The sequence below is a fragment of the Bacillus sp. FSL P4-0248 genome, assembly GCF_038593305.1.
GTDB classification, from domain to species: Bacteria; Bacillota; Bacilli; order Bacillales; family Bacillaceae; genus Bacillus; species Bacillus safensis.
The window spans coordinates 1,266,261-1,323,931 of sequence record NZ_CP151983.1 but is presented as its reverse complement, the minus strand read 5'-3'; the positions used below and the strand labels follow the sequence as shown (position 1 = coordinate 1,323,931).

Below are 57,671 nucleotides of genomic sequence, written 5' to 3'. Positions count from 1 at the left end.
TTTTATTTCTTTTTTCTATCAAAAAAAGCAGCCTGCGAGGCTGCTCAGATTGAGACAAAAGGCTAAAATGCCTTTTGTTTATATTTCAGCGTGATAGAAAACCTTTGAAGTCTAGGAAGGACGAGTACCAGAGCGGAACGATTGTACATTCGTGAGCACTGGCACGCTGGAGTGACAACAACGAATGCGAGGGTTTGTCTTCACGCCGCGTCTTCAAATTAATCCATCTTGCTCATATAAATAAGCATACGGAAGGTCTATAAACAAATACATATCACCCTCTAAAGGATAAGAAAACGTACGTATCCTCTCACCGGTTTCTAAATCACTGTAAATATCGCTGAAAAATCCTTTTCCGCTAATTCTCATTTGAAGAATATTTGCTAGGAAATAAGGACGCCAGCTCCAGTTTTTTTCTATATACTCCGGCTGAAACAGCCATTCTTCTTCTTTTTTAAACACATTTCCAGTGATTTGAAAACCTTCTTCATTACACATATAAATCCGAAAGCTGCAATCTGTTAGTTCAAGTGCCAGCTTTTGAATGAGCTCATCATTTGTGCTGCACGATTTCTTTAAAGTCGTAACAGCTTGATGAATTCGTTTATAAAATGTTTCAGAATGTTCGTAGACAGCTTGCAGCTTCTTTTTCTCATGGGCAATAAATTGCTGGAATTCTTCTCTAAGCTGATCTTTTCGGTGGCTTCGGTCGATTAATTCTCCTGCAGGCTCATGAAGATAGAACCCTTGAAAATATCTCCCGCCATTTCTCCAAGCATACTGCAGCTGGAAATTTGCTTCAATATCCTCATAAATTAAGGCAGCTCCTATTTTTCTTGCAAGCAATGAAATGCTGTACAAGACATATTCATAGGAAGGAGATGGAGCCGATGCCTTTAATGCCTGTAAATCTATTTTTAATAAATCAGGTGAAAGCAAGGCAATCCGGTCCAGATTACTGCTTTCTTTTCCTATATTTGAGACGGCGATCTTAATCCCATATGTACGATAATACGTTAACGTATGGTATAGCTGTTCAATGTCGCCGCTAAACGTATGCTCTGCAAACTCAATAACAAACCGGTTAAGCTGAATGCCCCTTGCTTCATATTCCTTTAAAAGTTCTAAAAAACTTTCACCATGATCCAGCATGAGGATATTGGCATCATGATTAATAAAAATGAGCAAATCGTCATCTGCAGTTGTGAAGAGATCAAGTGCTTGAGTCAATACTTTGTGATCTACTTCCAATTTATATTCGTCAGGAATAGATGAATCCGTAAAGAAGGAGCCTAGGCTGACCGTTTCTGACTCAAGCTTCATTCTTCCTAGAATCTCATAGCCTATCACTTTTTGCTCTTCCGCACTGAATATTGCTTGATAGTGCGGGAAAACATCTTCAATATTCGTTAAAATATCCAATGGATCGACCATTTTCATCACCTGCTTCTCTCTTTGTGTGATTATACCACATCAAAAGCAGGTCTTACATCGTCAATCAAAATGGTGATTGGTTGAGCCATTGTCCCCCATCCATCGTGATACAATCTCCATTTATATAAGACGCATGCTCAGACAATAAAAAGCTCGCAAGCGCTGCAATTTCCTCAGGTGTGCCCAGTCTGCCAAGAGGAACACTATCTATTGTTCTTTGCGCTGCCTCTTCAGATTCCCATAGTTTATCTGCACCGCCTGTTCTCTCAATTGGACCTGGTGCGATCGCATTGACGCGAATGCGATATTGCTTCCCCCATTCCACAGCAAGCGTTCGAGTGAGAGACAACACACCGGCCTTTGCTGCCGCCGAATGCGCCACGCCTACACCAGCACCCCATGCATAGGTGGCCACCATGTTAATCATACTCCCCCTTTTCTTTTGACGAATCCAGTAATTCCCCACTGCATGGCTGCAAAAAAATGTACCATTTAACACAATATCAATGACAGCCTTCCAGCCGTTAGGAGACAGTTTTTCTGCTGGCACTAAAAAATTTCCTGCTGCGTTGTTAATGAGGGCATCGACATCACCAAATGTATCCACTGCAAACTTGACCATATGGTCAGCATCCTCCGGGTTTCGTACATCCATTTGGAAATAAGCGACCGATCCGCCCTTCTGCTTCATTTCTTTTGCCGTCTTTTCCAGCGTCTCTTCCGTTCTACCAGTAATCACGACATTCCAGCCTTCAGCTGCCAAATGAGCAGCCATCGCCTTCCCCATACCGCTTGATCCCCCTGTGACAATCACTGTTTGTTTCGTCATTTGTTCTCCCCCTCTGTGTCATTTGAATGACTATTCATTCATTATTGTCTATCATATCATGATTGACCCTCGGTGCACCATATGGGAGATTTTCCAAATATGATGCTATACTTAATTTTATTTATAAAGGAGTCTTATATGAAGCAGCTTTCCCGCAGACAATTTTTAAAAGGAGCAGCTGGTGCGAGTATTCTCGGTTTTTTGGCTGCAAGTTGTGGATATGGATATGCCAGGTACATTGAGCCGCGCATGATCGATACCGTGTCACTGACCATTCAAGATGCTCAGCTTCCAGCTTCATTTGACCAGTTTAAAATAGCCCAATTTAGTGACGTTCATTTGAGTGATACATTCCCTGCGAAGAATCTAGAAGCCATCGTCCAGAAAATCAATGCTGCATCTCCAAATCTCATTGTGTTCACAGGTGATCTCGTTGATTTTCAAGCATCCTCTGAAGAGCATGAAAAAGCGAAGCTTTATTTGAATAAGCTTCATGCTCCGTTCGGTAAGCTTGCCATCTACGGAAATCATGACTACGGACCATTTGGCGTGGAGCTCTATGAGAAAACAATGGAGGCTTGTGGATTTACTTTATGCAAAAATGATGTGTTTCTATTAGAAAAAGATCATGCGCATATTCAGATTGCTTCACTGGATGATCTCATGATGAGCGTGCCTGATTACGATTTGATCAAACGGGAAGTATCATCTGATTTATTTACGTTACTGCTCGTCCATGAGCCTGATGCCGCTTTAGAGCTGAAAACAACACCTATTAACTTGCAGCTTTCCGGGCATACGCATGGCGGTCAAGTGCAGCTGCCTTTCTATGGACCGGTTCTCACAGCACCTTACGGCCGTACATATGTAGAAGGTTTATACGGCATCGATCAGCACCGCATCTATGTCAACCGTGGACTTGGAACAACGCGGCTGCCGCTTCGGTTTTTAGCCAAACCCGAGTTAACCTTTTTTACCTTGACATCTCGCGTATAAATAGAAGCCAAACCGCCCTCTCCTGCATATGTATAATCAAAGTTCTTTTTCATGACAAATGTTAGGAGAAACCTTACTGGGCCTGATTCCGTCCATATAGTATGTCAAGTGACGGCATCATGGCTTCTTTTATTTGAGTAAAAGGAGTGTGCTTTGGTGCTTCGATACACGGTGAAAAGTGGAGAAACCCTTGCTTCTATAGCACTTGATTTTCGAACTACAACAAATGCCTTAAAGGCTGCAAATCCGTCATTTCAAGCTCGCGAGCCCGAACAAAATGAGGTCATTATCATTCCTGGTTTGCCGGATCCTAATACGATCCCTTACCGCATTTTTGTTTCGATTTCAACGAAACGTCTCGTTTTGTTTTCTGGATCACAGCTTATTCGTTCGTATCCGATTGCAACAGGGAAAATTTTAAATATGACACCGACAGGTTCTTATTATATTGTCAACAGACAGCCAAACCCAGGAGGGCCCTTTGGCGCTTATTGGCTGAGCCTCTCAAAAATTCATTACGGCATTCACGGTACGAATAACCCGTCTTCAATTGGTAAAGCTGTTTCTAGAGGATGCATCCGCATGTATAATCAGAATGTCATCGAGCTTGCTTCACTCGTTCCAAACGGAACACCTGTGACCATTAGCCAGTAGATGAAATCAATTGTACGAATGGTTAAAATTTTATATGATATAAAGTGGGATCTTCAGGTTAAGGAGCGTATTTATGGATATTTTTAAAAACAGAAATTTTGTTCGTCTCTTTTTTGCAGCACTAGCTTCGCAAATGGGGACAACAGTAGGCAATATGGCGTTTGCCTTTTATTTGCTCGACCATTTTAGTCATCAGCCCGCATACGCCACATTGGCTGAGCTCATGTATTCTCTTCCTACCGTCTTTGTCTTTTTTATGGTCGGTGTAGTCGCAGACCGTTTTGATCGTAAAAAAGTCGCAGAGAATTGTGATTGGATACGAGCTGGGCTGACGATTGTATTATTCATCGTTATTTATTTTAATTCACTGCCACTTATTTTCTTGATCTTGTTTATTCGAAGTGCCATTACGAAATTCTTCTATCCAGCTGAAGCTTCTCTCGTTCAGGCCATTTTAAATAAAGATCAATATGCAAAAGCCGCTGGCTTAAATCAAATGCTGTTTAGTTTATTTATGGTATTTGGCGTTGGTATTGGTGCCATTATGTATAAAACGATTGGACTTCACGGTGCCATTACAATTGATTTAGTCAGCTTTATTATTTCAGGCATCCTGATTCGTTCATGTAACATTCCAATTGAAGCGCGCCAGCCAAATGGACAAGCTGGCTGGAGAGGCATGACCATCAAAACGTCTCTGAAAGATTTTAAAGAAGGCATTCTGTATATTTTAAAAAACAAATTATTGGCTTCTTTAATTTTTGGCTTTTTTGTTTTCGGTCTTGTCAATGGCGCATTTGCCGTTCTTCCGATGTTTACAATGAAATATGGACTTTCACCGGACCATTTTGAACTGCATACATCCTTCTTTACCATTGCGATCGGTGCAGGACTGCTCGTTGGAAGCTTAATGGGCTCTGTCCTCGCTAAAAAGGTAAAGATGCAATATCTCATGTCGATTCCAATTCTGGTCGCAGGTATTTTGATTTTTGTCCTTGGCTCTACCCATACATTATGGTTGTTTTATGTCACATCATTTGTCATTGGTACATGCATTGGCCCAGTCAACATTGTCATTGGCGGCTGGCTGCCTAGAATCGTCCACCCTCGCCTGATGGGCCGTGTGTCAGGATGGGTTGATCCGCTCACTATGTTTGCTCAATCGATGACATTAGGTCTGATTGCTGTATTATTTCCAAAACTCATTACAAATGTTTCTTATATTTATTACGGAATGGGCTTTATTATTTTACTCGTCTTCCTTTTTTACTTCATTACACTGCCAAAGTTCAGCAGAGAAGCTGCCGACTTAGACGTGCAGCGTGAACTAAAGGGTCAGGGAGTTCAATAAGTAAATAGCAAAAAGGACTTTCTTTTCAGGAAAGTCCTTTTTGCATGGCTGAAACGTCCTTCATGTCATTTCCTCTGCCCATAGAATCTGTTTGAAGCATGCATAAATAAATCACATATACCTCGCTTTACTAACCCCTCCATCCATTTAGCACCTCTCGTTTTGTTTTGTTGATCCATTTTTTCTTGTTTTTCACAATAAAATTCCTTTACATCATTAAACGTTTTATAGTAGGATAGTCAGGTTGGAGGTGAAGGAAATGCTAAAAAGTTACTATTTTATTCATACAAAGAATGAACAGGGACAGTTTGTTGTACATACAGAAGATTGTGCATTTTTAGGTGATGCTGCAAGCCGTACATTGATTGGCATGCATATGAATGGGGAGAGCGCCATGGGTGAAGCCAAACAAATGACGAATGAAACTGACTTTAATGGTTGTTTTTATTGCGCTTATTCTATTCATACAAAATAATTCATCTGCTTACATCATATAAAAAAATATTATTTGAGAAACTACCCATTTTAATAAATAGGTAGTTATCATGAACTAATAGTTCACTTTATTTATATTTCATTCAGTCAATTCTTCTTATCATTCCTTCTATTGTTCAACACCCACCCCTCTCATTTTTTTGGCTGATACAATGCCAAGAATAAAATCATATAGACAATACAAGCTGTCCCTATCCATTGGAAAAGTCCGAATGGCTCTTTTAACCAGAAAACAGTCGTAACGACTGCTGCAAGGGGCTCAACACTGCCAATTAAGCTCGACTCTTTTGGTGATAAGTATTGCAAACTTTCTATGTAAAACCAAAAAGCGATCATCGTTCCAAATATGACCACAAACAATAAATAGACATACGCTTCAAAGGGTAAATGAGCTAAATCAACCTTCCATGGGGGATGGATTAAGCTAAGGGCGCCTCCTCCTATAAGCATCGCCCATCCGACAACCACTAAAGAGTCGAATTGTTTTAACAGGCTGATTGGATATAACGTATAAAACGAGAGCGCCACAGCCGATAATATTCCCCAAATCACTGCCGCAAATGGAACGGTTAATGTTGAAATAGAACCATTCGTCAATAAGAAAAACATACCCGCTAAAGCCAATACCACTGTGACCAGATCTCTTCTAGTGAAGGTTGATTGCCTGCGAATGACCAAATACGCGATAATCATAACAGGGGCAGTATACTGCAGCAGCGTTGCCACAGCAGCATTTCCATGTTGAATGGATGCCATATACGTATATTGAACAGACAGCATCCCCATTAGCCCAAATAGAAGGATTTGCATCGCTGTCCTCTTCTTTTGCCACACACCCATCAGATGTGTTTTTTCTTTTGTCATCACATGAACAAATAAAAGCAATCCCCCTGAGATGAGCAGCCGGACCGTCACAAGCCAATTGACATCAATCCCATATTGCTGAAACAATTTTTGTGAAATCGTTCCTCCTACCCCCCAGCAGATGGCGCCTATGAGTACAAGTAAAATGCCCTTTCTCCTATTCATTTTCATTCTCCTCAATTCTCAACAAATCATGATAATATAGTTGATAGTAGTTCAATTTGTTACATATTGATATATGAATTGAACATAAAAATAAAAGAATATTGAGGAGAATCATGCACAACCATCATTTTCTGATTGACTACAACCTGAAAGAATTAACGGAGCATTCCACGACAGCATGGCCTATTGCTCTTTATCATACGAAAATTCGTCATCATAGAAGCGGCTATATTCCTCTTCACTGGCATGACGAGTTTCAATTTGTCTTTATTTTAGAGGGTGAGGCTGAATTTCATATTAATGAAGTGACATTATATGTAAAGAAAGGAGATGGCATTTTCATCAATAGTGGCTGCCTGCACATGGTAAAAGATGCGAATGGGACGGCATGTACTTATGTTTGTTTAAATGTCTCTCCCTCTTTCATCACAGCGAATGAATTATTCACCACTTTTGTCCATCCTTATATGCATGCGAGCCAGACACCTTATATTTTACTCAACCGAAAAGATCACTGGCCAAAGCAGATTTATCAATGTATTCAAACCATTCAACAATTAATTGATGAAACTCCAGTCTATTATGAACTTGAACTCAATATTCAGCTCATCACCATTTGGAAAAGCTTATTACAAAATGGCTTCCAAATGAAACATGATGCGCGTAAACACGATAAAAATGAACGGATGAAACACATGCTGAATTGGATTCATCAGCATTATCATGAAAAGATCCTTCTCCAAGATATCGCTCGTGCAGGACAGCTTAGCCGCTCAGAATGCTGCAGATCCTTCAAAGACATTTTAAAGAAATCACCTATGCATTATGTAAATGAATATAGAATTCAGCAAAGCCTCATCCTGCTCCAAGAAACGGATCTCACTATCACAGAAATCGCCTACCAAGTAGGTTTCAACAGCACAAGCTATTTTATCAATTTGTTTAAAAGAATAAAAAATACGACACCTTTAGCATATAGAAAATTAAAACAGACTGATTCTCTTCAGATTAAACGGGTAGAAGAAAACTGATGACAGATAGTGTGTTTGCTAAAATGAAGAAGGTGTTTAAACCCATCATAAATAACTATTGAAAATACAAGCAATGAGAATGGTTTAAATTTCAATGCCCTCGACGAATGCAGACTAGGGCATTTTTTATTGCTGTTTTTGTTCTTTTAGTTTCTTGAAAAACACAAATTGATATACTCCAAATAATACGATTAGGATCATAATTGCTGTAAATAATTGATCGACTGGAAGCAAGAAATATACGACAATAAAAGATAAAAGCAAAACAAAATAACCTATATTGAACGCTTTTTTGAATGTCATGATATTACCTCCTTTTTACAATCATATCACGTTTTAACTAACCGAATAACCAATTTTATCCAGTTAAAGCCCCTATCCATTTATGGACAAAAGCTTTACTTGTTTTAACGCTTTTCGAGACTGTTCCTCTGACATCTCCTTTATGCTGTCAATCTAATCTAAAAATTTACCGTTCACAGTTTACGACATACTCATGCGACTATACTGATAAGCAAAAGAATAGTGCAGACCTTCTAAGAAATAACCCTCAAATGATTCATAACTTATATACTTACTATATAATCAACAGAAATAGAATCAGTTGAATTTGTTGAAGAGGCGGATTTATAAATTTTGGGGAAGTTGAGAAGGATTCAAACACACAAAAATTTTTAATCCTCCCTAATCCCTTTATACCAAAGGTTTTCTTTTTACAATAACTCTATTTGCAATTTACTAATAAAAACGTATAATTTATACTAAGCACAGGAAGACGAAAGACAAAGGAGAGAAAAAATGGACGATTATGCTCATACTAAAGACATAGAACCTACAGCAGAAAACATCGCAAAAGCCATTTATACTGTTAACCGCCATGCTAAAACCGCAACAAACCCCAAGTTTCTTTACCTTTTGAAAAAACGCGCGCTGCAAAAACTATTGCAAGAAGGTAAAGGAAGAAAAGTGGGCCTACATTTCTCTAACAATCCCAAGTATAGTCAACAACAGTCCGACGTGCTGATTGAAATTGGAGATTATTATTTTCACCTGCCACCAACGAAAGAAGACTTCGAATTTTTGCCACACTTAGGAAATTTAAATCAATCATATCGCAATCCGAAAGCGAATATGTCATTAAACCGAGCAAAGCAAATACTTCAAACGTATGTCGGTTTAAAAGAAAAACCTGCCGCCACAAAACAAAAATCACATTACACAAAGCCCGTCTTCAAACGACTCGGGGAAAGTTATTTTTAAACAAAAAAAACCACTCATACCGAGTGGTTTTTTTGTTTAGATAATAAAATGATCGACTTTTTCAATCAGCTGATGAATTTCTGGTTTACTGATTTGATCATCTGCCCCGATCGTTTCCCCTTTATGACGCAAATCTTCAGTGATTAACGAAGAGAAAATAAGAATCGGAATGGAATTTGTTAAAGGATTGTCCTTCAGCAGTTTTGTTAGCCGGTGGCCATCCATTTTAGGCATTTCAATATCCGTAATAATCATATCAATTTCTTCTGTGACACTGATTCCTTTGCTGACAAGGTCCATGACATGATCATATGCCTGTTTGCCATCTTCAAAGGTCACAATGTTTTTATAGCCTGCTTCGGTTAATTCATTTGTTAATAAACGCATGAGAAGCGGAGAATCTTCAACGACATACAGCTTCTTCCCTGTTCTTCTCTCGTCTTTCTCACCGTCAAACATATGATACGTATCAACACCAGAAGCGGATTCAATATCATAAATGATTTTTTCGTAATCTGGAAGGAAAATCATTTTTTCATCAAGCTTAATGATGCCCGTTAAATGACGGTCCATCCCTTGATTGAGTGCAGTCGGCTTCTCAATCTCTTCCCAGCTGACGCGGTGAATTTGTGATACCGTTCCTGTATGGAACACAAATTTCCGTTGGTTGAATTCAGTCACAATATATTTCTCTTGTTCTGACTGATCTGACTCGACATTAAAAAAGGAAAATAGATTGATGACTGGTAAAATCTCGCCTCGTAAACTAATCATCCCTTCTACATCTTGGTGAGAGTGCGGTACAACCGTCACCTCAACCGGCTGAATGATTTCTCTTACTTTCATGACGTTAATGCCGAATTGATTTGCACCAATTTCAAACTTCACAATTTCCAATTCATTGGTACCAGAGTCAAGTAAAATTTCTTGTTTGTTTAAAGCCACGGAAATCCCTCTATTCTTCAATATAAGATTGTACTTTTTATATCGGCAGCATAGGTAAAAAGTTGACGTTTCTTTACGCTTTCTCTCGAACGAATTGATGAATCACAAGTCCTATCGCTGTAAGGATGAGCAAAGACCCTAGTGCAAGGCGGCTTGCGAGATTTCCGTGCTCTGCAAACAGCAGGGTAACTGAGCCATAAATGATCGGCCCGATAATGGAAGATACCTTCCCTGAGAATGCAAAGAGGCCAAAAAACTGTCCCCTTTTTTCCTTCGGTGTCAGTTCAATAATCAAGATTCGTGATGCCCCCCAGCTTGCGCCAAGTGAAATCCCGAATAAACTGCCCGCTATCCAGAAGACCCATTCGGTTGCCGCTGTCACAGCCAGAATCAGCGCCACAATCAAAATGACATACACAACTGTAATCGATCGCTTTGCCCCTATCGCTTTTGTGATATATCCAAACAGAAAGGAGCCAATGATACTTGAAATGGTCGACACAAGATAGAGCAAAATAAATTGCCCAGCTGTAAAGCCAATGATGATTTTGGCATAAACAGCCATCATCGCAATCGCTGTTTGTAAAGCATCATTCATAAAAAAGAAAGCAATCATAAAGATAAAAGCTGGCTTGTACTTTTTCATCTCTTTAAACGTGTGAATAATCTCTTTATACCCGCTGAAAAAAGACGCCTTTTTCTCTCGCTGTGGCAGCGGATGAGGATCTTTTACAAAAAAGAGAAAGGGTAGAAAAAAGAGAAGGAATAAAAGAGCTGTCGGAATAAATGCTTCATGAAACTGGTCATTGCCGACAAGTAAATAAACAGAGAGGCCGACAAGTGTTCCTAAATAGCCAACAGCGATACCAAATCCAGAAATAAGCGGGATTTCTTCCTTTGTCCCAAGATCGGGCAAAATGGTGTCATAGAAAACAAGACTAGAATGATAAAAAAACTTTGCGATCACAAACAAGGTGACCACGACCAATAAAGAAACAGGCAGCCCAAACCATTCACTTGAGAAATCAATCCCAGCAAAAATCCCCATCAAAAGCGTACAAGCAATACATATGAACGTAAACACCGTAATGTAGCGTTTCTTTTTTCCTGTACGATCAATCAGCACTCCGTATAAAGGTGTAAAAATGACGAGAAAAAAGCTGGCTAGTGCGTTTGCATAAGAAATAAAGGTGCTGGCGATCTGGTCCATTCTCGCACTGTCCCCGATCGTTTCCTGTAAGTAAAACGGGAAGAAAATGGTGATCATGTTTGATGAAAAGATCGTATTTGCAAAATCATACAACGCCCAGGCTAACACAGGTGCTGTCAAAAACAGCCCAAAGCCTGCCCCTTTTTTCTGTGCGGTTTTTTTTCCTGTTCTCAATCGATTGTCTCCCTTCCTCATTTTCACTATCATTCTATTTTATGTGCTGTTTCCCTCATCCATACAAGCGATCTATGAAAAAAAGCACCTCTTACCATATAGAAGAGGTGCTTTTTTCATTATTTCTTCACAACAATGGTACTTGCAATCAAATCGTGAAGTGCTTGTTTTTTTTCTGTGAAAAAAGCAATGATATAGCCAATATATAAGATCGGAGACAAAAAGCCTTTTGCAAAGAAGCGGCCAGTTGCACGTCCGAATGTGACCTTTTCGCCTGTGACTTTTGTTACTTTGATGCCGAGAGCCATCTTTCCAAGTGTTCCTTGCAATTTTGATGATTCCATGATGGCGTAATAAAGCCATGTCACCACGGTACCCATCAAGATTGCCCCTATATAGAAAAAGATCAGTCCCATAATAGCTTCCCATTCCTCATCCGTTATGACGGTTGAAGAATAGTAATAACTGTCGTCATCCATCATCATTGCTGCCTCTGGGCTTGAGATAAAAAAGACTGACGCCAAAATAAACATGATAAATGCAATTGGTACACCGATAATGATACCGTCCAAAAGGTGTGCAAGAAAACGATAGCCTACACCTGCTAGCTCAGGATGCTTCTTTTCTTGAATGTGTGGTTCTGTTATGTTGGTTTCCATCCTATTTCTCCTTTATTATGTATGTTTTCTATAAATTTCTTATAATCATTCGTTATTATATCCTATGAATATAGCAAGATCAATGGAGCTTTACACTTTTACATACATTTTAGATCAGTTTGATCTAAGCGATTTATGTGAATAAATACTGAAAATTTGTGAAAATCATGGCACTTCTAGTTCTTTTACCTCCTGATTTTTTAACATTTTGTGATATTTTCGTCTTGTTTCCATTCTTCTGTTGACAATGATTCTTCAAATGGTACAATAGTCAAGGATTTTTTTAAAGAAAGGTGTTCATGATGGGAACTGTCGTATTATTAAAGAACAACGAAATGACTGTAATTGAAGATATTTGCGAGGCTGATTTTTTAGATATGAAGCATGGTTTGTCAAATGATGACACAGCTTATATCTCTTGGTATGAAGACTACGATACTGCTTATGGATATTGATTTCATTTCATAGATGAAGCGTAAAAAAGGCGATACAACCTGAGAATAGGTTGATCGCCTTTTTTACGTTTGTACGCTTCTTTCACTTTCAGGTTCCACATGAATAAAGATTTGTGCATGCGGAAATTCCAGCTGAATCTTCTCTTCAATTCGATCACATAATTGGTGAACATCTTCAATCGTTGTCTTTCCATCTACAATCAAATGAAAATCAATATATTCCTCGGCACCAGACCGCCTTGTTCGAAAGTCATGATATTCAATAAATTCTTGACTAAATTCTTGAATGATCGCTTCGATCGATTGTTCTTCCTCTGGTGTTAACCGAGCATCAACAAGCGGCGGAAAGGCTTCCTTCATGAGTTTAAACGCTTCACGCATAATAAAGAGGGCCAGAACCATTCCAATGATCGGATCTAGGAAATACCAGTCGGTTAATGCCACAAGCAATAAACTAAATGCCACCCCTAATGACGTAAACACATCCGTTAAAAGATGCAGTGCATTTGATTTCATGGCAACTGAATGTACTCGCTCAGCCTCTTTGTTCACAACCCTCGATACAACAAAATTGATGAGCGCGCCTAGCAGCATGACCACAATGCCAAGCACAGGCAGCTTGACTGGCTCTGGATGCATTAATTTGTGAACACATTCGTATATAATCCAAATGCCAGCAACGAAAATCAGCAGGGTCTCAATCGTTCCAGAAATATTTTCGACTTTTCCATGTCCATAAGGATGTTTAGAATCTGCTGGCTTTCTTGAAATACGAACAGAAATAAATGCAATAAACGACGCCATTAAATCGAGAAACGAATGAATGGCTTCTGATAAAACCGCAACAGATCCGGTTAAAAGACCCACAATGATTTTTAAGATGACCACAAATGTGTTGCTCAGCACGGATAGGAACGCGATTTTCGATGTCTTCGCTGATTGTTCCATCTATCGTCCTCCTTTAGGAGATCGTATGTCTATGAAAGCCATTCCCATGACCCTGATTCTCATGTTCTTTCAGTTTACGCAGTTTTGCCGTTTTCTAATCATCTTCATCACAGCCTGTATTTTCTCTTGAGGTTACGCTATAATAAATGTTGCTCTTTCTTCAATATATCACTCATGCGGTGATGGATAGGAGAATAGACTACATATAACGATATCCAGTGCCTTTCGCAGGTGACATTTATGCAGTGAATGGTAAAATAGGATAAAAACATAAATTTTTAAGGTGATGAGAAATGGAGCATTTGCTGAATCCAAGAGTAAAGGATATTGAAATTTCAGGCATTCGAACATTTTCAAATCTCGTATCGTCATATGAGGATGTCGTTTCATTGACGATAGGCCAGCCCGATTTTTATACGCCGCATCATGTCAAAACAGCTGCCAAAGCAGCCATTGACGAGAATTTCACCTCATACACTCACAATGCTGGTTTCCTAGAGCTAAGACAAGCGATCCAGCATTATATCAAGAAGAAAGTGAATCTTGATTATGATGCAGAGTCAGAAATCATTGTGACGACAGGTGCAAGTCAAGCAATTGATGCTGCGTTTCGAACCATTTTAACAGAAGGCGACGAGGTCATTTTACCTGGACCTGTATACCCCGGATATGAACCGATCATTCGAATGTGCGGTGCCATGCCCGTACATATTGACACAACGAATGCCGGCTTTAAATTGAATGCCAAGCTGATTGAGGATGCGCTAACGGAAAAGACAAAGTGTGTGGTTCTTCCTTACCCTTCAAACCCGACTGGTGTCACGCTTTCAGAAGAAGAATTGAAAGAAATTGCCCAGCTCCTTGAAGGAAAAGACATCTTTATTTTATCCGATGAAATCTACAGCGAGCTGACATTTGACCGGCCGCATCATTCAATTGCCTCTTTCTTAAAAGAACAGACCATTGTCATCAATGGACTGTCTAAATCTCATAGCATGACTGGATGGAGAATTGGATTTTTATTTGCTTCAGCTCCAATTGCTAAACATGTATTAAAAGTACATCAATATAACGTGTCTTGTGCCTCGGCTGTCTCACAAAAGGCGGCACTTGAAGCTGTGACAAATGGTGTGGATGATGCACTAATCATGAGAGAGCAATATAAGAAAAGACTCGATTATGTATATGATCGGCTCATTTCTATGGGGCTTCCGGTAATTAAACCTTCTGGCGCTTTTTATATTTTTCCATCCATTGAATCGTTTGGGATGAGTTCCTTTGATTTTTGCATGGAGCTGTTAGAAAGTACAAGACTTGCGGTCGTACCAGGCTCAGCCTTCTCTCCACTCGGCGAAGGGTACGTGCGCCTGTCTTATGCTTATTCACTTGAAACGCTGAAAGAAGGACTTGACCGGCTAGAACAATTTGTACTTGAAAAACGTTCCATTCATTCGCTAGATTGAAACAACGGCTCTCTTGCCGTTGTTTTTATTTTGCAGGAAACATGATGTGAAATACGGTGCCCTTTTCAGGCTGACTATCCACACGGATCGTCCCGTTATGATTTTCTAAAATATTAAATGTGACCATGAGGCCAAGTCCGGTTCCTTTTTCCTTTGTGGTTAAAAAGGGCTCTCCAATCCGCTTCATCACCGATTCAGGAATGCCAACCCCTTCATCACGAATGGTGACAAGTATTCCATCACCTTCTGCTTTGGCTGTGATGTCTACCTTTCCTCCGTCCGGCATGGATTCTACGGCATTTTTGATTAAATTGATAAACACTTGCTTGAGCTGATTTTGATCCCCGTTCATCAGGAGACCTTCCTCTATCTCACTTGTGTTCATTAAAATGCCATTTAAGTTCGCTTGTGTTTCTAACAAGGCTGTGACTTCGCTGATGATTTTTTTCAAATCAAGCGTCTGCATTGAGGACGTTTGCTGCGGTTTCGCCAGCATTAGCAGCTCACTCAAGATAATTTCTATTCGGCTCAGCTCAGAGAAAACAATCTCGAAGTATTGATCGCGGTCTTTTGTTTTCGGTTTAATGAGCTGTAAAAAGCCTTTGATGGCGGTCAATGGGTTTCTGATTTCATGTGCAATGCCAGCCGCCAATTGGCCTGCGATCGATAATTTTTCAGAGCGGAGCATGAGCTCTTCTGTCTGCTTACGTTCGGAGATATCTCTTAAAATAATTTGAACCGCTGTTTCTCCAAAAAATGTAGTTGGGATACAGACCATTTCTGTATAAATCAGCTTATGTTTAAACGTATGACAGCTCATCGTGACAATCTCAGAATCTGATGCTCTTTCAATAATACGTGATAAGCTCTTTTTGACCTTCTGCTGATCACAGGAATGAATTTGATGAAAGATATCCTTTCCTATTAATTTATCGTAATGCTCGGCTTCAAATAATTTAATGCCTGATTCATTCATAAATACCCATTTGTGATCATGAATGACCGCAATCGTATCAATGGAGTTTTGAATGAGCAGCTGATACCTCTCCCGGCTTTTTTGAAGAACGGTTTGGAATTTTTTACGGGATGAGATGTCCACGAGCAGTAAAAGCTCTGCCCGCTGATTTTGATAAATCGTCGGTGATGACTTTACCTCAATATGAATACTGCTCCCATCTTGACGCTTCCATATCTGTTCAATCATTCCGACTGGAAGGCCTTGCTGCAGCCTTGTTATTCGGCTTCTGACAATGTCATGGTACTCTTCAGCAATAAAATCAAACGCGGACTTGCCGATCATGTCATCTCTTGCACTTACCCCCATTAATTGCAGCATCGCATCATTCGCATACACAATTTTCCCTAAAGTCGTAATACATAACGGATTTGGCAGCATGGCAATCAATTGTTCAGCTTCACCGACATTTTGGAAAGCCGGCAGACTGCCTAACGACTGTTCTGCTACTTTTGATGTTGTTTGAAATGCTGCTTTTTGGGGCTCAGTATCCAGCACCCTCATTTTCAGGATCATTTCTCTACTTACTTCGCTACCTAACCCATCACAAGCAACAAAATCAATGCTTGCTTCGATCCATACAGCTGTCAGATCACTTCTTAGCAGTCTAAAGTGGCAAACCTCTAGCATGTGCTGATTGTAAAAATAACTTTCGACGAGAAATTGATCTTCGGTATGAACAAAGTCTTTCAAAAAACACCCTAGTAAATCCTTTTGTTCATAGAGCAAAAGCTGCTTACAGTTGGAAGAAATGTAGAGAAAGCGGCCATTAGAAGAAAGAACGGCATGTAAATCGATGTTCGAATACAATTGATTCGAATCTTTCATTTGTTGTTCCATCGTCGTCCGACCCTCCTTTTCATTTTTTAGGGTTGTCCTTAGATTGATGTATAAAAAAGATTCGCTAGAAAACCCGTATTTTCCTTCTGTCATCGAGGGAAACGTCCATAAATTCAGCAAAAAGGGAGCACTTTCTGCTGCTGTGCTCCCTGCGGTTTATTGTTTTTCATATTTCTTTTGTAATTCAACGTACTTATCCACAATTTTACTTGGGATGTTTTTGATGACAGGATCTTTATCTGAAACATAAGGTGTCACGACACTAAAGGCTACCTCTGGATTAGAAGAAGGATAATATCCTCCAAAGGTTAAGTTGTATGTTGAATTTCCCCACCAGCTGCGGTTGGCGCCATAGTAGAAGGTTTGTGCTGTACCCGTTTTTCCTGCGACATCATGCTGACCAAACCGGCCAGCGGCAGTTCCGCCTGTTGATGTGACCATTTTCAGACCCGTTTTTACACGGTCAATATCTGCTTTCGAGTTGTTAATCGTATTCAGCACCTTCGGCTCATATTTTTTTACGACTGGGCCTACTTCATCATTCTTCGTTGGAAGATGAACACTTTTCACTACTCTTGGCTGAATACGGCTGCCTCCATTGGCGATCGTCGACATGTATTGCGCCACTTGAAGCGGTGTATACGTGTCATACTGACCAATTGCTTCATCAAGCAAGAGTCCGCCGACCGTCTTAGGATGCGTCTGCATCCCGCTTGATTCCTGCGGCAGATCGATCCCCGTTTTCACGCCAAGACCGAATTGCGCATAGTAGTTTCTCATTTTTTGTAAGTGCTCAGGCCTTGCAGGTAACGGACCATCCTTTTGATAGGTGATGCCCGCCATTCTCATCGCTACTTGGAACATGTAGACGTTGGAACTTTTTTGGAGTGCCTGAATGTCGTTAACCCATCCAAGAACTTTGTAAGACTGTTTCGCCTTTCCATTACTTCCTGCAAAATAGAGCGGTGTATCCATATAGGCTTGGTTGTGTGACATCCCGTCCTGATAACCGCCAAGTACTGTGGCTCCTTTGACAACAGAGCCCATTTCGTACTGGGTCGTAAATGTTCCGATCGCATAATCTGTAACGTCTCTGCCGTCCATTTTCTTGCCCGACATGGCGAGAACATCCCCTGTGTGAGGGTCCATCATGACGACAAAGGCACGATCCATCATATAGTTTCTCGCACTGGCAGATCTAAGCTCTGATTCAACAATTTTGTCGACTTCCTTTTGCAGCTCCATATCAAATGTCAGCGCAAGATCAAGTCCTCTTCGTCCTTCTGTCCGCTTGATTTCATCGAGCAGCTTCCCGCCAACCTGTGTATATTGAACGGTCGCTTTCTCTGGATTAAGAAAATCCTCGTACTGATATTCTAAATAGCTCTTCCCTACCCGGTCATTTCGCGAGTAGCCTCTTGCCATATAGTAATCTTCACGTTCTTTAATAATTCCTTGCTCTGGTGTCGTCACACCGCCAAGTACATTATAAAGGGTCTTTTCATACGGATATTTTCTTGTCCAGTCGTTGATGACGTTCACACCAGGCAGTTCATCAAGATGCTCTGAGACAAGTGAAATCTCTTCATATGTCAAACTCACGGATGAAGTCTGTTTTGATTCTTTCGTTTCATCGAGTAAAGCAACTTTTTCGTCCCCTTTTTTCTCTTCGTTTGGGTCCATTGCCTTCACGATTTGGGGCTCAAAGGCATATCCGCCTGTAAATCTACGGTAGATCGCTGCAACAGCTTTTTCCTCTGCATCCTTTTCGATGGCCTTGACTTCTTTCTTTGGGACACGCTCTACTTGAAGCGGATAGACATCCTTTGCATCGATATCTTTTTTCTCCGCTTTTGAAATGAGTTTATCCGCTTCTTTCGGATGACTCGCCAGCCAAAAATCCCGAATGTCACGCTCTCTCAAAAAATCAGTATCCATTTTTATATAAGTCGCAAGTTTTCTTGCTACCTTAATCTTATCCTCCGCTTTCACACCGCTTTCTGATGTATAAACGATGGCAGGCACACTTTCGTTATCAACGACGACTCTTCCTCTCGCGTCATACATTTTTCCTCTTGGAGACGGGTATGATGCTGTTTTGACCTCTGTTCGGTTGGCTTGCTTTTTATAATCTTCACCATTGACGATTTGCAGCACACCAAGCTTGATCACAAGTCCAGCAAATAAACTAAATACAGCGAAGAAAAAGAGATTAATTCTCCAGGCGTTCCGGCGCTTCATTCTTTTTTGCTCGGCAGCACCTTGATGCTGTTTCTCTCCCACTTATGTAGCTCCTCTCATCCTTTTCAATCTTTTACAATTACCACTCATTATTGTAACACTTTTGTAATAGTTGTTACAGCGAAACGAGTGAAAAAAAGCTGTCAATCCCTAATCTGCAAAAAAATATACTAACACTTTAAAATATTGGTATGTTTATGTCGTTTTCTTTAAATGGAAGAATTCCCTATCCTTTGATATGAAGCGGCTCTTACGATGACTTTAACAAAAATGACAAACTGGCATTGTCAATGGAGGATGCTGGTACGTTTATAACAAAAAGTCCATGTTATGATTTTTTGTGAGAAAACAAAACAAAGATTTTAGGAGGAGTTACAATATGAAGAAGAAATCATTCTTTTTTTCAGCGCTGACAGCTGCTGCACTCATCACATTCACTGGAGGACATTCAGCTGATGCGAAGGAGCTTAACCTGAAACAAGTAATAAATGTACAGCATCAAGCCATTGATCTTCATACACTAGCAGCAAAATTACATATCTCTTCAGATGTAAATAAGCTAAGCAAGTCGAATCAAAAAGAGATCGAAGCTCTATTAAACAAACTGATCAAAAGCGGTCAACCTGTTACTGGAACAAAAGTAGTGAAAGAAGTAAACAAAGCAAAACAAGAACAAAAACAAGAATCAGTGAAAAAACCAACTGCTTCTAAGCCAAGCACTCCAGCAAAAGAAAACACAAGCAGCAACACTAAAGCTGACCAAAAAGACACAGCGGCATCAAAAGCAGACAGCAGCTTAAATGCATTTGAAAAAGAAGTGGTTGAGCTGACAAATAAAGAGCGTGCAAAGCAAGGCTTAAAGGCACTTTCTGTTGATTCTAAATTAAGCAAATCTGCTCGTGCAAAATCTCAAGATATGAAAGATAAAAACTATTTCTCTCATACAAGCCCAACTTATGGATCTCCATTTGATCAAATGAAGCAATTCGGTATCACTTACAAATCAGCAGGTGAAAACATTGCCCAAGGTCAAAGATCCCCTCAAGAAGTTGTGACAGCATGGATGAACAGTGAGGGCCACAGAGCGAACATTTTAAACAAAAGCTATACACATATCGGTGTTGGTTATGTGAAATCTGGCAACTACTGGACGCAGCAATTCATCGGAAAATAATATCAAAAAAACCTGTCCCTATGTGGGACAGGTTTTTAGTTTGTTTTGAGAGTTTGTTTAAAGCTGCAAACTATTCCACCTAGGCGGGGCAGTTTATTTATTTGACCCATAATTTATAGATGCTCTGGGTCCCGCTGTTTTCTTCACCCTGTTCGCTCAGCTTTTCATAAAGTGACTTCGCAAGTGAGAGCCCTGGCATTTCTTCCCCCATCAGCTCTGCTTCTTCAAGTGCAATGCCCATATCCTTGATAAAATGTTTCACATAAAACCCTGGCTCGAAATCGCCTTTCAGCATTCTTGGTGCAAGATTTGACAAGGACCAGCTGCCGGCTGCACCTGTTGTGATGCTTTTGAGCACCTGCTCTGGATCAAGCCCTGATTTTTCGGCATAGGCCATTGCCTCTGCGACACCGACCATCCCCGCTGCAATGGCAATTTGGTTACACATTTTTGTATGCTGACCGCTTCCTGCCGGTCCTTGATATTGAATGTTTTCACCCATTTGCTCAAATAGCGGCAGACAGGCTTCATAGGCTGACCTTTCTCCGCCGATCATAATGGCCAGCGTGCCGTTTTGGGCTCCTATGTCTCCGCCTGATACAGGTGCATCTAATGCATATACACCTCTTTCCTTCGCTTTCAGCTCAATTTCTTTTGCAAGCTGAGGCTTCGATGTCGTCATATCAATGAGATATGTACCTGGAGCGGCATGTGCCACAAGCCCATCTTCACCTAAATAGATCTCTTCTACATCCGATGGATATCCCACCATTGTGATGACGGCATCTGCACTTTCTGCAATCTCTTTTACTGCCGGCTTCCATGATGCCCCTTTTTGAATCAATGCGTCTGCTTTTGCTTTCGTTCTTGTATAAACGATAACTTCATAGCCTGCATCCATTAAATGCCCTGCCATACTGCGTCCCATTACACCGATTCCTATAAAACCAACTGTTTTGATTTGTGCCATCACTTGTTCCTCCTTAAAGAGACTTTGTCAATCCACCATCAATGATCAGTGTTTGACCTGTCATATATGTATTGGCTTCAGATAAAAGAAACACTGCATATGCTGCAAATTCCTCTGGCTGTCCGTAACGGCCAAGCGGGATCGCTCGTTCAGCCTGTGCTTTGATTTCTTCAACCGTTTGATTCTCTCTTTGTGCTCGGTGCTTTTCCAGCTGTTTCACACGGTCTGTTTCAATTTTTCCCGGTGCTAACGTATTGATCAAAATGCCATCCTTTGCAAGCTCCTGAGCGGCTGTTTTTGTCCAGCCGGCAATGGCAGGTCTAAATGTATTCGACAGCATCAAGCCCGGTATCGGTTCTTTCACTGACATTGACGCAATATTTAACACACGTGCGCCGCGTTTTTTCAAATAAGGCAATGCCTCTTTTAATAATCGAATATAGCTGAGTAAATGAAGCTGAAATGATTCGATCCAATCTTCATCTGTTAAGGTGTCGAGCGTTCCTGTTTTAGGCCCGCCTGTATTGTTCACAAGAATGTCGAGACACTTCTCATCACCAGCCGCCGCTTGAACAAGCGCCTTGATTTGCCCGGCGTCAGATACATCACATACTTGATAAGTCAGCTGTCCTTTGACAAGCGGAGACAGCTCCTTGACTGTTTCTTTCAGCTTCTGTTCATGTCTTCCCGAGAGCATCACATCTGCTCCCTCTTTTGCTAGAGCAAAGGCAATCGCTTTTCCGATACCTTGACTGCTTGCAGCTACCAATGCTTTTTTTCCAGTTAGATTGACATCCATGTCAACACCTCCTCTAGTTTATTTTATCATACAAAAAGAACCTTGCTCACATCACAAGGTTCCTTTCCGCTCATTACACCTTAAATCGGTCAACCGCCTGACGCAGTGCCTGGCTTGATTCGTTCAGCATTTCAGTTGAGGTTTTCGTTCTTTCTAACGCTTGAACTTGTTCATCTGTAGACGCATGCACTTCCTCAGCTGAGGCAGCAGATTCTTCTGAAATGGCAGCAATACTTTGAATGGAGTCACTCATCTTCTGCTGTTCTTCTGTCATTTCATTAATCTGTGTATGAATACTGTCGATTGAACCGACAAGTGCCTGCATTTCCATTGTGATGCTGCTGAGTGCCTCACCTGTTGCATTGATGGCGGCACCTTGTTCCTCATTCATTTTACTTGCTGTTGTCATCGCTTCAGCCGCCTTCTTCGATTCATCTTGAATGAGTTTGACGGTTTCACTAATGTGTTTTGTTGACTGCGCAGATTGTTCAGCAAGCTTTCTCACTTCTTCTGCAACTACAGCAAATCCTCGTCCGCTTTCTCCTGCTCTCGCTGCTTCAATGCTCGCATTTAGTGCAAGTAAATTCGTTTGATCCGAGATTTCAGAGATGGCGGTCACGACATTTTCAATATTTTTCGTTTTATGCTCAAGGTCTAGCAGCATTTGCTCAACCTTTTTCGATTCTTCACTCGCTTGTGTTGATTTTTGGACGAGCAAACCAAGTGCGTCAAGCCCTTTATAGCTTGCATCTTCAGATGATTTTGAGTTGGTTTGCATTTGTGAAGCGAGCTCACCCATATGGCGCACTTTCTCATACAAATACTCTGATTTTTCATTAATCGTTTCTGCATCTGATGCCTGCTTAGTCGCTCCTGTTGCCACCTCTTGAATGGCCGTTGCAATCTGTTCGCTAGACAGCAAAGTCTCATTTGAAATGTGGGTCACTTCATCCGCTGATTTCACAACTTGATCTGAAGCCCCTTTCACTTTTTCAATTAACTCCCTGACATCCTCGGTCATTTGATTAATGCTTTTCGTGAGGGAACCAATTTCATCTTGGGATTTCACTGCAAGCGTACTTGTTAAATCGCCTTCTGACACCTTACGCACATGCTCTATTAGACGCTTGATTGGCGTTGTAATGCTTCTTGCCAATAAGAAGCTGAGGATCATCGCAAGAATAATGGCAATGACGGAAATAATGATGCTTGTCTGATTCATTTGTTCTGTGATCCAAAGCAGTTTCTTTTTCTCAAAGCTGACACCAATCGTCCAATCAGCTTCTTTGATTTTAGATATGACCGTCAGTTCTTTTCTGTCATCAATACCTGAATTGTCGATCGCTTTTTTCACAGAAGCTACTTTTGATATGTTTTTTCCTTGCTCTGTTGGATGTGCTAAAATGGTTCCTTTGCCGTCAACTAAGAAAGCGGTACCCATATAAGGAATCTTTTGTTCCTTTATATAAGATTGAATGGAGGATAATTTCAAATCAAGTCCAGCGACCCCAACGACCTTTCCGTTTCTGACAATCGCCTTTGTGGCTGAGACGACCATTTCATTTGTTGCTTTATCGATATATGGATCAGTCCAAATGACTTCGTCAGGCTTTTCAGCTGATTGGATAAACCAATCTCGTTTAGATGGGTCATACCCTTCACCAAAATCGGACTCTGGGAAGGCGAACATTTTGCCGTCACTTGTTCCAATATAGGCAAGTGAAATAAGTTCATCCTGCTCCTGCAAGCCTTTTAGTTCATCGTTTTCGAAGACTAATGTTTGTTTTGTTTGTTTTTGCGCAAAATCTTCAGTAAGTGTACTAGTTGCCAGTTTATTAATTGTATCACTGTAATTATCAAGCTTTTGTGCAATGATGTCTCTCATGCTTTCTGCCGTTGCTGCTGCGGTGGTTTTTGCATCTCGTTCAATCAGTGGTCTTAACACTAAGTTGGAACCCACTTGAACAGCCACGACGGTTAAAATTAAAATAACTGAGATGAAAACAGCTATTCTCACTTGAAGTTTCTTAAACATCTCATCACCCCTACATCTACTTTCACACCTTAATTTATATATCGGCAAAATGATACCGCATTCAATAGTTGTAAGAAAATTTAAATAGAAAAAACAAGCCGTATAGGCTTGTTTCAAGTAAAATATTCAATTTTTGCAGAAGGAAAGTACTGATCTATATATGACTCTAAAGTCTTTCTTAGTTCTTGTTCCTCATCTTTTTGATAGATATATTTTCCTATTCCATATCTTCCCCACTTGTACCTTCTTTTTTCTTCATCCAACTCTAATTTTGATTTTGGGTAGTTTTTTTGAATCACACGCTTTGCTGGTTTTGTAAAGCGATGCTGAATCATCTCAAAGGTGATATCGTCTCTCACATCTTCAGGAAGAGCTGCATCAAGCTTTTCAAAAAGAACTTTATATCCTTCCTGCCAGCCTTCATGGATGTAGATTGGAGCAACAATAAAGCCTAGAGGATAGCCTGCCTTTGCGACCTTTACAGCCGCTTCAATCCGCTGATCTAGCGGTGATGTGCCGGGCTCAAAATATTTAATGACATAATCGGCATTGATACTAAAACGGAATCTTGTCCGGCCATTATGCTTTGCGTCTAACAGATGATCAACATGATGGAACTTCGTGACAAAGCGAAGCTTTCCTAAGTCGGTCTGCCCAAAGTATTCAATCGCTCGTTTGAGTGTATGTGTCAAATGGTCAATTCCTACGATGTCTGAAGTACATGATGCTTCAAATCTCGTGATATCCGGCGCCCGCTCGTTCATGTATTGCTCTGCCTGATCTAATATTTCTTCTACATTGACGTACGTTCGAATGTACGGCTTACTTCCCATTGTTGTTTGCAAATAGCAATAATGACAATGTCCCATACACCCTGTTGCAAATGGGATCGCATACTCTGCAGATGGTTTAGACGAGTCAAACTTCAATGTCTTCCTCACACCAATGACAAGCGTTGACTTCGCATTACGATACTTTTGCAAGTCATTTTTTCCCGGAATATTTCTGACCTGGTTGTGTGAAGTCGTTTCTCTTATTTCGATTCCCATACCCTCAAACTTTTCCTTCAGCTCTCGTCCTAACGGGTACTCTAACGCCCGGGGTTCAATGTAAACAAGCTGGGGAACGAAAGGTTTGATCATATTAAGCACATCCTTACCTTTAAGGTTTTCATACCGTTACTTTAACCGCACAGGATGGCTTTTATCCTTTCTAAAATCTCCCTTATTCAAACAAGTCTTGATAAAGAGCTTCTGCTTCTTCATATGTTGGAAACACAGCATCATCAGGTGCTAGTGGATGATACGTTTCAAGTAAAAAGAGGGCAAGCTCTTCTTCGTTGTATGGATGTGAAACAATTTCTGCTTCTTTAATTTGTGCTACGTTTGCAGCATGTGGATTTCGATAAATCACATATACTTGATCACCCGGTTTGTAGTCTGAGAAAGGCAATCTGGTCACCTCCATTTTTTAATTATAGGGTGCCCTTCTCACTGCCCAATATGACTCAATATGATAAAATTCGACAAAAAAACCAGACAGTCTCACCTGTCTGGTTTTCATTCACTTAGTTCTGTTGAAACGTCTTCTTGACGAAATCAACCACTTCTTCTGTTGTGCTAAGTGATAAAATATGCTCTTTAAATGATGCAGCTTCTTCTTTAGAAAGCTTGCTTAGCTGCGTTCTAGCTGGAAGAATGGATGTTGCACTCATTGAGAATTCATCTAATCCTAATCCAAGTAGAAGCGGGATTGCGATTTCATCTCCTGCCATCTCACCGCACATGCCGACCCATTTACCCTCTTTATGCGCTGCTTCGATCACAAGCGTAATAAGACGTAAAATCGCTGGGTTGTAAGGCTGATAAAGGTAAGACACTCGTTCGTTCATTCGATCAGCAGCCATTGTGTATTGAATCAAATCATTCGTTCCAATACTGAAGAAATCTACTTCTTTTGCAAATTGGTCTGCGATGACAGCTGTTGATGGAATTTCTACCATCATTCCGATTTCAATGGAATCAGAAACGTCTGTACCAGCGGCAACCAATGCTTCTTTTTCTTCAAGTAAAATGGCTTTTGCTTCTCTAAATTCTGATAACGTCGCGATCATAGGGAACATGATTTTCAAGTTTCCATATGTACTTGCACGAAGTAAGGCGCGTAGTTGTGTTCTGAAAATCTCCTGCTCTTCCAGGCAAAGGCGAATGGCTCTATAGCCAAGGAACGGGTTCATTTCTTTTGGAAGCTGCAAGTAAGGAAGTTCTTTATCGCCACCAATATCTAGTGTGCGGACAACCACTGCTTTCCCTTCCATCTTCTCTAAAACTGTTTTATACGCATCGAACTGCTCCTCTTCTGTAGGAAGCTGGTCTCTGCCCATGTATAAAAATTCAGTACGGTACAATCCGACTGCTTCGCCGCCATTTTCAAGTACACCTTTTACATCTTCAGGTGTTCCGATATTTGCAGCTAGCTCTACGTGAACGCCGTCTTTTGTAACCGTTGGCTGGTCAACAAGTTTCGCCCATTCCGCTTTTTGAGCTAAGTAGTCTTCATGCTTTTTTTGATACGCTTTCACTTCATCTTCAGAAGGCTGAATGATGACGTCGCCGCTAATACCATCCACAATGATCAGATCATCGTTTTTCACCGTTTTTGTTGCTTCTTTTGTCCCAACAACTGCTGGAATCTCCATAGATCTTGCCATGATCGCTGAGTGAGAAGTACGACCGCCGATATCTGTTGCAAAGCCTTTGACAAATTGTCTGTTCAGCTGAGCAGTATCAGAAGGTGTTAAATCTTCAGCAATGATGATGACTTCTTCAGAAATCATGCTTGGGTTTGGAATGTCAACGCCTAACAAATGTCCAGTCACACGTTTCGTTACGTCGCGAATATCCGCCGCACGTTCCTTCATGTATTCATTGTCCATTGCTTCGAACATTGTGACAAACATCGTCGCTGTTTCTTTTAAAGCAAATTCAGCATTTACTTTATCAGATTTGATTTTATCCTTTACTGGGCTTAGCAGTTCAGGATCACTTAACACAAGAAGGTGGGCAGAAAAGATATCTGCTTTGTCTTGGCCAAGCTCTTTTAGCGCATGCTCTTTAATTGCTTCAAGTTCTTGTTTAGAAACATGAATTGCTTCTTCAAAACGCTTCACTTCTGTCTCTGGATCATTGATGTCTTTTTGGTGAACTGTTAAATCTGGTTCTTCCAGACGATACGCTTTTGCAATCGCAACGCCTGCTGAAGCACCGATTCCTTTCAGTTGTTGCATTACTCGCCTAGGCCTTCACTTTTCATTGTGTCTTTAAGCGCAGCAAGTGCATCATTTTCATCAGAACCAGAAGCAGAGATTGTGATTGTAGCACCTTTCGCAATTCCTAGAGACATTACACCCATAATAGATTTCAGGTTCACTGTTTTACCATTATATTCTAAGTTGATATCAGCATCATATTTACTAGCAGTTTGTACAAGAACTGTTGCAGGACGTGCGTGAATTCCAGAATCTGCAGTTACTTTGAATGTTTGTTGAGCCATTTTTATCAATCTCCTTTTTATACAATTAATACATCCACAATATTATATCATACTGCCGAGCTTGTCATCTAACAAGAACGGCAGTTATGAAAATTATTTTGAAATTTTCATGATGTTTTCTTGTCCAGCTTTGATTTCACCGGATGCTTGAAGGTCAATAAATTGTCCTTCACTTAAGTTGGTAAATACAATTGGAGTCATCAAAGATGGTACTTCAGACTTAATTTTATCAATATCAACCTCTAAAAGTTTTTGACCGATTTCTACTTGATCTCCCTCTTGTACAAATGCTTCAAATCCTTCTCCTTTGAGGCCGACCGTATCAATTCCGAAGTGGATCAAAATTTCAAGTCCACCATTAGATTGCAGGCCAATGGCGTGTTTCGTCGGGAACACATTTAAGATCTTCCCTCTTACCGGTGAAACAACCGTTCCATCTGTTGGCAAGATGGCGAAACCGTCACCCATCATTTTCCCTGAGAATACTTGATCTGGTACATCTGTAATTGGATGAAGCTCCCCTGTAATTGGTGAAGCAAAAATTTCTTCCCCTTGCTCATTTTGAAGCGGCTTTGCAATGACTTCTTCGACCTGCTGGCTGACTTCTTCTTTTGCAGAAGGGTCTTTCGCTGGACGAGGCGTGCGGCCTGCAATGATGTCCTGCATTTGTGTTTTTAAATTATCAGAGCGCGGTCCAAAGATTGCCTGGATGTTGTTCCCTACTTCGAGAACACCTGAAGCGCCAAGCTTTTTCAAGCGGTCCTTGTCCACTTTCTTCTGATCATTGACAGTAACACGTAAACGCGTGATACAAGCATCAAGGTGCTTAATGTTTTCTTGATCACCCATTGCTTCAAGGATTTCATAAGGCAAGTCATTACCTTTTTCAGACTTCGCCTCACTTGCTCCGTCTGCTGCTTCATCCTCGCGGCCTGGCGTTTTCAGATTAAATTTGCGAATGGCGAATCTAAATCCGAAGTAGTAAATGACAGCAAGGACAAGACCTACTGGAATGACGAGCCACCAAGCGGTTCTATTTGGCAGGATACCAAATAGGAAGAAGTCGATTAACCCTCCTGAGAAGGTCATCCCGATTTTCACGTTTAGAATATCCATTATCATAAAGGATAATCCAGCGAATACACAGTGAATCGCAAATAATACTGGTGCAACAAACAAGAATGAGAATTCAAGTGGTTCAGTGATCCCTGTTAGGAAAGAAGTAAGGGCCGCTGATCCCATTATTCCTGCTACTAGCTTTTTATTCTTTGGTTTTGCTTCATGGTAAATCGCAAGTGCTGCTGCTGGAAGACCGAACATCATGAACGGATATTTCCCTGTCATGAATGTACCAGCTGTCAGCTGAACACCATCTTTGATTTGCGCCATGAAAATACGCTGGTCACCACGGACAAGCTCTCCTGACAAGCTCTTGTAGCTAAAGAACTCATACCAGAATGGTGAGTAGAAAATGTGGTGCAGACCAAACGGAATTAATGATCGTTCAATGACACCGAATACAAAGGCAGCCAGCGGCTCATTCGCTGCGAGCAGTCCTGTTGAAAATGAGTTCAGTGCACCTTGGATTGGCGGCCAAATGACTAGCATCAATAGCCCTAAAATAAGTGCTGAAATAGAAGTAACGATTGGAACAAAACGCTTACCAGCAAAGAAGCCAAGATATTGCGGGAGCTCAATTTTGTAAAATTTATTATACATATAAGCTGCTAATACCCCGACGATAATCCCGCCAAAAACGCCGGTAGACAAGGTCGGTATACCGAGCATATTAATATATGCTGGATGGCTTTCCTTGAAGAACTGGGCCAGTTTGAGTGAATCGGATGGAATGGATCCGTTGGCCATTAATACGGCACTCATCGTTACGTTCATGACAAGATAACCGATGATAGCGGCAATTCCTGCCACTCCGTCTCCATTGGCAAGACCGATGGCAACCCCTACAGCAAATAATAGCGGAAGATTCGAGAAGACGATGTTCCCCGCATTCTCCATGACACTTGCAACAAGCTGAATTGTATCGTTGCTTAAAAATTGAGCTACATCAATCAGCTGCGGATTTTGCATCGCATTCCCAAGTGCTAGTAAAATACCGGCAGCAGGAAGGATCGCAACTGGAAGCATGAGTGCTCGTCCAATTTTTTGCAACACACCAAAAAGTGATTTAAACACTGGTTGAACCTCCTTTTGTTTTCGCTTACAACATACATTTGGGATGCTCCCTGACGTACATTTCATAATTAACCGTTTACATTTCACTTTCAAACGCAAAAAAAGGCATGGTGATATAAGGTTGCGCAAATAACAGGATCTTATCCTGTATTTACCTTAAGTCACTCATGCCTGATCGAATCAGTTACACGTTTCAAGGAAACTATGAAATTTTATTTGTCAATCTGTACAGATGAAGTGTCAGGTAGACGGCCTCAGCATCCTGTACAGGCTTTTTCAATGCATGCTGCAAAATTTTGATCATTTTCCAAGCAGTATTGTAGCATAAAGGATATTCATTTTTCAATAGATGAAGCAATTTTTCTGGCTCCTCTAATGATTCTCCCCGTTTAATACGCTCAATTGAAAACGTAATATGGCGTAATAAGCGTAAATAATGAATACTTTCTCTGTCTACTTTCATATGAAATGAATCTTCAATGACTTGGACCATTTGTGTAATGAGCTGCGAATGACGGTTCACCTCAGATAAAGGCCGATTCGTCAAAGCTGAATGGATATGGAGCGCTATAAAGCCAATTTCTCCTTCTGGCAGCTTCGTTTCGACATCTGGCCGCTCGTTAATCAGTTCAACGACTTCCTTTGCAACCTCGTATTCTTTCGGGTAAAGCGATTGCGTCTCAAGCATAAAAGGGTTCGTGATATCATAGCCTTGCTGCACCCGCTTAAAACTAAACGCAATATGATCGGTCAGTGCAACATGTATATGCTCATTCAATCGTTGTCCCATTTTTTCTCGTATATGATAAATGACGTCATTGGCAAGCTCAATCATGTTCTCATCAATATGATGAAGCAGCTGTTTATATTCTGTTTGTTCCTTCGTGTTTTTTAACACAAACATTTTTTCAAACACGTCTTGATCGAGAAGATCACCCGATTTTTTACCGAAGCCGATCCCTTTCCCAATCAGAACCACTTCGCCCAAAGAAGGGTGTCTTGCGATGATGACATTATTATTTAACGCTTTATCAACGGTGAAGGATTCCATGAACATCCCCACCTCCTTCTTATTCAATCCCTCTTATCGTACAAAACAGATGAAACGTGCGTCAACGATTGTTTTTCAAAACGGTTGTTGTCCGCTCAATCAGGTGAAATGGCAGCATTCTTTTTTCTGATTTCTCTCCCTTTAATGCCCGGTCGAACAAGTCAAAAGCTTCCTGTCCCATTTGTTTGAGGGGAATATGAATGCTGGAAATCCCTAAAACCTCACTCAATTGGTTATTTTGAAAGCTGAGTATGGCTGGTGATTCTCCTACTTTTATGTCATGACGCTGCGCCTCTAATAAAAAGCCTGCAGAGACTTCGTCATTTGTGATGAATAAAGCTGTAGGACGATTTTTCATTTCCTGCCATTCTGCAAATAATTGCTTCCCATCAAGCAGGGATAACTTCCCTTCGATGATCCATTCCTCATCAATGGTCTGTCCGAGCGATTGCATCATGTCTTGATAAGCCTGAAGGCGCGACTTGCTATTCGCTCCTTCTGTTCTGGCGAGAACGATCGCAATTCGTTGATGCCCGCATGCAGCCAAATGATACAGGCCTTCCTTAAATGCTTGATCATGCGCAATCGACACGGTTGAGCATTGATCGTGCGGCGCAGGATGGCAAAATATAATCGGCCCTGATTCCTGCCACTTTAAAATGTGACCATCACTTAACGCATTTGAACAAAATATTAAACCATCCACACGGCGCTCTTTTAAACTCATTAACGCTTCTTTTTCTTTTAATGGGTCATATCCTGTTTGAAATAAAGCAAAATGCATACCGCGCGCCTGTGCTTTTTCTGCAATACCTGTGACGAGTGTGCTGAAATAAGAGTGTTCAATGTTTGGAAGGACAATGCCAAGCATATTCGAATAGCCCTTCGCTAAATGAACCGCCTGGATGTTTCTCGTATACTTGAGCTCTTTCATCGCTTGTAGAACACGTTCCCTTTTTTCTTCTTTAACATAAGGATGCTCATTCAACACACGTGATACGGTTGTCACAGATACGCCCGCTCTTTTCGCAATCTCCCTTATGTTTGCCATTTTTTCTCCTACTTTCTCTTGATATGGTAAGCGTTTCATACTTTAAGATGTATGTGAGCTGAACAAATCACTGGATGGAAAGGGGAATTCAAGATGGGTTTCATCATATGGATTATATTATGTATGACTGTTTTGTTTTCTGCTCGTTTTGCATTACATCCTTTAGGAAAAGAACATAAAATCAAACCGTTTCAATCAATTGATGATTTTTTTGTTGATAAGGATCGAGAAGAGTGATAAAAAATCACGATGACACTTCCAAGACCTGGACGTTCATCGTGATTTTTTTATTACTTGATGATCGTCAGCTCTTTCGGATAATTGGTTAAGGTGACTGGACCATCTGCCGTAATGAGAACATCATCTTCAATTCTTACGCCGCCGACTCCCGGGACATAAATTCCTGGTTCAATCGTATACACCATACCTTCTTGCAGAAGGTCGTCATTTGCCTGACTCATAGAAGGAAACTCATGAACAGAAATCCCTAACCCATGTCCGAGGCGATGTGGGAAATATTCACCATACCCCGCTTCTGAAATCAGCCCGCGGGCTTTTAAGTCAAGATCGCCGATTCTCACGCCTGGCTTACTCATTTCAAGTGCTGCCATTTCTGCATTTAAGACGGTTTGATAGATGTTCTTTTGCTTTTCAGAAGCTTCCTGATAGATAAATGTTCTTGTGATATCTGAGCAATATCCATCGACAATGACGCCAAGGTCAAATAACACAAAATCGCCTTTTTTTAAGGCTGCCTGTCCCGGATTTCCATGAGGCTCGCCTGATTTTTCACCAAAGAGAACCATGGTTGAAAAGGACATGCCTTGAATGCCTTTTTTCTTTAGTTCATATTCTATGACAGCGAGCACTTCTGTTTCTGTGATTCCTTCTTTTAAGGCGTTAACCCCAATTTTTACACCTTCATCTGCCAATTGAGCCGCTTTTTTCAGTGTAGCAATTTCAGATTCATCTTTAATCAGTCTGAGCTGATCGAGCGCATCTTCAGCCCGGACGAACGTTTCTGCCCCGGTGACAGCTTGGAGCTGTTCTGCTCTTTGAAGCGGAATCGATTCTTTTTCAATCGCAAGACGCGCCGCTTGAATACCTCGTTTTTCTATCGCTGATTGAATGAAATCAAATGGATTCTCATGATCTTCATATCCAATGATATCGCCGGACCATCCTGCATTTTTTGCCTGCTCGACTTCCATTTTAGGCAAAATAAAAAATGGTTCTGCCTCTTGGAACACAAACAGCCCCATCACTCTTTCATGCGGCTCTGTGAAGTATCCAGATAGATAAAACACATTTTCCTTTGTATGTATAAATGCACCTTGAATGTCTTCTTTCTTAAGCCAAGAAGACAAGCTCTTCATTCGGTTCATCATGATCCTCCTCACACGTTTTACTACTGGTCTATTGTATCAGTTTTTGCTGTATTTCGCACAAAAGCGCACTGGCATGAATCCAGTGCGCCCTGATGATTGATTTAAGATGCACGAAGCAGACGCAGACCATTTAAAATGACCAAAATCGTACTTCCTTCATGCCCGATGACACCAAAAGGCAAATCAAGCACTTGTAAGAAATTCGCACAAATTAACAGACAGATCACCGTTAATGAGAAAATAATGTTTTGCTTAATGATTCGATTCATTTTTCTTGAAAGACGGATCATCTTTGTTAGGTTATTTAAATTGTTCTTCATTAAGATGAGATCCGCTGTTTCTAAGGCAACATCTGTGCCTCCGCCCATCGCAACCCCAACATCTGCTGTGGCAAGCGCTGGTGCATCATTGATTCCGTCTCCTACCATGATGATTGAATTACCTTGTTTTTTTAATTGATTGACCTCATGTACCTTTTCATCTGGAAGACATTCAGCCACTACGGTTTGGATGCCGGCTTCCTGCGCAATCGCTTCAGCCGTTTTTTGCTGATCTCCTGTCAGCATGACGGTCTGGATGCCTAAATCATTTAGTTCTTGAATCATTTTTTTGGCTTCAGGTCTGATTTGATCCTTAAGGCCAAGACAGCCAACAACTTTTTCATCCTTTTGAACGTAGACCACTGTGTATCCTTGCGCTGAAAGGTCATCACCTGTCTCTTCAATCTCGCGGTCGATTGACGCCTTACCCGCAAAGTCTTTCTTCCCAATCCGCCACGTTTCTCCATTTAATTGTGCTTTCACACCAAATCCAGAGGTTTCTTCAATGGTGACATGGACTGTTCTTTCTGTTTGGTGCTCTTTTGCCATATCAGAAATTGCTTTCGCTAATGGGTGGTTTGATTGACTCTCAATTTGATAGAGTGCCTGGTAAAAAGCAGATTCATCCTGCCCTTTCGTCATGACAACTTGTTCTACGGCTGGCTTCCCGCTTGTAATCGTCCCCGTTTTATCAAAAGCAATCATACTGCTTGTGCCTAGTTTTTCTAAAAAGACGCTTCCTTTGACAAGCATCCCATTTCTTGCGCCATTTGAGATCAGTGACAGTGCGGCTGGCATAATGGATGCAACAAGAGCACAAGGTGAAGCAACGACCATAAACACCATTGCCCGATAGAAGGTTTCACTCATACTCCAGCCGAGGACAAAATGAGGCAGAACCATTAATACCGCAACGGTGATCAGCACACCTTTTACATAGGCACCCTCGAATTTTTCGATAAATGCCTGGCTTGGCGAAACACTTTCTTGAGCGGATTCAACAAGTTTAATAATTTTATGGAATAACGTTTCTTCATTATGTTTCGTGACTTCCACTGTTAAGGAACCATTTAAATTCACTGTTCCTGCAAATACGTCTTCCCCCTGCCCTTTTTCCTGTGGAATAGATTCGCCTGTGAGGGCAGATTCATCCACACTTGTTCTCCCGCTTAAAATGACACCATCTGCTGCAATGCGTTCCCCAGCTTTGACCATAATCCGGTCACCTGGTGTTAATGATGAAGCGGCGATTTGAATGGTCGTACCGTCTTCTTCAATTAAAGTTGCTTCATCTGGTGCAATGCTCATTAATGCTGTTAAATCTTTCTTGCTTTTATTTGACGTATACGTTTCAAGCGCACCACTCAGTGAGAAAATAAAAATTAAGATAGCGCCTTCTGCCCAATAGCCGATTAGAGCTGAGCCTATTGCTGCGAAAATCATTAAAAGTTCCACATTCAAGGTCTTCGACGAAATCGTTTCTTCAATTCCTTCCTTCGCCTTTGCAAAACCTCCAATAACAAATGCTAGGACGAAAAGAGGAATGCTCCACATGCTCTGATCCTTTAGAATCCATCCAATTAAAATGAGAATCCCCGAGATTCCTGCTGCAATTAATTCTCCGTGCTGTGCCCATTTATGTAAGGACCATTTCGATTCCTTTTGATTTGTCGTTTGGTAAAGTGCTGTATTCTCATTCATGATTGTTTTCTCCTCTCTAATTGATAATCGTTTTCACATTATCAATCGTTAACCGTTTCTTTTTCCATCTATATTTTCTGCTATTTCAAGCTTTTTATTGGTCTGTAACTCATTATAACAGGTTCTGATCAATTTTCAATTAATAATTATTATAATTTCTTTTTGATAATAATTATCATTATTGATATAGATCGTTCCGTCTTCTTCTGAGCACATTGTATTCAGATGAAAAGCAAACGAACACAAAAAAGAACCAACAGAATTGGTTCTTTCACATAAAGGATTTGTTCTACGAATTTGTCCACTCTTTGATTTGTTTTTTCGTCAGTGGACCTACATGATTTTTCACCACTTCTCCTTTTTCGTTAATCAAAAAGGTCGTTGGAATGGTGATGATTTGATATTTCTTCATCATTTCTCCGTGTTCATCTAGTATGATCGGGAATGTAAACCTTCTGTCTTTCACAAATTGGGCAACAGCATGTTTACTTTGTTCAGCACCTAGTAAATTCACGGTCAATATGTCAACATCACTCTGATTTTCTTTCACAATCTGTTCAAATTCGGGCAGCTCCATTTTACAGGACGGGCACCATGTTGTCCAAAAATGCAAAATGGTCTTTTTCCCTTTTTCGGGAACCATCTGCATGTCACCATTTAATGTTGGCGCCTCTATCTTTGGCGCCATCACAGGCTCTTTTGCTTCTGCTGCTGTGCTCGTTAGAAATAGAAGCAGGGTCATCATCAGAAGACTGGCGGGTAGATGTTTACGATTCATCATGATCTTCCTTCCCAGTTTTCTTCTAGCTTGCCCTCTCGATGGCGATGACATTCAAGCTTTTTTCAATGTAAGAAACATTGAAACGCCGAGCTCCTTACAAATCGTCGCATAATGCAGTGCAGTCAACAGCAGCATGCCTGTGTTCATCCCTAAAATGACCCCCATCATATTCAAGCTTTCAATTGAACCGAGGAAATACACCATAGAAAAAGAGACGACATGCACCCATATATTATGTAGGAACACATCTTTGATGAGCCCCATTCCGATTAAACACGCTTGAAACGGCATCACAAACAGGTGGCATAAAAAGTATGGCCATAGCAGCTGTAAATAGACAGCAGCTTGCGGTGAATCAAAAAAGAGCTGTGTGAGCGGGTAAGCAAAATAATACATGACCATCACTGCCGGCACCCCATATCCAAACGTTATAAGAATCGCCTGTCTGACACGTTTTTTCACAAGATCATACTGACCTAAAGCATAGGCTTCAGAGACACTCGGAATCATCACAATCATGATGGAATGAGCGATAAACGCTGGGAAAAAACCGATCGACATTGCGACACCAGCCAGCATGCCGTAATGATCAACAGCAAGTGTTCCAGAAATGCCTGCTGCTACGAGCGCTCCTTTGATTAAAAATGGTTCAACCGCATTGGCGATCGCATGAAAGATGCGCATGCCCGTTGTCGGAATGGAAACGGCTAATAGGCGCTTTCGCACATCACTTCCTCTTAATTCAACAGACCTGACATTCACAGCATTTTTTGCCATGACGTATTGGGAGTATAAATAAATAAAGACAACAAGATCACTCGCAACAATGACACCAATGGCGATGAGTACTGCTGTTTCAATATCAAACGAATACCAATGAAAAAACAAAAACAAGCAGATAAGCTGGATCGTTTTCTTCAGCATATTGCCTAAAGCAATTCTGCCCATTTGCTGCTTTCCCATAAAATAGCCGCGGGCAATGGAGGTAAACGCAATAATTGGGATAAGTGACAGCACTAGGCCCTTCATAAGCGGATGATACGACTGAAACACTGGAATGAAAGGCAGTACAATAGCTGCTATAGCTGTTGTTGTACTTGTCACCACAAGTGTCATTTTAAAGGCATGACGGAGCATGCTTTTGTGGAGACGCTCATGTGATTCTGCAATGAATTTAGAAATGGAGACTGGCAGCTCTAAACTGGCGATCACAAGGACAAGCATGATGATTGGAAGGATACTCATATATAAGCCCATTCCATGTTCTCCAAGCTCTCTCGCTAAAATCATATTGACTAAAAACTCTATACACTCCGCAATAAAAGCTGCGACAGATAGCAGAATGACCCCTTTTACAAATCGATTCATGTAGCCTCCCCTTGTCTAAAGCAAATTCTTTTCACATTCTATGAGACAAGTCCAAAAAATATTTTAATAATTGAAGACAAAAAAAGAGCAATCTCATTGATCGCTCTTTTTCTCTATACGGCAAACACGTGACGTCCGATACGTTCTACAATTTTGCGGGAACGAATCCAATGATCTGTTGCCGTTTTTGGATTATAAAAATAGATAGCCTTTGTTGTTCTGTCATGCTCTTTTACTACCTGCTTCACCGCTTTAATGGAATCTTGATCTGCCTTATCATGAATGCTTCCATTCGATACTGGCTGGAAGGCATTTCGCTGATAAATCACACCTTTCACGCTGTCAGGAAAAGAACGATGCTCCACCCTGTTTAAGACAACACTTGCCACCGCTTTTTTCCCTTCGTAAGATTCACCTTTCGCTTCAGCGTGTACCAACCGAGAAAGCAAGTCCATTTCTTCATTAGAATACTGTTTTCCGCTTGCCTTATTCGTTGTTTCAGATTTTACTTTTTTCTTTTGCTTCGGTTTTGAAGACTTTTCTTCTGTTGACGTACTTAGCAATTTCACTTTTGGCTGACGCTTTTCTTCAGAAAATGCTGGGATGACTTGCTCGTGGTCTTGATCTATATATGAAAGCTGATGTTTAACAGGTGCTTGTGAAAGTTCGTGACTTAATGTGCCTTGCTGCTCTTGTATATTGTCCATCTTCATTGCTGCAACGAGCATAAGGATGACAAAAAGAGCTGTATGAATTTTAATCATTCGCCTTTTTCCTCCTATAATCAAAGTAGGCTGTAAGATACTTGTCCACTCTAACAAGAGCTCATTCTATTTTCACGCACAAAGATTTACATGCCTGTCCAAATTCCGTCATTAAATGGCATGTCCTAGTTGAGCGCACATAAAATGGAATTGTTAGCGCTTAAAAAGGTCCCTTTTTCACCTATCATCATCCTTATGCTCCTGATTATGGGTTATTACATTTTCTTTTCATATGTATCAGAGTCGTTTGAAGTGTGACAAAAGAACGAAAATAAAAAAGCTTTCTCTCATCAATGAGAAAAAGCTTTAGCTTCTTGCTTCTGTAAGATATTCAAAAATAACATCTCCACCATGTTTGGCGATCCCGCGAAAATGTTTAAAATCATCTTGATTCACCAAAACAGAACGAAACGTTAAAAAGTCATCTTTTTGGATGGCCACCTGTTTTTCCGTCCCATTCCGTAAAGATTCGAGGATTGTGAGGATTTGTTCTTCAGTCAAAAAAACCGCTCCTTTTCAGCCATGATCAATTATTAAATATACCATTCGTTAGAAGAGCATACAACGAAAACAAAACAAAAACGTCTTTATCCTTTACATTGGTATGAAAATATTGCAAAATACTTTTTAATAGGGAATGAAATCTGTTTTTAAAGGAGAGGGATCGGTTGAAGATTGCAAAAATTGGAAATGTGATCGAATTTAGAAATGGTTTAACAGGTGTAGTTGAAAAAGTGAATGAAAACTCTGTCATTGTGGATGTCACCATTATGGACAACTATAGAGATCTAGAACTGGATTCACTAACAGTCGTTAATCATAAAAACTATAAAATCATCAAAGACTCCGTACATTAATTTGCAATCCTCAATTCAGACAATCGGTACATACGTATATATAAAGCAAATTTGGCTCGTTTGACAACTTTGCTCTATTTGAACAATCACATATGAAAAAGACTGATACCACTTAAAGAGGGGTCAGTCTTTTTGCGTATGAAAGGTTTGCATTTCCGCCTTCGTCTTGTACATCTCGACTTCCTCGGGTGTGATCACTCCTTTATCAATCAAGAGGGCAATCACTCCAAGCAATGTGGAGGCACTCCATTTATACCGTTCTTTGTTTTGATGTTCGAGCATTTGAAGCTCTTCCCTTAGATCCATTAGCAGCTGCTCTGCCCGCTCTTCTTTGTTTGCCAACTCAAACGCCTCCGTTTATCATTCACTCCCTCTATTTTATCTTACATCAAATGAGATAAGCAAAAAAACATGATCCCCCTTTACAAACGTACGTTCTGTCATGTATAATATGTTTACGAGCTGGTAGCCCCCAGCCGTCCTAGCAAGTTCTATTCCCATTCGTATGAGAAGAGTGACATGACTCTTCTCTTTTTTTATGGTTGTTTCGCAAAAAAAGACATGCATCCGGCATGTCTTTTCCTTTTTTCTCATTTTACATATCCATCACCAAACTTAGTTTGCAGCATTTGTGGTTACTCAGGACATAAGGAAAACGACTTTTTTATACGACTCAAGTAAATCCCCATTAACTTTTTTTGGGGACGATTTGTAATCTCTTCGCAGTGACATTATACCTGTGCTAGCCCGCCATCTACGAACAATTCAACACCCGTCAAGTAACTGCTTTCGTCTGAAGCAAGGAAAGTTACAGCGTTTGCTACTTCTTCAGGTGTCCCAACTTTTCCAGCTGGAACAGTATTTCTGGCATCTTCCATCGCTCCTTCAAGTGCATCACCAAAAAGCTCATCGTATGCAGGTGTAAGAATAACTCCTGGACTTACCACATTTACACGAATTTCAGTACCTTTTAGGTCAAGAATCCAGTTGCGAACTAGTGCTCTTAATGCTGCTTTAGATGCTCCATATACACTAAATGCTGGGTTGCCAATTGATCCAGCAGTAGAGCCCGTTACAATAATAGAACCTACTTTGTCCGGGAATAGTGATAGCGCTTTTTGAACAGTAAAAATGGTTCCTTTCACGTTAATGTCGAACGTTCTATCAACCTGCTCTTCAGTAATTTCACCTAATGGAAGGAAGTTGCCGATGCCTGCATTAGCAAAAAGGATGTCCAACTTACCTTTTTCCTGCTTTATCATGTCATATAGTTTGTCTAAGTCTTCAAGCTTAGAAATATCACCTTGAACACCGGTTACGTTCTTGCCAATTTGGTTAACAGCTTTATCAAGTTCGTTTTGTCTACGTCCCGTGATATACACATATGCACCTTCGTTTACAAATTTTTGTGCAGCAGCAAGACCAATCCCACTTGTTCCACCCGTTACAAGCGCTATTTTACCTTCAAATTTACCCATACTTAACACTCCTTTAGAATTCATATTATTTTATGTCTAGTACCTTTAAGTACTTGAAGAGCAACTTACAAGATATAGTATCCTCCAGCAAGCACATTATCGGAAGTACCCACTTTTTTGTGATATAGTAACTAAAAAGTAATAAATGTGGAATGGAGAGCTTTAGACATGAAAAAATTTAGCTGTGGGTTTGAAGTGACAAAGGAAGTGATTGGCGGAAAATGGAAAGGCCTTGTATTATACTTTTTAATGAATGGACCAAAGAGAACGAGTGAATTAAAGCGCATTATCCCAAATATCACGCAGAAAATGCTGATTCAAACACTTAGAGAGCTTGAGGCCAGTGGACTTGTGACCAGAAAGATGTATAATCAAGTACCGCCGAAGGTTGAGTATTCATCCACTGAACTTGGAGAATCTCTTAAACCTATCTTGCAGGAACTTTGTCAATGGGGGAGCCAATATGCGGAGCAAGAGTATGCAGAAGGTGAATATGAAATTGTACAACCAGAACAACTAAAGTGAGGATTGAAGTAGCTGCTGAAGTAAATGCTAAACAACATCAATACCATCACCTAACAGATGAAGAACAGTCAGAAATAAATGAGATAGTCAATTTTGAAAGTGAAGTTCTAATCAGAAGTGTCATGGACTATATTCAGGAGAACTTTGATGAAATTCAAAAAAGAGCTGTTCAAATGTTAAAGAGAAGGTTCAGAAACTTAACTTTAAACAATAAATGAAGATATGATCATAATATTTAATGCCTATGATCTCTAAATAGGCATTTTTTCTTTCGGATAAAAAAGAAAAGACGTACAAATTGTACGCCTTCATCTGCCTCTGTACTATCAATTTTTCACTGCATAAAAGTTACAGTTCAGGTTGCACCTCAGGTCACACTTTTTCATACAATTCCCATGAGTATTTTCAGGTGTAACTTTTTCCACTTTAACGTGACACCAATTCGTTTCACACTCCGTCTCACACAGCGGAATAATTACCGATTATCAATCGTCTCCGGATACATATCATGGTTCATCATACGGTATTCTGCCATTTCCTCATATTTCGTGCCAGGTTTCCCGTAGTTCGTATACGGGTCAATGGAAATACCGCCTCTTGGCGTAAATTTGCCCCAAACTTCAATATACCTTGGATCCATCAATTCAATCAGGTCGTTCATAATAATGTTCATACAGTCCTCATGGAAGTCACCATGGTTACGGAAGCTGAACAAATATAATTTTAGCGATTTACTTTCGACCATGATTTCATTTGGGATATAGCTGATATAAACTGTCGCAAAATCAGGCTGACCTGTTTGCGGACATAGTGAGGTAAATTCTGGGCAGTTGAATTTCACAAAGTAATCTCTATTTGTATGTTTATTTGGAAACGTTTCAAGCACTTGTGGTGCATAATCAAACAAATAATTGGTTCCTTGGTTTCCCAGTAGCGTGACACCTTCTAATTCTTCTGGTTTTCTTGTCGTCATGTCATCTCTTCCTTTCTATACGCCTCGTTTATTTCCCCACAATAACGTGTGCAGCTGCGGCAGCACTCTTACGCGGTTTAAGTCTGGATCTTGCGCTACTTGATCGACAAGCGCTTCATATTTCTTTAATAAATGCGTCAATAAGTACGCATCATCAGCTGTCGTCGTGTCATCATTTCCTACCTGCAAATAAAAAGGAAGCTCAGGGTATTTTGCATGAACATCCTTCGCATACGCTAAGTCACGATCGTCAAAGATCACGACCTTCAGGCTAGCATGCTGCAACCTATTTCCGTTTTTCAGCTCATCTATAATACGTGTTAGTTTCGTAAAATCTGTTTTCATATTCGAGCTTGGCGGCTTAGGAGAAATGGTTAAATCATCAATTTTCAAAAACCATTCCTGATACATCGTCCCTTGTGTTTCAAGCGCTGTATCAATTCCCTCTTCATGCAGTAAATCAATGAGGGATTCCATTTGTTTTAAAAGGGCTGGGTTTCCCCCTGAAATGGTGACATGAGAAAAAGCCTGTCCGCCTATTCTTTTTAATTCTTTGACAATGTCTTCTGCCTCAAGCCACTGAATGTCATGCTTCGCTGAGCCATCCCATGTAAAGGAGGAATCACACCAGCTGCACGAGTAGTCACAGCCAGCCGTTCTGACAAACATGGTTTTTTGTCCAATGACCATTCCTTCTCCTTGAATGGTTGGACCAAAGATTTCTAATACGGGAATCGCTTTAGCCATTGATCTCAACTCGTTTCGGACGGTAAATGCAATAGCTTGTTGGTGTCTCTCTGACAAAGACCTGAACACATGCCGGCTTGTTCGCTAAAGTCGATAAATACGCTGCGACTTTGTCATGTACGGTCTTTGCTACCACCTCAGTGGTTGGCATCGCGTATCGATCGTTTGATGAGAATTCCTCATGATCATTGAGCAGCGTGTGATCGTACTGCCCATGAATGAGCTTTTTCAATGTACTGAAATTGACAAGGAATCCCGATTCATCTAGCTCGTCTCCCGCAATCGTGATATTGATGGTGTACGTATGACCATGAACACGGCTGCATGCGCCCGCATCTTCTCGCGGGATGAAATGGGCAGCAGAAACATGCATGTCTTTATTTAATTCAAATGAAAATGGATGATCGGTTTGTGGATAGATTTGAGAAAGCATTTATTTTGCCTCCTTCATTTCCATATAAGTGTCATAGCCATTTTTCCGCAGCTTACACGCAGGACATTCCCCGCAGCCATCAGAGATGATGCCGTTATAGCAAGTGAGCGTTTCATTTTTCACAAAATCCAGCGCGTTAAGCTCGTCTGCCAGCTTCCATGTTTCTGCTTTATTCAGCCACATCAGTGGTGTATGAATCACAAATGGTTTTTCCATTGCTAAATTCACTGTGACGTTGCAAGATTTCACAAACTCGTCACGGCAATCTGGATAGCCGCTAAAGTCTGTCTCACAAACACCTGTGATAATATGTCTTGCTCCAATTTGATACGCAAGAATAGAGGCGAAAGATAAGAACACTAAGTTTCTTCCTGGTACAAATGTGGAAGGAAGCTCTCCTTCTTTTTCCTCAATGTCAATGTCATCTCTTGTTAAAGCATTAGGTGCCAGTTGATTTAAAAGAGACATATCTAACAGATGATTCTTCACACCTAATTTGTCAGCGATTCTTTTGGCGACATCAATTTCTTCTTGATGACGCTGATTATAATGAAAGGTCACGGTTTCTACCTCTTCAAATTGTTGAAGTGCCCATAATAAACATGTCGTACTGTCCTGTCCCCCGCTAAAGACAACGACTGCTTTTTCATTTTTCATTTTCTGTTCTCCTCCTTTTGCAGATGAGTACAACCGTACAACACTGCATCTGAAAGGCTCCTGAAAACCCCTATTTTTCTCAAAAGAAAAGACACCTTTACATGTGTATGAGGTGTCCCAGCCATAAAAAATAAAAAATGCCACATCCAAGGATACGGCAAGTCCTTAGTTTTTTATAGAGGGTTTTGCTAGAACCTCTCCCGTCTTCACGGATTTTTGTTCAATTTTCACAGAGGATAGTGTACCACATATTTTTCATGCAGGCTATCCCTTCTTTACTTATCTAGCGGGGCAGGCACTTTTTTTAGACAAAGAAAGAGGATAAAAAAGATGCTGACATAGCCAAAAACCGGATAAACCGTTGAAATCAGTGTACCGTAACCAATTTTACTAATCACATAGCAGCATATGAGAATAAGTGATATCGTAAAGATGCTGTTCATTCGGATATATGCCCTCACCTGTCTCTCCAGCCCGTATAAATTGCCTATGACGGATGTAAAAACTTCACCGAAGATGACAAATAAATAAATGAGATGAATCGAGTTTGCGACTTGATAAACTACCTGGGCCATTGGAATATCAAACGCCTCCAGCATATCTAATGAAGAAAGAGATAAGAAGCAAGCAAGCAAAATGAGTGTCAGCATGATGCCCCCAAGCACCGCTCCCTTTTTAATGACTGCTTCAGAGGTCATTTCATTTGCGACGGGTACTAACACTGCCTGTGACAGTGCTAAATTAAAGGCACCATATGACACTGCTGATAATATCCACTCGCCCTCACCCATTTGCAGCGCAAGAACATAACTTTCACTGCTGCTAAACACAAATGAATCAAGAAACACGATCATTGAAAAGAAAATCAGCATTGGAACGACAAGGACGTTGACTCCAAATAGCCCTTTTGAACCTTTAAATAGTACAATGACGCTCAGAATGATCGTCAAAAAGACCCCATATTCCTTCGATATACCAAGCTGTTCTTCAAAAATAGCCCCTGCGCCTGAAATCATGACTGAGGTGACACCAAGTAAAATAAAAAACATGACAATATTAATATATCGACTCGCAGCTGCGCCAAATAAAAAACGGTTCATATCTTGATAAGATTCTGCTTCGATTCGTTTCGAAATCAGCATCATTTTTGCCCCAAGGCCAGTAAAAATAACACCGCTAATCAGGATCCCTAATAGTCCAATCCAGCCAAAACGAACAAAAAATTCTACGATTTCTTTCCCTGTCGCAAACCCAGCTCCAACCACTGTTCCTACATAAACAAAGGCAAGCTGAAAAGCGGATTCATTTGAACGTTTCATGTGACCCCTCCGCACCCATCACTTTCGATTGTCTCTTTTTTATCCTATGAGACAAGTTCCTTGAAAAGAAGGACAAACCATGATTAAATGCAAAAAAGGATTTTTATTCCCCTTTGAGCAAAACAGTTGAAAGTCAAAATAGGTCAGAGTATACTATAGTCAAAGATGGTCAAACAATAGACCATTTCCTTTAACATTCATTGGTCAAATAAAGTCAAACTTTATTTTAAGGAGGTCATGGCAAATGCGTTGTCAACATTGTCAAGTAAATGAAGCAACTATTCGCCTGAATATGCAAGTAAATTCGTCCCGGAGCCAAATGGTTTTATGTGAAGACTGCTATACCTCTTTGATGGAGCAGTCAAAAATGAAAATGGGACCTCAGCTTTTTGGCGGAAGTTCATTCTTCTCTCAGGCAGCAAGTCATGCCCCAAACATGGAGCAGCCAAAGCAAAAAGGCTTACTCGATGAGCTTGGCCGTAACTTAACAGATGGAGCAAATGCTGGTTTAATTGATCCAGTCATTGGCCGAGATGAAGAAGTCGCAAGAGTCATTGAGATTTTAAATAGAAGAAATAAAAATAACCCTGTTCTTATTGGTGAACCAGGTGTTGGGAAAACAGCGATCGCAGAAGGACTCGCGCTCAAAATTGCGAGCGGCGATGTGCCAAATAAATTAAAGAACAAACAAATCTATTTATTAGATGTCTCCTCACTTGTCGCAAACACAGGTGTACGCGGTCAATTTGAGGAAAGAATGAAGCAGTTAATCAAAGAACTGCAAAGCCGTAAAAATATCATCTTATTTGTAGATGAAATCCACCTTCTTGTGGGCGCAGGATCTGCAGAAGGATCAATGGATGCTGGAAACATTTTAAAACCAGCCCTTGCAAGAGGCGAGCTGCAGCTAGTAGGTGCGACGACATTAAAAGAATATCGCCAAATTGAAAAAGATGCTGCACTCGAACGGCGCTTCCAGCCCGTTATCGTAGATGAGCCAACACAAGATGAAGCAATCGACATCTTAAAAGGCATTCAAGATAAATACGAGGCCTATCATGGTGTCTCCTATTCAGATGAAGCAATCAAAGCGTGCGTTCAATTATCTTCGCGGTATATTCAAGACCGTCATTTGCCGGATAAAGCCATTGATTTAATGGATGAAGCTGGTTCAAAAGCGAATCTCTCCATTGATGCAGCAAGTGAAGATGAGCTGACAAACCGACTAGCGCAAATTGCCGCAGAAAAACAAGCTGCGCTAAAAGAAGAACAATATGAAAAAGCAGCGAAGCTTCGCGATGAAGAAGAAGCCATTGAAGCAAGACTTCAAAACAAAACAACTGAAAAAGAGCATATCGTTACAGCAGAGGACATTCAGGCCATTGTGGAACAAAAAACAGGCATTCCTGTCGGGAAACTCCAAGCAGACGAACAAACCAAAATGAAAGAAATTGACGTCCGTCTAAAAGCACGAGTGATTGGACAGGAACATGCGGTTGATAAAGTGGCGAAAGCCGTGAAAAGAAGCAGAGCTGGTTTAAAATCGAAACATAGACCAACAGGCTCCTTCCTTTTCGTTGGACCAACAGGTGTCGGGAAAACCGAATTGTCTAAAACGTTAGCTGAAGAATTATTCGGTTCAAGAGATGCGATCATTCGTTTAGATATGAGTGAGTACATGGAAAAACACTCTGTGTCCAAACTCATCGGTTCTCCTCCTGGTTACGTTGGACATGATGAAGCTGGCCAGCTGACTGAAAAAGTGCGCAGAAAACCATACAGCATCATTTTGCTGGATGAAATCGAAAAAGCACACCCAGATGTACAGCACATGTTCCTGCAAATCATGGAAGATGGCCGCTTAACAGACAGCCAAGGCAGAACGGTCAGCTTTAAAGATACAGTCATCATCATGACAAGTAACGCAGGCAGCGCAGATAAAACGGTCAAGGTCGGCTTCCAGTCTGATCAGGAAGAAGCGATTGAGGAACAATCACTCATTGATTCACTAAGCAGCTACTTCAAACCAGAATTTTTGAACCGTTTTGACAGCATCATTCAGTTTGAATCATTAGACAGAGATGATTTAGTGAAGATTGTTGATCTTCTGCTCAATGAGCTGTCAGAGCAATTAAAAGAGCAGAATTTAACAGTCCATGTCACAAATGAAGCGAAAGAAAAAATCGCAGAGCTTGGATATCACCCTGCATTTGGTGCTCGTCCACTTCGAAGAACCATCCAAGAGCACGTTGAAGACCAAATGACGGAGATCCTGCTTGAAGAGGAGCAGCTTTCTGGATTTACTGTGGATGTTGAACATGACGAAATCGTCGTAAAAAAAGGATAACTACATCTTCAGGATGATATGCATCTCCATCATGTTGCGGCGTCTAAGTTCCATCTGAACGACGACGCTCCCCCGCCTCTTTTCCTTTACGATAAAAGAAAAAGAGGTGGATCACATGATGAATTGGAGCTACGATCTTGTTAAAATCATGTATGAAGAAAAATTAAAAGAGCTGCTTCATTTAGATGAACCAGCTCAAAACGATTAAATGGAGACTCCCTTTATATGAGAGGGAGTTTTCTTTTTACGCAGATAGAAAGCGCTTTCATCAAAAATTCTTCACAGAAAGTGTCTTAATTTTATATTCTGACTAAAACCCTTCTGGAACACACCGATATTAACTATAGAAAAAGATAGTTAAAGGATTTGGTGAGATAATGGACAAAACATCGTTAATTGGTATTATTTTAGCATTTATTGCACTAGGTGTCGGTATGGTTTTGAAAGGTGTGAGTCTAACTGCTCTTCTCAACCCGGCGGCTATATTAATCATCATTGTTGGGACGGTTGCAGCTGTTGTCATCGCATTCCCTTCTAGTGAAATTAAGAAAACACCAAAATTGTTCGGCAAAATTTTCAAAGACAGCCAGCTTCCAACGATTCAAGAAATGATCCCTCTATTTTCAAACTGGGCACAAATTGCGCGTCGTGAAGGTCTTTTGGCATTAGAAGCAAGTCTTGAGGAAGTCGATGATGATTTTCTAAAGAACGGGTTAAGCATGGCAGTTGACGGCCAAAGTGCTGAATTTATTCGAGACGTCTTAACAGAAGAAGTTGACGCCATGTCTGAACGACATCAGTCAGGTGCATTAATCTTTACACAAGCTGGTACATACGCTCCGACGCTAGGGGTACTTGGCGCCGTTGTCGGACTTATTGCCGCACTTGCCAACATGGGAGATATTGAAGCACTTGGACATGCGATCAGTGCTGCCTTCGTCGCCACACTGCTTGGGATTTTTACCGGATATGTGTTATGGCATCCATTTGCCAACAAACTGAAGCGTAAATCAAAGGAAGAAGTAAAGCTTCGTCTGATTATGATCGAAGGTATTCTTTCTGTTCTTGAAGGTCAATCTCCAAAAGTCATTGAACAAAAACTTCTTATGTACTTACCAGCAAAAGAACGTGCAAATCTTGTCATTGAAGAAGGAGAAAATCAAAATGGCTAGGAAACGTAAAAACCATGATCATGAAGACCATGTAGATGAATCTTGGCTTATCCCTTATGCCGATCTACTAACGCTTCTTCTCGCCCTCTTCATTGTGCTCTTTGCATCTAGTTCAATTGATGCGGCAAAATATGAACAGATGGCTAAGTCTTTTAATGTAGTTTTTACTGGCGGTACTGGTGTTATGGATCAATCCAGCATGCAAAGCACGGAAGAAACTGAAAACAGCAACCAAGTCAAGAAAGCAGCCGAGGAAGAGAAAGATGAAGAAGCCAAAGCAAAGGCTAGGGACCAAGCGGTTCTCACAAAGGTCAAAAAGCAGGTCGATTCATTCATTGCAAATAAAAAACTTGGTTCAAAGCTCGAAACAAAGCTTACGGATGAAGGTCTTCTCATTACGATTGAGGACAGTATCTTCTTTGACTCTGGACGGGCAGTTATTCGCCCTCAGGATGTCCCGTTAGCAAAAGAAATCTCAAAACTGCTCGTCATTAATCCTGCTCGTGACATTGTCATTAGCGGACATACAGATAATGTACCGATCAGAAATTCAGAATTTGAATCAAACTGGTATTTAAGCGCCATTCGCGCTGTGAACTTTTTAAATATTCTTCTTGAAAACAGCAATCTAAACCAAGAGAACTTTAGTACAAAAGGATACGGCGAATTCAAACCGATTGCCTCAAACGATACAGCAGAAGGCAGAAGTAAAAACCGGCGTGTAGAAGTACTCATTTTACCGATTGAGAAAAAAGCGAAATAAAAAAAGAAGCCAGCGGCTTCTTTACAGATTGTTGACAAAGGGCTAAAATGATCTCTATTTTAGCCCTTTGTCTTCTTTTCAGCGTGATAGAAAACCTTTGCAGTCTAGGAATGAGCACCGGCACGCAGGACAGACAACTGAATGCGAGGGATTGCCTGCGCGCTGAAAAGGAAGCCAGCGGCTTCCTTTTTATTTATTCTTGATGATCATATAAATGCTTTGCACGCAGCCCTACATGTTTGAGCATATCGATGCAGGCATCTTTCTCTTCTTCGCTGAGGACACTGATCATCTCATGAATTTCTTTCGCATGATCTGGGAAGATGTCATCAAGCAAAGCTCGTCCCTGCTTGGTAATATGCGCAAATGTCACCCTGCGGTCTTCTGCACAAGCCTTGCGGCTGAGGAGTTCTTTCTTCTCCAATTTATCAACCACATACGTGATGCTGCCGCTTGCAAGTAAAATCTTATCACCGATTTGCTGAAGCGGCTGATCACCTTTATGATACAGCAATTCTAGCACAGCAAATTCAGTTGGATTCAGCCCGTGCTTCACAATATGTTTGTTCATGTGATGATTAATTGAGCGATAGGCACGTGATAATACAATAAATAGTTTCAATGATTTTTCAACATTATGATTTTCCATTTTTTATCATCCTTTATGAAATGCAACCCACTAATGTGACATTAATAAACAATAAGTAAAATGTCAACATTTTGATCCATCTTTAGCACGAAAATGAGACCAGAACGAATCACCTAATTTTTTAAAAATCACACAAGTCATCGTAATAAAGATAGGTTCAATGCTATAATAAGTCTATTAGGTAATACGTTGGAGCGATGAATGATGAGTATACTGAAAGGGTTTTGGAAGAAGATCAGGCTTTACCTTATTTTGGTCATGCTTCCAACCCTAATCATTAGTTATTTTATCTACGAAAAAGAAACTGAAAAAATCGATTTAAAGAACAAACAAACCGCTACACTTATGTTAAATATTCACAAAAATCAAATGAATTATTTAATAAGTGAAACAGAAGCGAGATTAACTTCCCTCGCCATGGGATTTGACCAGCCGCTTGAGACGAAAAAAGTACAAAACATCCTAGAGAAAATCTATAAACAAGAACCTCGTTTTTCAGGTCTGTATCTCCTAGACAAAAAAGGAAATGTAACAGCAAGCACCACCCCGTTAAAGGAAAAAATTAACCTATCATTCAGAGATTACTTTAAACGCATTCAAGTGACCAAGCAGACCGTGATCACAGACAACTATGTGAGCCGAATTACAAAACAGCGGATTCTCTCCATTTGTGTGCCTGTTCTCGATGAAAACGAAGAGGTCACCAATGTACTGATTGCCGCCATTCAAATTGACTATTTAAGAAATATTATGAATGTATTGAACCCTGATCTTCATTTTAAGATGCTGAATCAAAATGGACATGTCGTCTTTACAAGCGGTCCACAGCCAGTACCCGAGGGCGGCAGCACCGTGTCTACATATTTAGATGAAAACAGCTGGAAGCTGGAGGTTTTTCCGCAGCGTGCTTCAACAAGTGAAGTGCTGTCTGTGATGCTCATCCCTTTATCCAGTGCGTTTATTTTATTAAATATTTTATTCACACTCGTCCAATATATCGTGTTAAGGCGGCAAACTCAGCAGGAGCGTCATCAAAATGAAGCGCAAAAGCTTGAATTGATCGGAACACTCGCAGCAAGTACAGCACACGAAATTCGCAACCCATTAACAGGGATTAGCGGATTTATCCAGCTATTGCAAAAGAAGTATCATTCAGAAGAAGATCAGCTCTATTTTTCTGTCATCGAGGAAGAAATTAAACGGATCAACCAAATCGTCAGTGAATTTCTTGTATTAGGAAAACCAACGGCAGAAAAATGGCAGAATAACTCTGTAAAAGAAATTGTAAGTGAGATCATGCCGATCGTTTTCTCTGAGGCAAATCTTTATAATGTCGAAGTGGATTTGCAAATCAATACGATTCAAGATGTGGGCGTGTATTGCACAAAGGATCATATTAAACAAGTTGTTTTAAATGTAGCAAAGAACTCTTTAGAAGCGATGCCAAACGGCGGTCATTTGAAGATTGTGATCGAAGCTGAAAAAGAACATGTCATCATTAAAGTAGAGGATACAGGTGAAGGCATACCAGAAGAGATGTTAAAGCACATCTTCCTCCCCTTTATTACATCGAAGGAAAAAGGCACAGGTCTTGGGCTTGTCGTGTGTAAACGAATCATTTCGATGTATGGCGGAACAATTGATATTCATAGCGAAGTGAATAAAGGAACGACTGTCATGATCATGCTTCCTTCTGCTCACTCAGCATAACTGAAGATGTCAGCCGGTTTTGCTTATGCAAGACCGGTTTTTCATGTCAATAAGAGGGGCGGTTCACAGATAAAAGACTCATTTGAGACACAAGATCATGAAAGGAGGGGGCAGATTGTTTCTCATGAAAAAGAAGATGCTGATACTCATTCATCAGGTTGTCCAGTTCTTGACTATATTTAATTGTCTTCTCACCAGTGTAACCTTCCACTTGAGCAGCTTCTACCATTTGTTTTCTCTTCTCATCAATGGACATCAGCAATTGTTCTTTCCTTACGTAAATATTCATGATCTCAGCTCCCGCAATGATTTCGACTGTCTATGCTCAAAATGATCCGACACCAAAATTATACTTTATTTGTAAATTAAATTAAATATGCTTATTTTATTTAATTTTTTACAGCCTAAAGACCTTTTACCCAATCAAATTTGGGGGTAAACTTCAAATTTGGACAGGACTGACACATTGATTAAACAGAATTTTATCCTATGCAGAAGATCAAAATCAACTATTTTCTTTCTCATTTTATGTCTAATTTCCTAAAAAAAAGCTGATCTTCCGCCTCATGCGGAATGATCAGCTCTATCATTAAACCGTTTCTTCCTCGTAAATCGGCACCCAGCCCTCAGTTGTGACAAATATGCGAACTGCGACCACTTTGCGATCCTCTTGAAGTGTAAAGTAATGACGAATGTTTGGCGGAACAGAAATTAAATCACCTGGATTCAATCTCACATCAAAAAAGACGCCATCCTTGCCTTGAATAGCAAAGATTCCGTGCCCGCTCACAATAAAGCGTACTTCGTCATCTGTATGGTGATGCTCACGTTTAAAGTTTTGGAGCAGCTCATCAAGATTTGGCGTGGCATCAGATAATGAAATGACATCCTGCGCTTTGTACCCTCTTTTTTCAGAAATACTTTGGATTTCCTTTTGGAAAACAGTCAAAATCTCTTCCTTTTCCTCATCGGTTAAATCATACTTTTCTGATAAACGGTTTGGCAGCTTTTCAATATCCCAATGCTCATAAATGACCCCTTGGTTTTCCAAATATGATGCTACCTCTTGCTCGCTTTCAAGTAATGTGTTCTCTTCATTATGAATCAAAATCGTCGCCATGTGTTTTTCCTCCTTTTTATCTTACAAGCTGCTGTTGATAAAGCGCTAATTTTAAGTGATAGCTAAATAAAAATTCATATGCTTCTAATACTCGTTTTGCTTCAAAGGCTGTTTTTCCCCAGACTGTAATACCATGATTGCGAATGAGTACAGCACCAGATGACGCCTCTAGTGTCAGATGTTTGGCAAATTGCTCTGCAAGCTGCGGAATATGAGCTGGATTTTCAATAATCGGAATCGACACTTCTGCATCCTCTTCCCAATAACCAAGCGCTTTGATGATTTCGTTGCCTTTAAAACGAATCTCTCCCTTATCCCCATACAGCTCTGACATCACATTATTATCGATTGTATGGACATGGAGGCAGCAGCCTGCTTTCGTCCGTTCATATACGTACGTGTGAAGCAGTGTTTCAGCTGATGGTCTAAGCGGCTCGTTCGGATCATGGGGCTGGCCTGCCGCATTTACTAGCACAAAATCTTCGTTTGTTTCTTTTCGTTTATCTTTGCCGCTTGCCGTCACCAAAAACGTGATTGGATCATCCGACACCTTGATCGATAAATTACCGCTTGTTCCGAAAAACCAATCTCTTTGAGCCAGTTCACGTTTAACGTCTGCTAGCTCCTGCCAGCGTTTGCTCTTTGCGTCTGCCATTCCTTCACTTCCTTTATTTGAACAAATTGCGCTTGTAGATCAATAAATGTGTCATATTCCTTGTGTACGAGCCCGAGCTCTTGACATTCATTGAGCAAGTAGTCGCGCGCAAACGTAAGATCCGCATGCTTCGCCGCCTCCACATCAGTCACTGAATCTCCGATCATGATGATGAAGTCATCCTCATGAGTCAGCTTTCGAATGATTGAGGGCTTGCAGCATCCGCAGCCATTTTGACATTGCGTATCGCAGGCATGCGGCCATTCAATCTGAATATGGTCTTCCACAAATGATGCATGGTTGCAATAAATATCGTCTCGATCGACAATGCCTTCGAGGATGGGGTAGACAAAAAAGTCCATCCCCCCGCTAAGTACATAGAAAGGAATATCTGCTTTTTTTACCTCATCGACAAATTGCTTAAATCCTTCTCGAATCTCTGTATCTTCTAAAATAAATGATTGAATGGCATCCTTCTGATCACTTTTCAGTAATTGAAACATCTGCCCGACGCCTTCTTGAATGGTGATTTCCTTTGACAGGACACCATCCTTCAGCTTCGTCCATTCACTTGGTGCAAACTGTTTCATGATGCGGATGATATTATCATTTTTTGTAATTGTTCCATCAAAATCACAGCATACAATTGGTTTTTTCATTATTCTGCTACCCTTCCCCAAAGATCAAGTGCCGCTTTTAAGTCTTGGCAGGAAGCCGCCTTATCTTGGATGGTCTCTTCATGTATCACGGCATCAATGATCGAACGAAATGCCTTCCCTCCGCCAATGGCTCCCCGCGGATGTCCGTGAATGCCTCCACCTGCATTTATCACATGATCAATTCCAAAATCTTTGATCAATACTGGAACCATTCCTGGATGAATGCCTGCTGACGGGACAGGGAATGTTTTTTGAACCGTATCCTCTTTCACGCAAGCTTCATAGATTCCAAAGGCATCTTTTTTCGGAAGTGCAACCGATCCATAAGGTGAGGGAAAGAGGCTCAAATCAGCGCCAGCATATCGATTTAATTTGCCTAAAAGAAGAGAATGCGAGAATCCATATTCAGGAGAGGATGTCAAAGCACCACTCACAGCGGGATGCGCCATAATCGGCAGTGGAATGTCTGGGTCCTCAGCTAGGCTTTGCATGACATCAAGGCCGTATGCAAAGACATTGAATAAGAGCGCATCTGCCCCAAGTTCAGCGGCCTTTCTCGCTCGATCCTTCAGGTCAAAGGTTCTGCCCGTTAAATTGACAGCATACAGTGTGCGGTGTCCTGTTTCTTCATAGGTTTCTTTTAAAATCGCTTTTCCTTCTTTGATTCGCTCTTCAAAAGGGGCTAATGGACTTTCAAATAAAATTTCATCGTCTTTGATGAAGTCAACCCCGCCTAATGCCTGTAAGCGGATCTGCTCTTTTAAATCCTGCATATCACGGCCGATAACGCCTTTAAAAATACTCATTAATAATGGACGATCAAACACATTTACCTTTTTTCGTATGCCATCAATTCCAAATACAGGTCCTGGCAGGCTTTTTTTAAATTCTTCAGAAAATTGGATATCGACTAACTTCACTTTTCCGTCTAGTGAAAGCTTTCCAAAAATCGTCGTAAAAACAGCTGGTAAATCAGCTGAAAAGTTTGCCTCAGGATAAGCAATGGTCACCTCTGATTGATAAAGGCCATTTTCGGCTGGAACAGCCTTTTCTAATACTTTTTCAACTCGGCCTTTATGCTTTTGAAGCTGCTCCTTTTTGAGCTGCGGCAAATCCGTCCATGATCCAACTGTTAAACCAAGCGCGATCTGCTCCGCTTTTCGATTTATTTGTTCATCCTCTCGATGTGTTAATACGTATGTTGCCAGTAATTCACTCACTAGGAATCCCCTTTCGATTGCGTCATGCATATGTTCAATAAAAAAACCTCTTCAAGTGCTTCATGAGCGCCTTAAAGAGGTTGTTTCGTGTCATTCATCCGAATCTTATCTCTCAGCGCTTGCTGCAAGAATTAGCACCGTGCTTCATGGAAGTCGGTTGCCGGGCTTCATTGGGCTAGTCCCTCTGCCTACTCTTGATAAGAATATTCAATTTTCTTAAATATTGCCTGAATTATCGCACCATTTTTTTATGTTGTCAATGGCTTTTTTTCAAACAGCTTCAAAGCAGCGATGCGCTGAGCGGCTTCTTGTAACCGCTCCTCACTTGTTAGAAGCCCTACTCTCACGTACCCTTCACCGTGAGCACCAAAGCCATTACCTGGCGCAACAACAACATGTGCCTTCTCTAATAATAAGTCAGAAAAGGCTTCAGATGTATATCCTTCCGGCACCTTTAACCAAGCAAAAAATGAACCTTTTGGTGCACTGACTTCCCAGCCAATTTCTTTGCAGGCAGCCATCCACACATTCCGCCTTTTCTCATATCGATCATTTTGCACCTGCACGCACGTTTGATCGCTTAATAGCGCTTCCGCTGCTGCATCTTGAGTGGCTTTAAACAGCGAGACAAACAGATGATCCTGATAAAGCTCAACCGCTTCAATAACAGACGAATTTCCTGCTGCGAATCCTACTCTCCACCCTGCCATATTGTACGTTTTAGATAATGTGTAAATTTCTATTCCCGTCTCTTTCGCTCCCTCTACTTGCAGAAAGCTGAGCGGCTTTTCTCCATCAAATCCAATGCCGCCATATGCAAAATCATGGACTACACATAGCTCGTGATCTTTCGCAAACGTAACGGTTTCTTCAAAAAATGCACGGCTTGCCGTAGCCCCTGTCGGATTGTTGGGGTAATTTAAATACATTAATTTTGCCTTTTTCTTATCATCTTCAGGCAGCAAATCGTAGTCAGGTAAAAAATCATTTTTTTCAAGAAGTGGCATGGTTACCATATGCGCTCCAGCAAGCACAGCGCCTGACCAATAATCAGGATAACCAGGATCAGGGACAAGAAGCGTATCACCCGGATTCAGCAGACATTGCGGCAGCTCAACAAGCCCTGCTTTCCCGCCAAATAAAATCGCAATTTCCGTTTTTGGATCAAGTGCGACCCCATATTCTCTTTCATAAAAAGCGGCAGCAGCCTTTTTTAATTTCGCTGTTCCACGGAATGAGGAGTATTGATGATTTTCAGGTTTTGCTACCGCTTCCTGCATGGCTTTTACAATGTGCGGAGGAGTTGGCTGATCAGGATTTCCCTGCCCCAAATTAATGATATCTGCCCCTTCCCGCACTTTTTTCTGCACCTTTTGGACAAGGGACGCAAAAAATTGTTTCGGTAATTGTTTCAACACATCTGATTGCTGGAATTCCATTTCTTCACCTTCTATTCAAGTTACGTGACAATACAATCACTGTAATGGATTGTTTTATGAATTGTAAAGCAATTTTGAAAAAAGATTGACATGTAAAGCGCAGCTCTGATAATATCTTGAATTAAGAAATGCAATCAGACACGAAACAATTACATATTGATTTCTCTTATCGAGAGTTGGGCGAGGGATTTGGCCTTTTGACCCCAACAGCAACCGACCGTTAATACCACTGTGAAGTGGGGCGCAGCAAGTAACGCGCCAAGACAATTGTCTTATAGGGCACGGTGCTAATTCCATCAGACGTATGTGCTGAGAGATAAGAGAGGCTTTGAGCATACACACCATCAAGCCTCTTTCTCTCAGGAGAAAGAGGCTTTTTTATATGATTTGGAGGGGAAGCAATTGGTTACACTTACGGCATCATATGAAGAACTAACAGAAAGCTCGGCAGTTGCACTCGCAATTAGACTTGGCTTGATCCAAGAAAGCAGTCATTTGACATGTACTGAAATTGGGGACGGGAATTTAAATTACGTCTTTCATATTTATGATCACAAACAAGAAAAAGGATTGATCATCAAGCAGGCGCTGCCTTATGCAAAGGTGGTAGGGGAGAGCTGGCCGCTTACATTAGACCGGGCAAGAATTGAAAGTGCCGCCCTGATCAAGCAGTCAGAATATGCGCCTCACCTTGTACCAGCAGTCTATTATTCAGATACAGCTCTTGCAGTGACAGCCATGGAGGATCTCTCCCACTTAGAAATCGTCAGAA

57 protein-coding genes and 3 riboswitches (1 of these 60 only partly in view) are annotated in these 57,671 nt (G+C 40.8%); of the genes, 17 read left to right on the top strand and 40 right to left on the bottom strand.

Annotated features, from left to right (window positions below; translation table 11 throughout):
* Positions 1-213 precede the first annotated feature (213 nt).
* Both NST65_RS06670 and fadH read right to left on the bottom strand, forming a co-directional pair.
* Positions 214-1,434, bottom strand: coding sequence for an EAL-associated domain-containing protein (locus NST65_RS06670; RefSeq protein WP_024426863.1), 1,221 nt, complete (start codon positions 1,432-1,434; stop codon positions 214-216).
* Positions 1,435-1,498: 64 nt separating this feature from the next.
* Positions 1,499-2,263, bottom strand: coding sequence for a 2,4-dienoyl-CoA reductase (fadH, locus tag NST65_RS06665; RefSeq protein ID WP_081124330.1), 765 nt, complete (start codon positions 2,261-2,263; stop codon positions 1,499-1,501).
* A 138-nt stretch (positions 2,264-2,401) separates the two neighbouring features.
* Here fadH and NST65_RS06660 point away from each other — a divergent pair, with 138 nt between their 5' ends.
* The 4 genes from NST65_RS06660 (at position 2,402) to NST65_RS06645 (ending at position 5,739) form a co-directional block, all read left to right on the top strand.
* Positions 2,402-3,259: a metallophosphoesterase gene (locus NST65_RS06660; RefSeq protein WP_111927309.1), complete on the top strand. Its 858-nt coding sequence runs from the start codon at positions 2,402-2,404 to the stop codon at positions 3,257-3,259.
* A 156-nt stretch (positions 3,260-3,415) separates the two neighbouring features.
* Entirely contained in the window at positions 3,416-3,913 is a 498-nt protein-coding gene (locus tag NST65_RS06655; protein WP_034281584.1) for a L,D-transpeptidase family protein, read from the top strand.
* A gap of 73 nt (positions 3,914-3,986) precedes the next feature.
* Positions 3,987-5,264, top strand: a complete 1,278-nt coding sequence (locus tag NST65_RS06650; protein ID WP_034281582.1) for an MFS transporter — start codon at positions 3,987-3,989, stop codon at positions 5,262-5,264.
* A gap of 259 nt (positions 5,265-5,523) precedes the next feature.
* Complete coding sequence (locus NST65_RS06645) at positions 5,524-5,739, top strand: hypothetical protein (RefSeq protein ID WP_024424712.1); 216 nt, start codon at positions 5,524-5,526, stop codon at positions 5,737-5,739.
* A gap of 152 nt (positions 5,740-5,891) precedes the next feature.
* Here the strand turns inward: NST65_RS06645 and NST65_RS06640 are convergent, their stop codons facing one another.
* Positions 5,892-6,788: an EamA family transporter gene (locus NST65_RS06640; protein ID WP_111927307.1), complete on the bottom strand. Its 897-nt coding sequence runs from the start codon at positions 6,786-6,788 to the stop codon at positions 5,892-5,894.
* Between the two features lie 113 nt (positions 6,789-6,901).
* Between NST65_RS06640 and NST65_RS06635 the strand changes: the two genes are divergently transcribed.
* Positions 6,902-7,819 carry an AraC family transcriptional regulator gene (locus NST65_RS06635; RefSeq protein ID WP_111927305.1) on the top strand — a complete coding sequence of 306 codons (918 nt, stop codon included), beginning with the start codon at positions 6,902-6,904 and terminating at the stop codon, positions 7,817-7,819.
* A 126-nt stretch (positions 7,820-7,945) separates the two neighbouring features.
* Here NST65_RS06635 and NST65_RS06630 read toward each other — a convergent pair whose 3' ends face one another.
* A complete protein-coding gene (locus NST65_RS06630; protein ID WP_181566868.1) occupies positions 7,946-8,122 on the bottom strand; it encodes a hypothetical protein in 177 nt (58 codons plus the stop codon).
* 495 nt (positions 8,123-8,617) lie between these two features.
* On the opposite strand from NST65_RS06630, the gene NST65_RS06625 reads away from it, so the two are divergent.
* Entirely contained in the window at positions 8,618-9,079 is a 462-nt protein-coding gene (locus NST65_RS06625; protein ID WP_111927303.1) for a YkyB family protein, read from the top strand.
* 36 nt (positions 9,080-9,115) lie between these two features.
* On the opposite strand, the gene NST65_RS06620 is transcribed toward NST65_RS06625, so the two are convergent.
* The 3 genes from NST65_RS06620 to NST65_RS06610 form a co-directional block, all read right to left on the bottom strand.
* Complete coding sequence (locus NST65_RS06620) at positions 9,116-10,024, bottom strand: chemotaxis protein (protein WP_024424709.1); 909 nt, start codon at positions 10,022-10,024, stop codon at positions 9,116-9,118.
* A gap of 73 nt (positions 10,025-10,097) precedes the next feature.
* On the bottom strand, positions 10,098-11,408 hold the full coding sequence (locus NST65_RS06615) for an MFS transporter (RefSeq protein WP_340898814.1): 1,311 nt from the start codon (positions 11,406-11,408) through the stop codon (positions 10,098-10,100).
* A gap of 119 nt (positions 11,409-11,527) precedes the next feature.
* The gene (locus NST65_RS06610; protein WP_024424707.1) at positions 11,528-12,067 is read right to left on the bottom strand and encodes an RDD family protein; all 540 of its coding nucleotides are present in this window, start codon (positions 12,065-12,067) and stop codon (positions 11,528-11,530) included.
* 302 nt (positions 12,068-12,369) lie between these two features.
* Here NST65_RS06610 and NST65_RS06605 point away from each other — a divergent pair, with 302 nt between their 5' ends.
* Positions 12,370-12,522 (top strand): hypothetical protein, encoded by a 153-nt coding sequence (locus NST65_RS06605; protein ID WP_162842519.1) that lies wholly within the window; start codon positions 12,370-12,372, stop codon positions 12,520-12,522.
* A gap of 63 nt (positions 12,523-12,585) precedes the next feature.
* Here the strand turns inward: NST65_RS06605 and NST65_RS06600 are convergent, their stop codons facing one another.
* A complete protein-coding gene (locus tag NST65_RS06600; protein ID WP_041116475.1) occupies positions 12,586-13,470 on the bottom strand; it encodes a cation diffusion facilitator family transporter in 885 nt (294 codons plus the stop codon).
* Positions 13,471-13,763: 293 nt separating this feature from the next.
* Between NST65_RS06600 and NST65_RS06595 the strand changes: the two genes are divergently transcribed.
* The gene (locus NST65_RS06595) at positions 13,764-14,933 is read left to right on the top strand and encodes an aminotransferase A (RefSeq protein WP_024426854.1); all 1,170 of its coding nucleotides are present in this window, start codon (positions 13,764-13,766) and stop codon (positions 14,931-14,933) included.
* A gap of 25 nt (positions 14,934-14,958) precedes the next feature.
* Here the strand turns inward: NST65_RS06595 and NST65_RS06590 are convergent, their stop codons facing one another.
* Both NST65_RS06590 and NST65_RS06585 read right to left on the bottom strand, forming a co-directional pair.
* The gene (locus NST65_RS06590) at positions 14,959-16,788 is read right to left on the bottom strand and encodes a PAS domain-containing sensor histidine kinase (RefSeq protein WP_034281571.1); all 1,830 of its coding nucleotides are present in this window, start codon (positions 16,786-16,788) and stop codon (positions 14,959-14,961) included.
* 156 nt (positions 16,789-16,944) lie between these two features.
* The gene (locus NST65_RS06585) at positions 16,945-19,071 is read right to left on the bottom strand and encodes a penicillin-binding protein 2 (RefSeq protein WP_034281570.1); all 2,127 of its coding nucleotides are present in this window, start codon (positions 19,069-19,071) and stop codon (positions 16,945-16,947) included.
* Positions 19,072-19,408: 337 nt separating this feature from the next.
* Between NST65_RS06585 and NST65_RS06580 the strand changes: the two genes are divergently transcribed.
* Entirely contained in the window at positions 19,409-20,203 is a 795-nt protein-coding gene (locus tag NST65_RS06580) for a CAP domain-containing protein (protein WP_034281569.1), read from the top strand.
* A 97-nt stretch (positions 20,204-20,300) separates the two neighbouring features.
* Here the strand turns inward: NST65_RS06580 and NST65_RS06575 are convergent, their stop codons facing one another.
* The 10 genes from NST65_RS06575 to NST65_RS06530 all read right to left on the bottom strand — a co-directional run bounded on the left by NST65_RS06575 (position 20,301) and on the right by NST65_RS06530 (position 31,854).
* The gene (locus NST65_RS06575) at positions 20,301-21,173 is read right to left on the bottom strand and encodes an NAD(P)-dependent oxidoreductase (protein ID WP_111927299.1); all 873 of its coding nucleotides are present in this window, start codon (positions 21,171-21,173) and stop codon (positions 20,301-20,303) included.
* A 13-nt stretch (positions 21,174-21,186) separates the two neighbouring features.
* A complete protein-coding gene (locus NST65_RS06570; protein WP_101677257.1) occupies positions 21,187-21,972 on the bottom strand; it encodes an SDR family oxidoreductase in 786 nt (261 codons plus the stop codon).
* Positions 21,973-22,045: 73 nt separating this feature from the next.
* On the bottom strand, positions 22,046-24,007 hold the full coding sequence (locus NST65_RS06565; protein ID WP_111927297.1) for a methyl-accepting chemotaxis protein: 1,962 nt from the start codon (positions 24,005-24,007) through the stop codon (positions 22,046-22,048).
* 113 nt (positions 24,008-24,120) lie between these two features.
* Positions 24,121-25,149: a spore photoproduct lyase gene (splB, locus tag NST65_RS06560; RefSeq protein ID WP_024424698.1), complete on the bottom strand. Its 1,029-nt coding sequence runs from the start codon at positions 25,147-25,149 to the stop codon at positions 24,121-24,123.
* An 82-nt stretch (positions 25,150-25,231) separates the two neighbouring features.
* Positions 25,232-25,474 (bottom strand): transcriptional regulator SplA domain-containing protein, encoded by a 243-nt coding sequence (locus NST65_RS06555; RefSeq protein ID WP_044331928.1) that lies wholly within the window; start codon positions 25,472-25,474, stop codon positions 25,232-25,234.
* A 100-nt stretch (positions 25,475-25,574) separates the two neighbouring features.
* Positions 25,575-27,293 (bottom strand): phosphoenolpyruvate--protein phosphotransferase, encoded by a 1,719-nt coding sequence (gene ptsP, locus NST65_RS06550; RefSeq protein WP_111927295.1) that lies wholly within the window; start codon positions 27,291-27,293, stop codon positions 25,575-25,577.
* Complete coding sequence (locus NST65_RS06545) at positions 27,293-27,559, bottom strand: phosphocarrier protein HPr (protein ID WP_003211078.1); 267 nt, start codon at positions 27,557-27,559, stop codon at positions 27,293-27,295. Before NST65_RS06545 ends, ptsP begins: the two co-directional genes overlap by 1 nt.
* Before the next feature lie 93 nt (positions 27,560-27,652).
* Positions 27,653-29,752 carry a glucose-specific PTS transporter subunit IIBC gene (gene ptsG, locus NST65_RS06540; protein ID WP_111927293.1) on the bottom strand — a complete coding sequence of 700 codons (2,100 nt, stop codon included), beginning with the start codon at positions 29,750-29,752 and terminating at the stop codon, positions 27,653-27,655.
* A gap of 202 nt (positions 29,753-29,954) precedes the next feature.
* On the bottom strand, positions 29,955-30,809 hold the full coding sequence (locus tag NST65_RS06535; protein WP_024424695.1) for a transcription antiterminator: 855 nt from the start codon (positions 30,807-30,809) through the stop codon (positions 29,955-29,957).
* Between the two features lie 55 nt (positions 30,810-30,864).
* Positions 30,865-31,854, bottom strand: coding sequence for a LacI family DNA-binding transcriptional regulator (locus NST65_RS06530; protein WP_061109763.1), 990 nt, complete (start codon positions 31,852-31,854; stop codon positions 30,865-30,867).
* Between the two features lie 93 nt (positions 31,855-31,947).
* Between NST65_RS06530 and NST65_RS06525 the strand changes: the two genes are divergently transcribed.
* Positions 31,948-32,091 (top strand): hypothetical protein, encoded by a 144-nt coding sequence (locus NST65_RS06525; protein WP_162842493.1) that lies wholly within the window; start codon positions 31,948-31,950, stop codon positions 32,089-32,091.
* A gap of 53 nt (positions 32,092-32,144) precedes the next feature.
* On the opposite strand, the gene NST65_RS06520 is transcribed toward NST65_RS06525, so the two are convergent.
* The 6 genes from NST65_RS06520 to NST65_RS06495 all read right to left on the bottom strand — a co-directional run bounded on the left by NST65_RS06520 (position 32,145) and on the right by NST65_RS06495 (position 38,677).
* A complete protein-coding gene (locus tag NST65_RS06520) occupies positions 32,145-33,239 on the bottom strand; it encodes a Xaa-Pro peptidase family protein (RefSeq protein ID WP_111927291.1) in 1,095 nt (364 codons plus the stop codon).
* Positions 33,240-33,343: 104 nt separating this feature from the next.
* Positions 33,344-35,263, bottom strand: a complete 1,920-nt coding sequence (locus NST65_RS06515) for a heavy metal translocating P-type ATPase (RefSeq protein WP_111927289.1) — start codon at positions 35,261-35,263, stop codon at positions 33,344-33,346.
* 289 nt (positions 35,264-35,552) lie between these two features.
* Positions 35,553-36,041, bottom strand: coding sequence for an endospore biogenesis thiol-disulfide oxidoreductase StoA (stoA, locus tag NST65_RS06510; RefSeq protein WP_065214300.1), 489 nt, complete (start codon positions 36,039-36,041; stop codon positions 35,553-35,555).
* 54 nt (positions 36,042-36,095) lie between these two features.
* On the bottom strand, positions 36,096-37,412 hold the full coding sequence (locus NST65_RS06505) for a polysaccharide biosynthesis protein (protein ID WP_111927287.1): 1,317 nt from the start codon (positions 37,410-37,412) through the stop codon (positions 36,096-36,098).
* A gap of 113 nt (positions 37,413-37,525) precedes the next feature.
* Positions 37,526-38,176 carry a cell wall hydrolase gene (locus tag NST65_RS06500; RefSeq protein WP_070325763.1) on the bottom strand — a complete coding sequence of 217 codons (651 nt, stop codon included), beginning with the start codon at positions 38,174-38,176 and terminating at the stop codon, positions 37,526-37,528.
* Between the two features lie 306 nt (positions 38,177-38,482).
* Positions 38,483-38,677 (bottom strand): hypothetical protein, encoded by a 195-nt coding sequence (locus NST65_RS06495; protein WP_034281552.1) that lies wholly within the window; start codon positions 38,675-38,677, stop codon positions 38,483-38,485.
* Between the two features lie 167 nt (positions 38,678-38,844).
* Between NST65_RS06495 and NST65_RS06490 the strand changes: the two genes are divergently transcribed.
* On the top strand, positions 38,845-39,033 hold the full coding sequence (locus NST65_RS06490) for a DUF2187 family protein (protein WP_003211747.1): 189 nt from the start codon (positions 38,845-38,847) through the stop codon (positions 39,031-39,033).
* Between the two features lie 123 nt (positions 39,034-39,156).
* On the opposite strand, the gene NST65_RS06485 is transcribed toward NST65_RS06490, so the two are convergent.
* Positions 39,157-39,375 (bottom strand): hypothetical protein, encoded by a 219-nt coding sequence (locus NST65_RS06485; protein ID WP_070325762.1) that lies wholly within the window; start codon positions 39,373-39,375, stop codon positions 39,157-39,159.
* Positions 39,376-39,764: 389 nt separating this feature from the next.
* On the bottom strand, positions 39,765-40,511 hold the full coding sequence (locus tag NST65_RS06480) for a glucose 1-dehydrogenase (protein WP_111927283.1): 747 nt from the start codon (positions 40,509-40,511) through the stop codon (positions 39,765-39,767).
* Between the two features lie 168 nt (positions 40,512-40,679).
* Here NST65_RS06480 and NST65_RS06475 point away from each other — a divergent pair, with 168 nt between their 5' ends.
* On the top strand, positions 40,680-41,036 hold the full coding sequence (locus NST65_RS06475; protein WP_041116456.1) for a winged helix-turn-helix transcriptional regulator: 357 nt from the start codon (positions 40,680-40,682) through the stop codon (positions 41,034-41,036).
* Positions 41,037-41,511: 475 nt separating this feature from the next.
* Here NST65_RS06475 and queF read toward each other — a convergent pair whose 3' ends face one another.
* From queF to NST65_RS06450, 5 genes are all read right to left on the bottom strand, one after another.
* Entirely contained in the window at positions 41,512-42,009 is a 498-nt protein-coding gene (gene queF / locus NST65_RS06470; RefSeq protein WP_024426839.1) for a preQ(1) synthase, read from the bottom strand.
* A 15-nt stretch (positions 42,010-42,024) separates the two neighbouring features.
* Positions 42,025-42,756 carry a 7-carboxy-7-deazaguanine synthase QueE gene (gene queE, locus NST65_RS06465; protein ID WP_034281545.1) on the bottom strand — a complete coding sequence of 244 codons (732 nt, stop codon included), beginning with the start codon at positions 42,754-42,756 and terminating at the stop codon, positions 42,025-42,027.
* Positions 42,749-43,189, bottom strand: coding sequence for a 6-carboxytetrahydropterin synthase QueD (gene queD / locus NST65_RS06460; RefSeq protein WP_034281544.1), 441 nt, complete (start codon positions 43,187-43,189; stop codon positions 42,749-42,751). Before queD ends, queE begins: the two co-directional genes overlap by 8 nt.
* Entirely contained in the window at positions 43,190-43,846 is a 657-nt protein-coding gene (gene queC / locus NST65_RS06455; RefSeq protein WP_024424683.1) for a 7-cyano-7-deazaguanine synthase QueC, read from the bottom strand.
* A gap of 159 nt (positions 43,847-44,005) precedes the next feature.
* A riboswitch (PreQ1 riboswitch) is annotated at positions 44,006-44,050 on the bottom strand.
* Positions 44,051-44,121: 71 nt separating this feature from the next.
* Positions 44,122-45,165: a hypothetical protein gene (locus NST65_RS06450; protein WP_111927279.1), complete on the bottom strand. Its 1,044-nt coding sequence runs from the start codon at positions 45,163-45,165 to the stop codon at positions 44,122-44,124.
* Positions 45,166-45,409: 244 nt separating this feature from the next.
* On the opposite strand from NST65_RS06450, the gene NST65_RS06445 reads away from it, so the two are divergent.
* The 3 genes from NST65_RS06445 to motB all read left to right on the top strand — a co-directional run bounded on the left by NST65_RS06445 (position 45,410) and on the right by motB (position 49,447).
* Positions 45,410-47,512, top strand: a complete 2,103-nt coding sequence (locus NST65_RS06445) for an ATP-dependent Clp protease ATP-binding subunit (protein ID WP_046310761.1) — start codon at positions 45,410-45,412, stop codon at positions 47,510-47,512.
* A 377-nt stretch (positions 47,513-47,889) separates the two neighbouring features.
* Positions 47,890-48,684, top strand: coding sequence for a flagellar motor stator protein MotA (motA, locus tag NST65_RS06440; RefSeq protein WP_024424680.1), 795 nt, complete (start codon positions 47,890-47,892; stop codon positions 48,682-48,684).
* Complete coding sequence (gene motB / locus NST65_RS06435) at positions 48,677-49,447, top strand: flagellar motor protein MotB (protein WP_034281540.1); 771 nt, start codon at positions 48,677-48,679, stop codon at positions 49,445-49,447. The genes motA and motB overlap by 8 nt, the downstream gene beginning before the upstream one ends.
* A gap of 193 nt (positions 49,448-49,640) precedes the next feature.
* Here motB and NST65_RS06430 read toward each other — a convergent pair whose 3' ends face one another.
* Positions 49,641-50,096: a MarR family transcriptional regulator gene (locus NST65_RS06430; protein ID WP_034281539.1), complete on the bottom strand. Its 456-nt coding sequence runs from the start codon at positions 50,094-50,096 to the stop codon at positions 49,641-49,643.
* A gap of 204 nt (positions 50,097-50,300) precedes the next feature.
* On the opposite strand from NST65_RS06430, the gene NST65_RS06425 reads away from it, so the two are divergent.
* Positions 50,301-51,806 carry an ATP-binding protein gene (locus NST65_RS06425; RefSeq protein ID WP_034281538.1) on the top strand — a complete coding sequence of 502 codons (1,506 nt, stop codon included), beginning with the start codon at positions 50,301-50,303 and terminating at the stop codon, positions 51,804-51,806.
* 46 nt (positions 51,807-51,852) lie between these two features.
* Here the strand turns inward: NST65_RS06425 and NST65_RS06420 are convergent, their stop codons facing one another.
* The 6 genes from NST65_RS06420 to NST65_RS06395 all read right to left on the bottom strand — a co-directional run bounded on the left by NST65_RS06420 (position 51,853) and on the right by NST65_RS06395 (position 56,899).
* Positions 51,853-52,095: an aspartyl-phosphate phosphatase Spo0E family protein gene (locus NST65_RS06420; protein WP_024424676.1), complete on the bottom strand. Its 243-nt coding sequence runs from the start codon at positions 52,093-52,095 to the stop codon at positions 51,853-51,855.
* 300 nt (positions 52,096-52,395) lie between these two features.
* The gene (locus tag NST65_RS06415) at positions 52,396-52,926 is read right to left on the bottom strand and encodes a cupin domain-containing protein (RefSeq protein WP_034281537.1); all 531 of its coding nucleotides are present in this window, start codon (positions 52,924-52,926) and stop codon (positions 52,396-52,398) included.
* Positions 52,927-52,942: 16 nt separating this feature from the next.
* On the bottom strand, positions 52,943-53,581 hold the full coding sequence (locus NST65_RS06410; protein ID WP_034281536.1) for a methylthioribulose 1-phosphate dehydratase: 639 nt from the start codon (positions 53,579-53,581) through the stop codon (positions 52,943-52,945).
* Positions 53,545-54,240: a 2-hydroxy-3-keto-5-methylthiopentenyl-1-phosphate phosphatase gene (locus tag NST65_RS06405; RefSeq protein ID WP_041116448.1), complete on the bottom strand. Its 696-nt coding sequence runs from the start codon at positions 54,238-54,240 to the stop codon at positions 53,545-53,547. The genes NST65_RS06410 and NST65_RS06405 overlap by 37 nt, the downstream gene beginning before the upstream one ends.
* Entirely contained in the window at positions 54,240-55,490 is a 1,251-nt protein-coding gene (gene mtnW, locus NST65_RS06400) for a 2,3-diketo-5-methylthiopentyl-1-phosphate enolase (RefSeq protein ID WP_181566867.1), read from the bottom strand. The genes NST65_RS06405 and mtnW overlap by 1 nt, the downstream gene beginning before the upstream one ends.
* Before the next feature lie 72 nt (positions 55,491-55,562).
* Positions 55,563-55,664: riboswitch (SAM riboswitch) on the bottom strand.
* A gap of 44 nt (positions 55,665-55,708) precedes the next feature.
* Positions 55,709-56,899: a pyridoxal phosphate-dependent aminotransferase gene (locus NST65_RS06395; protein ID WP_041116445.1), complete on the bottom strand. Its 1,191-nt coding sequence runs from the start codon at positions 56,897-56,899 to the stop codon at positions 55,709-55,711.
* 163 nt (positions 56,900-57,062) lie between these two features.
* A riboswitch (SAM riboswitch) is annotated at positions 57,063-57,222 on the top strand.
* A 79-nt stretch (positions 57,223-57,301) separates the two neighbouring features.
* Between NST65_RS06395 and mtnK the strand changes: the two genes are divergently transcribed.
* Positions 57,302-57,671: the beginning of an S-methyl-5-thioribose kinase gene (gene mtnK / locus NST65_RS06390; RefSeq protein WP_041116443.1), read on the top strand. Its footprint extends 824 nt past the window's final position; the window shows 370 of its 1,194 coding nt (coding positions 1-370); its start codon is at positions 57,302-57,304; its stop codon lies off the right edge, out of view.

Bases quoted from the DNA above. Each gene is read 5' to 3' on its own strand.
- NST65_RS06670 (WP_024426863.1), bottom strand. From the start codon at position 1,434: ATGGTCGATCCATTGGATATTTTAACGAATATTGAAGATGTTTTCCCG.
- fadH (WP_081124330.1), bottom strand. From the start codon at position 2,263: ATGACGAAACAAACAGTGATTGTCACAGGGGGATCAAGCGGTATGGGG.
- NST65_RS06660 (WP_111927309.1), top strand. From the start codon at position 2,402: ATGAAGCAGCTTTCCCGCAGACAATTTTTAAAAGGAGCAGCTGGTGCG.
- NST65_RS06650 (WP_034281582.1), top strand. From the start codon at position 3,987: ATGGATATTTTTAAAAACAGAAATTTTGTTCGTCTCTTTTTTGCAGCA.
- NST65_RS06645 (WP_024424712.1), top strand. From the start codon at position 5,524: ATGCTAAAAAGTTACTATTTTATTCATACAAAGAATGAACAGGGACAG.
- NST65_RS06640 (WP_111927307.1), bottom strand. From the start codon at position 6,788: ATGAATAGGAGAAAGGGCATTTTACTTGTACTCATAGGCGCCATCTGC.
- NST65_RS06635 (WP_111927305.1), top strand. From the start codon at position 6,902: ATGCACAACCATCATTTTCTGATTGACTACAACCTGAAAGAATTAACG.
- NST65_RS06630 (WP_181566868.1), bottom strand. From the start codon at position 8,122: ATGACATTCAAAAAAGCGTTCAATATAGGTTATTTTGTTTTGCTTTTA.
- NST65_RS06625 (WP_111927303.1), top strand. From the start codon at position 8,618: ATGGACGATTATGCTCATACTAAAGACATAGAACCTACAGCAGAAAAC.
- NST65_RS06610 (WP_024424707.1), bottom strand. From the start codon at position 12,067: ATGGAAACCAACATAACAGAACCACACATTCAAGAAAAGAAGCATCCT.
- NST65_RS06605 (WP_162842519.1), top strand. From the start codon at position 12,370: ATGGGAACTGTCGTATTATTAAAGAACAACGAAATGACTGTAATTGAA.
- NST65_RS06600 (WP_041116475.1), bottom strand. From the start codon at position 13,470: ATGGAACAATCAGCGAAGACATCGAAAATCGCGTTCCTATCCGTGCTG.
- NST65_RS06595 (WP_024426854.1), top strand. From the start codon at position 13,764: ATGGAGCATTTGCTGAATCCAAGAGTAAAGGATATTGAAATTTCAGGC.
- NST65_RS06590 (WP_034281571.1), bottom strand. From the start codon at position 16,788: ATGGAACAACAAATGAAAGATTCGAATCAATTGTATTCGAACATCGAT.
- NST65_RS06580 (WP_034281569.1), top strand. From the start codon at position 19,409: ATGAAGAAGAAATCATTCTTTTTTTCAGCGCTGACAGCTGCTGCACTC.
- NST65_RS06575 (WP_111927299.1), bottom strand. From the start codon at position 21,173: ATGGCACAAATCAAAACAGTTGGTTTTATAGGAATCGGTGTAATGGGA.
- NST65_RS06570 (WP_101677257.1), bottom strand. From the start codon at position 21,972: ATGGATGTCAATCTAACTGGAAAAAAAGCATTGGTAGCTGCAAGCAGT.
- NST65_RS06565 (WP_111927297.1), bottom strand. From the start codon at position 24,007: ATGTTTAAGAAACTTCAAGTGAGAATAGCTGTTTTCATCTCAGTTATT.
- splB (WP_024424698.1), bottom strand. From the start codon at position 25,149: ATGATCAAACCTTTCGTTCCCCAGCTTGTTTACATTGAACCCCGGGCG.
- NST65_RS06555 (WP_044331928.1), bottom strand. From the start codon at position 25,474: ATGGAGGTGACCAGATTGCCTTTCTCAGACTACAAACCGGGTGATCAA.
- ptsP (WP_111927295.1), bottom strand. From the start codon at position 27,293: ATGCAACAACTGAAAGGAATCGGTGCTTCAGCAGGCGTTGCGATTGCA.
- NST65_RS06545 (WP_003211078.1), bottom strand. From the start codon at position 27,559: ATGGCTCAACAAACATTCAAAGTAACTGCAGATTCTGGAATTCACGCA.
- NST65_RS06535 (WP_024424695.1), bottom strand. From the start codon at position 30,809: ATGTTCATGGAATCCTTCACCGTTGATAAAGCGTTAAATAATAATGTC.
- NST65_RS06530 (WP_061109763.1), bottom strand. From the start codon at position 31,854: ATGGCAAACATAAGGGAGATTGCGAAAAGAGCGGGCGTATCTGTGACA.
- NST65_RS06525 (WP_162842493.1), top strand. From the start codon at position 31,948: ATGGGTTTCATCATATGGATTATATTATGTATGACTGTTTTGTTTTCT.
- NST65_RS06520 (WP_111927291.1), bottom strand. From the start codon at position 33,239: ATGAACCGAATGAAGAGCTTGTCTTCTTGGCTTAAGAAAGAAGACATT.
- NST65_RS06515 (WP_111927289.1), bottom strand. From the start codon at position 35,263: ATGAATGAGAATACAGCACTTTACCAAACGACAAATCAAAAGGAATCG.
- stoA (WP_065214300.1), bottom strand. From the start codon at position 36,041: ATGAATCGTAAACATCTACCCGCCAGTCTTCTGATGATGACCCTGCTT.
- NST65_RS06505 (WP_111927287.1), bottom strand. From the start codon at position 37,412: ATGAATCGATTTGTAAAAGGGGTCATTCTGCTATCTGTCGCAGCTTTT.
- NST65_RS06500 (WP_070325763.1), bottom strand. From the start codon at position 38,176: ATGATTAAAATTCATACAGCTCTTTTTGTCATCCTTATGCTCGTTGCA.
- NST65_RS06480 (WP_111927283.1), bottom strand. From the start codon at position 40,511: ATGGGTAAATTTGAAGGTAAAATAGCGCTTGTAACGGGTGGAACAAGT.
- NST65_RS06475 (WP_041116456.1), top strand. From the start codon at position 40,680: ATGAAAAAATTTAGCTGTGGGTTTGAAGTGACAAAGGAAGTGATTGGC.
- queF (WP_024426839.1), bottom strand. From the start codon at position 42,009: ATGACGACAAGAAAACCAGAAGAATTAGAAGGTGTCACGCTACTGGGA.
- queE (WP_034281545.1), bottom strand. From the start codon at position 42,756: ATGGCTAAAGCGATTCCCGTATTAGAAATCTTTGGTCCAACCATTCAA.
- queD (WP_034281544.1), bottom strand. From the start codon at position 43,189: ATGCTTTCTCAAATCTATCCACAAACCGATCATCCATTTTCATTTGAA.
- queC (WP_024424683.1), bottom strand. From the start codon at position 43,846: ATGAAAAATGAAAAAGCAGTCGTTGTCTTTAGCGGGGGACAGGACAGT.
- NST65_RS06450 (WP_111927279.1), bottom strand. From the start codon at position 45,165: ATGAAACGTTCAAATGAATCCGCTTTTCAGCTTGCCTTTGTTTATGTA.
- NST65_RS06445 (WP_046310761.1), top strand. From the start codon at position 45,410: ATGCGTTGTCAACATTGTCAAGTAAATGAAGCAACTATTCGCCTGAAT.
- motA (WP_024424680.1), top strand. From the start codon at position 47,890: ATGGACAAAACATCGTTAATTGGTATTATTTTAGCATTTATTGCACTA.
- motB (WP_034281540.1), top strand. From the start codon at position 48,677: ATGGCTAGGAAACGTAAAAACCATGATCATGAAGACCATGTAGATGAA.
- NST65_RS06430 (WP_034281539.1), bottom strand. From the start codon at position 50,096: ATGGAAAATCATAATGTTGAAAAATCATTGAAACTATTTATTGTATTA.
- NST65_RS06425 (WP_034281538.1), top strand. From the start codon at position 50,301: ATGAGTATACTGAAAGGGTTTTGGAAGAAGATCAGGCTTTACCTTATT.
- NST65_RS06420 (WP_024424676.1), bottom strand. From the start codon at position 52,095: ATGAATATTTACGTAAGGAAAGAACAATTGCTGATGTCCATTGATGAG.
- NST65_RS06415 (WP_034281537.1), bottom strand. From the start codon at position 52,926: ATGGCGACGATTTTGATTCATAATGAAGAGAACACATTACTTGAAAGC.
- NST65_RS06410 (WP_034281536.1), bottom strand. From the start codon at position 53,581: ATGGCAGACGCAAAGAGCAAACGCTGGCAGGAGCTAGCAGACGTTAAA.
- NST65_RS06405 (WP_041116448.1), bottom strand. From the start codon at position 54,240: ATGAAAAAACCAATTGTATGCTGTGATTTTGATGGAACAATTACAAAA.
- mtnW (WP_181566867.1), bottom strand. From the start codon at position 55,490: ATGCATGACGCAATCGAAAGGGGATTCCTAGTGAGTGAATTACTGGCA.
- NST65_RS06395 (WP_041116445.1), bottom strand. From the start codon at position 56,899: ATGGAATTCCAGCAATCAGATGTGTTGAAACAATTACCGAAACAATTT.